Origin of the sequence: Olsenella uli (assembly GCF_016899935.1) — a bacterium.
GTDB lineage: Bacteria > Actinomycetota > Coriobacteriia > Coriobacteriales > Atopobiaceae > Thermophilibacter > Thermophilibacter uli_B.
The window spans coordinates 56,647-101,913 of sequence record NZ_JACJJK010000009.1 but is presented as its reverse complement, the minus strand read 5'-3'; the positions used below and the strand labels follow the sequence as shown (position 1 = coordinate 101,913).

The window sequence follows — 45,267 nt, the reverse complement described above, 5'->3', positions numbered from 1 at the left end:
GCGGGGATATAGCTCAGTTGGGAGAGCGCGTGACTGGCAGTCACGAGGTCAGGGGTTCGAACCCCCTTATCTCCACCATGCAAGCGAGGGCGGCGGCTTCGGTCGCCGCCTTTTTCGTACGGGCTCATGGCGCAACGGTTAGCGCAGGGGACTCATAATCCCTGGGTTGCAGGTTCGAATCCTGCTGGGCCCACCACACGCACCAGCCCGGGGCGACGGCGTCCCGGGCTGTCTTTGTGTGGGGCTTGCACATGTGGGCGCAGACGCGCGCAACCCCGGATTCTTGGCACGGTTGCCACCTGCCGTTTCTTGCGTTTTCGCAGCTCGTTGCCTTGTACTTCTCGACCATAAAACCGGGTTGGCGCGCTTCTTCACACAGTTCCCAAAAATTTCTCGTGCGCATCGCGCGGAGTTCTGTTAGGATACTTTCTCGCACGGGCGATTGGCTCAGGGGTAGAGCACTTCCTTCACACGGAAGGGGTCGCTGGTTCGAATCCAGCATCGCCCACCAGCGGGGATATAGCTCAGTTGGGAGAGCGCGTGACTGGCAGTCACGAGGTCAGGGGTTCGAACCCCCTTATCTCCACCATGATCGTCCAAGGCCGTCGGGTTTCTCGCCCGGCGGCCTTTTTGGTCCGCTGACGGACTATCCGTCAACGCGCCTTGCCCGTCGCGCGACGCAGCCCTACCCTTCCCGTGTCGAGAAGAACGCGAACTCGGGAGGCTCGCGTGAAGATCACCGACGTGAGGATCGAGCGTTTCTCCGCCCCGCTGAAGCAGCCCTTCCGCGTGGCCTATGGCACGATGGAGAGCGCGGACAGCTGGATGGTCAGGGTCGTGACGGACGAGGGGGTCTCCGGCCTCGGCTCCGCCGCGCCGCTGCCCTTCGTGACTGGCGAGACCATGGACACCTGCTACCTGGTGCTCAAGGACCTCGGCCGCGCGCTCGTGGGCACGGACCCGCTGGACGTGGCCGGCGCCCACCAGGCCATGGACGCCTACATCCATGGCAACGGCTCGGCCAAGTGCGCCTATGACATCGCGCTGCACGACATCTGCGGCAAGGTGCGCGGGCTGCCCCTCTGGCGGCTTCTCGGCGGCACAGACCCCGTGGTCGTGAACGACATCACGATCGGCATCGACGAGCCCGAGCGCATGCAGCGCGAGGCGGAGCGCTGCGTCTTCGAGAAGGGCTTTCGCATCCTCAAGGTGAAGATCGGCCTGGATTTGGACCGCGACCTCGACGCGCTCGGCCGCATCCGGGCGAGCGTGGGCGACGACGTCCGCATCCGCGTGGACGCCAACCAGGGCTACACGGTGGATAAGGCGCTCGCGGCCCTCACGGAGCTCGAGCGGCTGGGCGTGGACGCGGCCGAGCAGTTCCTGCCCTGGTGGGACTTCGACGGCGCCGCCGAGCTCATGCGCAGGAACACGACCTCGGTGAGGCTCATGCTGGACGAGTCCATCCACACCGTCCACGACGCGCGCCGCGCGGCCGCCCTCCACGCGGCGGACTTCTTCAACATCAAGCTGATGAAGTGCGGCGGCATCGAGCCCGGCGCGCAGATCGCGGACGTGGCGGCCGAGACGGGCGTGCGGTGCATGGTGGGCTGCATGCAGGAGAACAAGATCAGCCTCACCGCCGGCATCAGCCTCGTGGCCGCCAAGGGTGCGATCGTGGAGGCGGACTGCGACAGCTTCACCTTCTTCGTGGGCGACGACGACGGCATACCCGGCGGCTTCACCTGCGACGGCGGCACGTTCCGCCTGCTCGACGAGCCGGGGCTGGGCATCGAGCTGGACTTCTAGCGTGCCGTGCGGCGCGGAACAGAGACGGGCGACAAGAGCGGGAGGCAGCATGTCCGACTTCTTTGACGAGCTGGCAGAGACGGCCGAGCGGGGCCTCGAGCTCTGGGAGAGCCCGTCGGTGGCCCTTGGCGTCACCTATCGGGGCGAGACGGTCTTCTCGGGCGCCTTCGGCCGGCGCGACGCCGAGCGGGGGCTTCCCGCGGACGCGCGGACCCTCTACCAGATCGCGAGCTGCACCAAGGCCTTCACCGCGGCGCTTGCCGCCCAGCTCGTGGACGAGGGCGCCCTCGACTGGGACACGCCCGTGCGCGAGTACCTCCCCGAGGTCCGCTTCTATGACGAGTACGCCACGCGCATGGTCTGCGTGCGCGACCTCCTGTGCCACCGCACGGGTCTGCCTCGCCACGAGTACTCGTGGTACGGGACCGGCTACACCCGGCAGGACATCGTCTCCAACCTGCGCTTCCTTGAGCCCAACCGGCCCTTGCGCACGACGTTTCAGTACAACAACCAGTGCTACGTGCTCGCGGGGTGCGTCCTGGAGCGCCTGACCGGGCGGAGCTTCGAGGACCTGCTGCGCGAGCGCATCCTCGAGCCGCTGGGGATGGCCCGCTCCCGCCTCTACGTGGACGACCTCGCCGAGGACCCCGACCGCGCCGTGGGCTACGGCCGGCCGGACGGGGCGGACCCGCTGCACGGCTGCGTCCCCATCCCGTACTACCGGACCCCCGTCGAGGACCGTGCGGCGGGCGCGGGCTCGCCGTTCGCCCCGGCGGGCTGCATCAGCTCCTGCGTGGAGGACCTGCTCGGGTGGGCGCGGCTCCACCTGGGGGACGCCTCGGCACCCGAGGGCGTCCTCTCGCCGCGCGCCCTGGCCACGCTCCACGCGCCCCAGATGCTCCTGGACGAGCCGCTGGGCATGCCGGCCCCGGAGCGCACCTTCCCCTGCTACGGCCTCGGCTGGTTCGTCGAGTCCTATCGCGGCCGCGTGCTCGTCCAGCACAGCGGCAACATCGACGGCTTCTCCGCCTTCGTCGGCCTGGTTCCCGAGCTCGACCTCGGCGTCATCGCCCTCACCAATATGAACGGCAGCCTCGTGCACACCGCCCTCGCCCACGAGGTCATGGACCACTTCCTCGGCGTGAGCAGTGGCAACTGGGTCGACCGCTACCACGACCACGCGATGCGCCGCGCCGAGAAGGACGCCGGCATGGTGGCGCGCCTCACCGGCGAGCGCACGGCCGGGACCTCCCCCTCGCACTCGCTCGCAGACTACGCGGGCACCTACGCGCGCCCCGGCTACGAGCCCGCGCGCGTCTCGCTCGCGGACGGCCGCCTCGCCCTGGACTTCAACGGCTGGCACGTCCCGCTCACACACTTCAGCTACGACACCTTCACGCTGGACGACGTCCTCGGCGAGCTGCCGCCCGGCATCCCCGCGCACTTCCGCCTGGCCGAGGCGGGCGGGGCCGTGGACGGCCTGGCCCTACCCCTCAACCCCGAGCCCGGCTGCGACCTCGTCCGCTTCCGCCGCGTGGGGTAGGGGCCGAGGCCCCTCTCCAAATAACGTACAGAATCGGACAAGCGCGTTCTTCTCGCCTGCGGATATAGAAAGTTGTGCTTGATTCTGTACGTTATTCGATGGGGCCCGCGCGCCGTCACCGGGTGCCCCCTCTCGCCTATACTGGTAAGGCTTGTGACTACAGGGAGGTACCCATGACCGCATCAGACAACCCCGTCGAGCTCTTCGACCTGCGCATCGCCCACATCGGCATCAACACGGACACGCCCGCCGCCGCCGACGAGACCGCCGGGCGCTTCGAGGCCCTCATGGGCCTGCCCGTCAACCACATCGCCTCCGTCTCCACCTTTGCCGGCACGCTCGTTGAGGTCATGAACAACGGCGGCCGGGGCGAGAAGGGCCACATCGGCTTCCACGTCAACGACCTCGCCGCCGCCGAGCGCTGGTTCTCCGCGCGCGGCTTTGAGATCAACGAGTCCAGCCGCACGAACCTGCCCGGCGGCCACCAGCTCGTCTACTTCGTCGAGCCGATCGCCGGCTTCGCCATCCACCTCACCGACGCCGACTAGCCGGGGCCGCACGTGATCGCACTCGCAGACAAGATAGCCAAGTCCTTCGGCGGGCGGGCGCTCTACACGGGCGCCACGCTGCAGCTCAACGCCGGCGAGCGCTGGGCGCTCGTCGGGCCCAACGGCTCGGGCAAGACCACGCTCCTGCGCATCCTCATGGGGGAGGAGAGCGCCGACGAGGGCACCGTGAGCTTCGCGCGCGACGTCACGGTCGGCTACCTCGAGCAGGAGACGCATCTCGCGGGCGAGAAGAGCGCCCTCGCGGAGGTCGTGGACTCCGCGCACGAGGTCAAGGACATGGAGCGCCGCGTGCGCGAGCTCGAGGCGCAGATCTCCGAGACCGCGCCCGGCCCCGAGCTCGACCGCCTGCTCGAGCGCTACGGCGCCGCGCAGGACCGCTTCGAGCGACTCGGCGGCTACGAGCTGGAGGCGCGTGCCCGCCAGATCCTGGCCGGCCTGGGCTTTCCGGTGGAGGACTTCGACAAGCCCGCGCGTGACTTCTCCGGCGGCTGGCAGATGCGCATCTCGCTCTCCAAGCTGCTGCTGCGCCACCCCGACCTGCTGCTGCTCGACGAGCCGACCAACCACCTCGACCTCGAGAGCGTCCGCTGGCTCGAGCAGTTCCTGGCGGGCTACGACGGCGCGGTCCTTCTCGTCTCCCACGACCGCGCGTTCATGGACGCCTGCGTCTCCCACGTGGCGGCCGTGGAGAACCGGCGCCTGGTCACCTACACCGGCAACTACTCGAGCTACCTCAAGCAGCGCGAGGACAACCTCGAGCAGATGCGCGCCAAGCGCGCCGCCCAGGAGCGCGAGATCGCCCACATGCAGGTCTTCGTTGACAAGTTCCGCTACAAGCCGACCAAGGCCGCGCAGGCGCAGGAGCGCATGAAGAAGATCGAGCAGATCAAGAGCGAGCTCGTGATCCTTCCGGAGGGCACCAAGAAGGTGCACTTCTCGTTCCCCGAGCCGCCGCGCACCGGCGACGAGGTGGTGAGCCTTGAGGGCGTGGCCAAGTCCTTTGGCGAGAACCACGTCTACTCGGGCGTGGACCTCAAGCTCTACCGCGGCGACCACGTGGCGCTGACCGGCCCCAACGGCGCGGGCAAGTCCACGCTCATGAAGCTCATCAACGGGCTTCTGGTGCCGGACGCCGGGACCGTGGCCCTGGGCAAGAACGTGACCAAGGCCTACTACGCCCAGCACCAGCTGGAGCAGCTGAACGAGGCCAACACCGTGCTCGCCGAGATGGACTCGGTTGCCGCCGGCTGGACCACCTCCGAGGAGCGGCGCCTCCTGGGCGCGTTCCTCTTCCACGGCGACGACGTCGAGAAGCGCGTGGGCGTGCTCTCCGGCGGCGAGCGGGCGCGCCTGGCGCTCGCCAAGATGCTCGTGGCGCCGGACCCGCTGCTTCTGCTCGACGAGCCGACGAACCACCTGGACATCGACTCGGTGGACGTGCTGGAGCGCGCGCTCGTGGACTTCAAGGGCACGATCGTGCTCATCTCCCACGACGAGCACCTCGTGCGCGCGGTGGCCAACAAGGTCGTGGACGTGCGCGACCACCAGGTCACGGTCTACGACGGCGACTACGACTACTTCCTCTTCAAGCGCGCCGAGCTCGAGGCGCGCGCGACGGGGGAGGCCGAGGCGGCGCCCGCGCCCCAGGCGAAGGCGGCCCCGACGCCGGGCGCCCCAGCGACCGGCCGCAACGTCAAGACGCGCGAGCAGCGCCGCGCCGAGGCGGAGGAGCGCAACCGCAGGAACCGGGCGCTGCGCGCCGAGCGCACCCGCCTCAAGGAGGTCGAGGCGGCGCTGGAGCCCGCGCAGGCGCGCCTCGCCGAGCTCGAGACGCTGATGGCGGACCAGGAGCTCTACAACGACGCCGCGCGCTTCGACGAGTGCATGAGCGAGTACGCGGCGCTCTCCAAGAAGGTCCCCGCGCTCGAGCAGGAGTGGCTCGAGCTCACCGAGAGGCTCGAGGAGGCCGCCGATGCGTAACGCGCTGTGCGCCTCCGCCCTGAGGACCCTCTCGCTCGTGTGCCGCGTGGCGGCGTGGGCGCTCGTGGCCCTCGTCGTGGCCGACGCCGTCCTGCCCGCCGGCCCGCGCGCCCTGCTGCTCGGCGTCAACGGCGCTGTCTCGGGCGCGCTGCCCGAGGGGGTCGCGGGGCTCTTCGTCTTTGTCACCCCTTTCGGCGGGGCGTTTCGCGGGGACTTCGCCCTCATGGCGGTGGCGCTGCTCGTCATCGACTGGCTGCTCGGGCGCACCTCCGCCACGCTGAGGCGCGCGTAGGGGAGGGACATGGGCTACTCGGTCGAACAGCTCGTCTCCGTTGCCGTCACCGTGCTGCTCGTCATGGCGTCCGCCATCGTGCACGAGGTCGCGCACGGCTGGGTCGCACTGCGCTGCGGGGATCCCACCGCCAAGGAGGCCGGGCGGCTCACGCTCGACCCCCGGGCCCACCTGGACGGCTTCGGGTCGGTGGTGCTGCCGCTCGTCATGGCCCTTCTCGGCGGGCCGGTCTTCGCGTTCGCGCGGCCGGTGCCCTACAACCCGAGGCGGCTGCGCCACCCGCGTCGCGACGAGCTGCTGGTGGCCCTCGCGGGGCCGGCCGCGAACCTGCTCCAGGCCGGCCTCGGCGCGCTCGTGCTGCGCGTGGCGTGGGAGCCGCTGGTCAGAGCCGCTCTCTCAGGGGCCCTGCCCTTCGACCTCGCGGGCTGGGTCGTCACGATCCTCACCACCTACGTCTCGGTGAACCTCGTGCTCTGCTTCTTCAACCTGATCCCGCTGCCGCCGCTCGACGGGTCCAAGGTCGTGCTCTACTTCCTCACGGGCGAGGCGCGCGCGGCCTACTACCGCCTCGAGCAGTACGCGATGCCGATCCTGATCGTCGCGCTCTACGTCCTGCCCTCGCTGCTGCGCGTGGACCCGGTGGGCGCCTACCTGGACGCCACGGCCGGCTGCCTCTACGAGCTCCTGCTGAGGGGGCTCTGAGCATGGCCTCCTACCGCGTCGCGACCCAGGCGTACTCCGGTCCCTTCGACCTGCTGCTCCAGCTCGTGAGCAGGCAGCGCGTCACGATCGGCTCGATCTCCATCTCCGAGGTGGCCGCGCAATACCTCGAGGAGGTCGAGCGCATGCACGACCTCGACCTCGACGTGGCGAGCGACTTCGTGCTCGTGGCCTCCACGCTGCTCGACATCAAGGCCGCCTCGCTCATCCCCGACGAGCCCGTCACGCGCCGCGACGACGATTTCGACGAGGACGACGTGGACCTCGAGGGGCTCTCGCCGGACGAGGCGCGCGAGGTCCTCATCGCCCGCCTCATCGCCTACAAGCAGTTCCGCGGCGCGGCGGCGGCCCTCGGCGCCCGCGCGGAGGCGGAGTCTCGCATGGTCCCGAGGACCGTCGGGGCCGACCCGGAGTTTCTCGGCCTCATGCCGGACTACCTCGAGGGCATCACGCTCCGGAGCCTGGCCGTCATCTGCGCCGACATCGACAGCCAGCGGCAGACGTTCCTGCTCGAGGCCGAGCACGTCGCGCCCAAGCGCATGCCGGTCGCCCTCACGATCGCGGCGGTGGACCGCCTGGTGCGCGCCCGGGGGCGCGTGACGTTCTCCGAGCTGCTCGACGGCCAGGACAGCCCCGAGGCCGTCGTCGCCAACTTCCTCGCGATCCTCGAGCTCTACAAGCGCGGGCTCGTGGACGTCACGCAGGACGAGCTCTTCGGCGAGATCGACGTCACCCACGTGGAGGGCGCGCCCGCCTACGAGCTCGACGAGTCGGTCCTCGCCGAGCTGGGCGAGGACGCGCCGGACGAGAAGAACCCGGAGGTTGCCCATGGCTGACATGACGAGGATAGAGTCCGGCTCGCTGAAGGGCCTGCTCGAGGCGCTACTGCTCGTCTCCGACGACTCGGTGCCCGCGACCGACCTCGCCCGCGCCGCCGGCGTGGAGCCGGGGGAGGCCGCCCAGGCGCTCGCGGAGCTCTCCGCCGAGTACGCCGACGCCAACCGCGGCTTCCAGCTGCGCGAGGTCGCCGGCGGCTGGCGGCTCTTCACGCACCCCGCCTACCATGACCAGGTGGCCGACTACGTGCTCTCCTGGGACACCCGACGCCTCTCGCAGGCCGCGCTCGAGACGCTCGCCGTCATCGCCTACCACCAGCCCGTCACCCGCGAGGGCGTCCGCGCGATCCGCGGCGTCAACTCCGACGGCGTGATCGCGTCCCTACGCGAGAAGGGCCTCGTGCGGGAGGTCGGCCGCGACCGCGAGCACGGCGGCGCCCAGCTCTGGGGCACCACGCGCCTCTTCCTCGAGCACTTCGGTCTCAAGAGCCTGCGCGAGCTGCCGCCGCTCGAGGACTTCGCGCCGGACGAGGAGTCGCGCCGCTTCATCCGCGAGCGCCTCTCCGGGCGCTCCATCTCCTCCACGCTCGAGGAGGCCGCCGAGGACGTGGACGACGAGCGCGAGCTGCTCGACGACTACGAGACGGACGGCGCTGCCGGGACGGGCGAGAAGGACCTCGCGGCGCCTGACGACGCGCCTGACCCGGAGGCCGCGCCCGATGAGTGAGCCCATCCGCGAGAGCGGCCTCTACCCGATGCGCCTCCAGCGCTTCCTCGCGCGCGCCGGCGCCGCGAGCCGGCGCGGGTCCGAGCGGCTCATGACCGCCGGGCGCGTCCGCGTGAACGGCGTCGTGGTGACCGAGCTCGGCAGCAAGGTCGACCCCGAGCGCGACGAGGTGACGGTCGACGGCCGCCCGGTCCGCATCGAGGGGCGCCCGGTGAGCCTCGTGCTCAACAAGCCTGCGGGCTACGTCACCACGATGAGCGACCCGCAGGGCCGGCGCACGGTCGCCGAGCTCGTGCCCACGCGCGAGTATCCCGGGCTCTTCCCGGTCGGCCGGCTCGACCTCGACACGACGGGGCTCCTACTGTTCACGACCGACGGCGACCTCGGCCAGGCCCTGCTGCACCCCTCGCGCCACGTCGAGAAACACTACGTCGCGCTCGTCTCGGGCACCCCCAGCGCGTGCGACCTCGACAGCCTCCGGCGCGGTATCATGCTCGATGACGGGCCGACCGCGCCCGCCCGGGCGCGCCTGATCGGCCCCGAAGAGGCGCTCTTCTCGACCGTCGCGCCGCACGGGGCGGGCCGCACGGGGGGCGGCGAGCCCAACGCGGTGGTCGGCCTCACGATCCACGAGGGCCGCAAGCACCAGGTCAAGAAGATGCTGCTCGCCGTGGGCCACCGCGTGCTCGCCCTGCACCGCGACGCCTTCGGGCCGCTCGAGCTGGGCGGCCTCGCCGAGGGCTCGTGGCGCGAGCTCACCGACCGCGAGCGCGCCGCGCTCGAGACGCTCTGCACGAAGACAAGGAGTGACCATGATCGTAGCCATTGACGGGCCGTCCGGCTCCGGCAAGTCCTCGGTCGCGCGGGAGATCGCGCGCCGCTGCGGCCTCACCTACCTCGACACGGGCGCGATGTATCGCTCCGTGGCCCTCGCCTGCCTGCGGCGGGGCGTGGACCCGGACGACGCCGACGCCGTGGCCCGCGTGGCGCGCGAGGCGCGCATCGAGCTTGCGACCGAGCAGGACGGCCAGCGCGTCACCCTCGATGGCGCGGACGTCACCGCCGAGATTCGCACGCCCGAGGTCGAGCGCGCCGTCTCGCCCGTCTCGGCGAACCCGCGCGTCCGCGAGACGATGGTCGCCCTGCAGCGGGAGGCCGGCGCGTCCGGCGACGTCGTGGCCGAGGGGCGCGACATCGGCACGGTCGTCTTCCCGGCGGCAGACGTCAAGGTGTTCCTGAGCGCCTCCCCGGAGGCCCGCGCCCGCCGGCGCGCGGTGCAGCGCCGGGGCGGCAACCTCGCCACCGGCGAGGCCGTGGCCGTGAGCGAGGACGACGAGCGCGCCATCCTCGACGACCTCGTGCGCCGCGACGCCTACGACTCCTCGCGCGAGGCCTCGCCGCTGCGCCCGGCCGACGACGCCCACCGCATCGACTCCTCCGAGCTCGGCTTCGACGAGGTCGTGTCGGAGATCGTCGCGCTCTCGCCGGAGCTTTCGGCGCGCGCGGAGGGGAGGCGCTCGTGAGCGGCGCCGACGAGCGGGCCGGCCGCATGCGCGCCTTTGCCGGCAACACCCTCGACGACTACTACGACCACGACATCCGCGACCACCCGCTGCCCGGCCGCCTGCTGATCGGCGCGGTCGTGCGCATCCTGTGGGTCGTGACCAAGCTTCTGTGGCCCTGGCGCGTCGAGAACGCCGAGCTGCTCACCGAGGACCCGCGCGGCCGCGTCATCATCATGAACCACGAGTCGATGCTCGACCCGGTCGTGGTCGTCGTGACGCTGTGGCTCGCCCATGTGCCCGTCCGCATCGTCTACAAGAGCGAGTTCGACAAGATTCGCCCGGCCACCTGGCTCTTCTCGCGCGCGGGGGGCTTCCCCGTGCAGCGCGGCACGGCCGACATGAAGACGGTGCGGCGCGCCCGCGCGATGCTCCAGCGCGGCGAGTGCGTCCTCATCTACCCCGAGGGCACGCGCGTGCGCGAGGACGGCGCCGAGCAGTCCCACGGCGGCTACGCGATCATGGCGCAGCTCGCCAAGGCGCCCGTCCAGCCCCTCGCCATCATCGGCGCGCGGCGCCTGCGCTTCCGCCACCCGGTCTACCTCCGCGCCGAGCGGCCCGTCGAGTGGTCCGAGATGAGCGCCGGGAAGCGCAAGGAGCAGCTCGCCGAGATGGAGCGCGTCGGGATGGCGCGCGTCTACGCGATCCGCGACCAGCTCCGCGCCGACTACCCGGGGGTGGACTAGCCGTGCCCGAGATTCGCGTGGCCGCCGAGGCCGGCGCCTGCTACGGCGTCGAGCGCGCGCTGCAGATGGTGGAGGCGGCGGCCGACGAGCGCACGGGCGCCGTCCACACGCTGGGGCCCCTGATCCACAACCCCCGCGTCGTCGCGGACCTCGCGGCACGCGGCGTCGACGCGGTCGACGCGCCCGAGCAGGCGGCCGGGGACACGCTGCTGCTGCGCACGCACGGAACCGCCCCCGCCGAGGAGGCCCGCGCGCGCGAGCTCTGCGCCCGCGTGCTGGACGCCACCTGTCCGTTCGTGAAGAAGGTCCACGTTGCCGCCGAGCGGCTCTCGCGCGAGGGGTACCAGGTCGTCGTCGTGGGGGAGACGGGCCATCCCGAGGTCGAGGCCACGCTGCCGCATGCCCCGGGCGCCTTCGTCGTGGGATCGGCCGAGGAGGTCGCCGCACTCCCGCCGGCGCGCCGGGTCGGCGTCGTGGTGCAGACCACGGCCCGCCGCGCCCTTCTCGCCGAGGTGGTCGAGGCCCTGCTCGCCCGCGCCGAGGAGGTCCGGGTGATCAACACCATCTGCGAGGCAACGGCCGGCCACCAGGCCGCCGCCGACGAGCTCGCGCGAGAGGCGGACGTGATGGTCGTGATCGGCGGGCGCATCTCCGCCAACACGACGCGCCTCGCCGAGATCTCCGCCGCGCGCTGCCCGCGCACGCACCACGTCGAGGGCGCCGACGAGCTGCGTCCGGAGTGGTTCGAGGGCGCGGACGTGATCGGCATCACCGCCGGGGCGAGCACGCCCGCGAGCCAGATCGAGGCCGCGCGCGCGGAAATCGGCCGCCTGGTAGGGGAGTAGCGGGCGCACGTCCTTCTCGCCCGTCCGAGAATCGCTGGGCTTGTCCCGAGGCAATCCGGGAATCCGGGGGTTTGACGCGGCGCCTTCCGGGAATTGGCGGGGTTGCGCGTCCGGGCGCCCGTTTGGCTGCGCACGGGCGCCAATTTCCGGAAGATTCTGTGCAACCCCGGGCTTTTCCGGACGCGCCGGGAACACGGGCGGCATTTCCTAGAACGACCCGTGACTGGGTCGCCAATTTCTAGACGCGCCTGTGACCGGGTCGCCGATTCCTAGAAGCGACGCCGGCGTTCTGGCACAATGGCTGGCGAGAAGAACGAGGGAGGTCGCCACATGGCCGAGCAGAAGCGCGCCGACTACGCGTCCACGCGGCCGCGCGCCACCGGCGCCTGGGTCGCCGCCGTGGAGGAGGGCAGCCCCGCCTGGGAGGCGGGCATCGAGCCCGGCATGCGCATCGCGCGCGTGAACGGCGTGGAGCCGCGCGACCTCATCGACTGGCGCTGGGAGGCCGACGGCGCGTGCTGCGAGCTCGAGGTCTTTGACCCGCGCGACGGCACGACCACGCCCTGCGAGCTCTGGCGCGAGCCCGGCCAGGACTGGGGCGTCGACTTCACGGACGTCCTCTTTGACGGCATCCGCACCTGCGTGAACGCCTGCCAGTTCTGCTTCATGGCGATGCTGCCGCCCGAGGCGCGCGCCACGCTCACCCTGCGCGACGACGACTACCGCCTCTCCTTCCTGCAGGGCAACTTCGTCACGCTCACCAACGTCTCCGACGAGGAGGCCGAGCGCATCGTGACGTGCGGGCTCAGCCCGATGAACGTCTCCATCCACGCGATCACGCCCGAGGTGCGCAAACGCCTGATCGGCCGGCGCGCGGACCGGGGCATCGAGGTGCTCGAGCGGCTGCTCGCGGGCGGCATCGAGGTCCACGCGCAGATCGTGCTCTGCCCCGGCATCAACGACGGCGCCGAGCTTGCGGCCACGCTCGACTGGATGGAGGCACGGACCGGCATCACGTCGCTCGCCATCGTGCCGCTCGGCTACACCAAGCACAGCCGGCGCTTCAAGAGCTCGTACTCCGACGACGTCGAGGCGTCGCGGGCGGTCGTGTGCCTCATCGAGCCCTATCAGGAGCGGGCGAGAAGGACGCTCGGCATCACGCGCTTCCAGCTCTCCGACGAGTTCTACGTGGACGCGCGCCTCCCCGTGCCCGCCGCCGAGACCTACGACGGCTACCCGCAGTTCTACGACGGCATCGGGATGCTGCGGAGCTTCCTCGACGAGACGGCGCTCGTCAGCCGCGAGCGGGCTGGTGAGCTGCGGCGCGTTGACGAGACGCTGGCCGAGAAGGACCTGTGCGCGCTGCTCGTGTGCGGCGAGGCGGCGGCCGAGACGATCGATACGTTCTGCCGCGCGCTCTCGCCGACCGGACGCGTGGGTACGCGCGCGATCAGAAACGACTACTTCGGCGGCGACGTCAACGTGACCGGCCTCATCGTGGCCGAGGACCTGCTCGCCCAGCTGCCGGCCGACCTCTCCGGAACGCTCTTCGTGCTGCCCGAGGTGATGTTCAACTTCGACCGCCTCACCCTGGACGGGGACACGCAGGACCACGTCGTCGCGGAGCTGCGGGCGCGCGGCGCCCGCGTGTGCGTGAGCGTCCCCAACCCCGGGGACTACCTCGACGCGCTTCTCGCCGTCTTGCGGACTCCGTAGCGCCGGCGGGACCGAAGCCGGCCCGTGTATTTCTCGCGTTCACCGGCCGAAACCGACCGCTCGTGGTAAGCTGTGCGGGTGAACCGAATACGCAAGGAGGCGAGATGCCCAAACCCGTAGTCGCCGTGGTCGGCCGCCCGAACGTCGGCAAGTCCACGCTGGTGAACCGCATCGCGGTGAGCCGCGACGCCATCGTGCACGAGTCGCGCGGCGTCACGAGAGACCGCTCCTACCACGACGCCGACTGGAACGGTCGTGACTTCGTGCTCATCGACACCGGCGGCATCGAGTCGGTGAAGTCCAAGGACGTCTTCGCTCCGCGCATCCGCGAGCAGGCGCTTCTCGCCTGCGAGGAGGCCGACGTCATCGTCTTCGTGGTGGACGGCACCACCGGCGTCACCGACGAGGACGAGGAGGTCGCCCGCGTCCTGCGCCGCCAGGACAAGCCGGTCTTCCTCGTCGTGAACAAGAAGGACAACCCCGCGACCGAGCAGGACGGCCTCTGGGACTTCTACGCCCTCGGCGTCGGCGAGCCGCGCCCGCTCTCCGCAGGCCACGGCCACGGCACCGGCGACCTGCTCGACGACATCGTCGCCGCCTTCCCGGAGCCGGTCGAGGACGAGGCCGAGCAGGACGTCCTCTCGCTCGCGATCGTCGGCCGCCCCAACGTGGGCAAGTCCAGCCTCGCCAACCGCCTCGCCAACAAGAAGCGCTCGATCGTCTCGGACGTCGCCGGCACCACGCGCGACGCGATCGACACCATGATCGAGTGGCAGGGCCAGACCATCCGTCTCGTGGACACCGCCGGCATGCGCAAGAAGACGCAGGTCCACGAGGACGTGGAGTACTACAGCCTGGTGCGCGGCCTGCAGGCGATCGACCGCGCCGACGTGTGCCTGCTCGTCGTGGACGCCACCGTCGGCGTGACCGAGCAGGACCAGAAGGTCGCCGGCATGGCAATCGACCGCGGCTGCGGCCTCGTGCTGATCCTCAACAAGTGGGACCTCGTCGAGACCGACCATCAGCGCGACGAGATCGTGGCCTCCATCGACAAGCGCCTCGCCTTCGCGCCGTGGATCCCCACCGTGAACGTCTCGGCCCTCACCGGGCGCGCGACCGACAAGGTCCTCGGCCTCGCCGTGCGCGCCGCCGAGGCCCACGCGTCCCAGCTCAGGACCTCCGAGCTCAACGACCTGCTCGCAGAGATCCGCGAGGGCGGCCACACGCGCAGCGAGAAGGGCCGCCGCCTCAAGATCCAGTACGCCACGCAGACCGGCTCCAAGCCGCCCGTGATCTCCTTCTGGTGCAACGCGCCCGACCTCGTGGACGACAACTTCGAGCGCTTCATCGAGAACCGCCTGCGCCGGCGCTTCGACCTCACCGGCACGCCGGTGCGCCTCAAGTTCCGCCGCAAGACCGAGGGAGGGGACCGATGAGCGAGCTCCTCGTCCCGACCGTTCTTCTCGCCCTGGGGGCCTACGTCGTCTGCGGGATCCCCTTCGGCCTCATCGTCGCGCGGGCCATGGGCCACGTCGACGTGCGCACGACCGGGTCCGGCAACATCGGCACGACCAACGTCGCGCGCTCGGTGGGCAAGTCCGCCGCGGCCCTCACGCTCCTGCTCGACCTGAGCAAGGGCCTCGTCTGGATGCTTGTCGCCCGCCTCGCGCTGGCGGTCGCGGTCTTTGGCGGGGACTTCGCCTCGCTCGACCACACGACCGTCTTCGGGACGTCGCTCACGGTCGTCTTCCTGGCCTGCATCTGCGGGCACGTCTTCTCGCCCTACCTGCGCTTCCATGGCGGGAAGGGCATCGCCGTGGGCTTTGGCGCGGCGCTCGGCCTCTACTGGCCGATCGGCCTGAGCGTGCTCGCGGTGTTCCTCGTGCTCGCGATCCCGACGCGCTACGTCTCGCTCGGGTCCGTCTTCGCCGCCGCCTCGCTGCCCGTGTGGTGCGCGGTCTACGGCTTCCCGCCCGTCGCGATCGTGCCCGTGGCCGTGGCCGCCGTCGTGGTGGTCTGGTCCCACCGGGAGAACGTGCGTCGGCTCGTGCACGGCGAGGAGCGGCGCTTCTCGTTCCACAAGTCGGAGAAGGGGGGCGAGCGATGAGCGACCCCGTCCTCGTGGCCCCCTCGATCCTCGCCGCCGACCTCACGCGGCTCGGCGCCGAGCTCGATGAGGTCCGCACCGCCGACCTCATCCACTTCGACGTCATGGACGGCCACTTCGTGCCCAACCTGACCTTCGGGCCGGGCCTGCTGCGCGCCGTGGTGTCCTCGACCGAGCTGCCGGTGGACGCCCACCTCATGGTCTCCAACCCCGACGAGGTCGTCGGGAGCTACCTCGACGCCGGCGCGCGCCTCGTCTCGTTCCACTATGAGGCGGCCACGCACGCGCATCGCCTGGTGCAGCTCATTCGGGACCGGGGCGCCCGCGCGGCCGTGGCAATCAACCCCGCCACGCCCGTCTGCGTGCTCGAGCCGATTCTCGACGACCTCGACATGGTGGTCGTGATGACGGTCGACCCGGGCTTTGGCGGCCAGCGCCTGATCGAGTCCCAGCTCAAGAAGATCCGGCGCCTGCGGCGGCTCTGCGACGAGCACGGCGTCAACCCGCGCATCGAGGTCGACGGCGGCGTCCACGCCGGCAACGTCGCCGAGGTGGTCTCCTCGGGCGCCGACGTGGTCGTGGCTGGCTCGGCCATCTTCGGCGCCGAGGACCGCGCCGCCGCGATCGACGAGCTCAGGCGCCGCGCCGCAGCGGCCCCCGCGACGCTCTAGGCGCGCCATGTCGGACCGCATCGAATACCTCGACTACGCCGCCTCCGCGCCCGTCCGGCGCGAGGCCCTCGACGCCGAGCGCGCCTACGAGGGGGCGGACTACGCCGGCGCCAACCCCAACTCGCTCCACACGCTCGGGCGCCGGGCCGCCCGCGCGCTCGACGGCGCCCGCCGCGACCTCGCGCTCGCGCTCGGCGGCGGCTTCAGGCCCGCCGACGTGACCTTCACCTCGGGCGGCACCGAGTCCAACAACCTCGCCGTCATCGGCCTCGCGGAGGGGATCCGCGCCCGCTCTGCGCACAGGCGGCGCGTCGTCCTGTCCGCGATAGAGCACGACTCCGTCCTCGATCTCGCGGGCCCGCTGCGCTCGCGCGGCTTTGAGGTCGAGCTCGCCCGTGTCGGGCGCGACGGCGTCGTGGATCTCGGGGCGCTCGAGGGGCTTCTCGACGACACCTGCGCCCTCGTCTCCGTGATGAGCGCCAACAACGAGACGGGCGTGATCCAGCCGGTGGCCGAGCTCGCCCGGCTCGCGCACGCCTGCGGCGCGCTCTTCCACACCGACGCGGTCCAGGCGTTCTGCCGCGTCCCGCTCGACCTGGCCGAGGTCGACGCCGTGAGCGTCGCCGCGCACAAGATCGGCGGCCCGGTCGGCGTCGGCGCGCTCGCCGTGCGCGGCCGCGCCCCGCTGCGGGCGCTGCTCGTGGGCGGCGGCCAGGAGGGGGGACGCCGCGCCGGGACCCAGGACGTCCGGGGCGCGCTCGCCTTCGCCGCGGCGGCGCGGGCCTGCATGGCGTCGCTCGAGGAGACCCGCGCGCTCGTCGCCGACCGCGCGGGCACCCTCTACGCGCGCCTCTGCGCGCCGGGCACGGGTCTTCTGCCCACGACGAACGCCGCCGTCGACGAGCGTCGCCTGCCCGGCATCGTGAGCGTCATGGCGCCCGCCGTCGACTCCGAGACGCTGATCCTCGCGCTCGACCAGGCGGGCTTCGAGGTCTCCGCCGCCTCGGCCTGCTCCTCGGGCTCCCTCGACGCGAGCCACGTCCTTCTCGCCATGGGCGTCCCGCGCGACCAGGCGCTGGGGTCGCTGCGCGTCAGCTTTGACGAGCGCGTGGGCGCGGACGTCCTCGACCGCTTTGCCGACACGCTCCTTGGAATCGTCGCCGAGCGCTCGCGCGCTCGCTGAGAGAAAGGTACCCATGACCGTCGCAACGACCCTGCTCAAGCTCCAGGAGACCGACCTCGAGCTGCTGAAGCACGCCTCCACGCTCTCCGCCATGCCGCAGCGCAAGCGCCTGGCCACGATCGAGCTCGCCGCGCGCAAGGTCGCCTCCGAGCTCACGGGCATCGTCGGCCAGCGCAAGGACGCCGAGACCGAGATCGCCGACGCGGAGGAGGCCCTCGCGCACTACCGCGAGAAGACCGCCGAGGTCCAGGCGGCCGCCGACTCCGGCGAGCACACCCACCGCGAGATCCGTGACTTCGAGCAGCAGCTCACCTCGCTCGCCAAGCGCATCGAGAAGTCCGAGTACACGCTGCGCCCCCTGCGCGAGAGCCTGGAGCGCCTCGAGCGCGCCGAGAAGAACGCGCGCCTCACGGCCGAGCGCCTGGAGCAGGAGCGCGCCGCGACCGAGGCCGCGCTCGCCGACGGCTCGGCGGCGCTGCGCGCCGAGATCGTGCGCCTCTCGCACGAGCGCGGCGAGCTCGCCGCCCGTCTCGACCCCGCGCTGCTCGAGCGCTACGAGGCCGCCCGCAAGCGCTTCAAGGGCCTCGCCGTGGAGCGCCTGCGCGGCAACGTGCCGGGTGTGTGCCGCGTGAAGCTCCAGCCGAGCCAGTTCCACGACCTCGCCCAGGGCGCCGAGATCACGGAGTGCCCGTACTGCCACCGCATCCTCATCACCTCCGAGGAGGGGCAGGAGTGAGCGCCGGGCGCGGGCGCGTCCTTCTCGCCGTCTGCGGCGGGATCGCCGCCTACAAGGCGTGCGAGGTGCTGCGCGGCCTGCAGAAGGCGGGCTGCGAGGTCCGCGTGACCATGACCGAGGACGCCGGGCGCTTCGTGGGCGCCGCGACCTTCGAGGCGCTCTCCGGCGCGCCCGTGGCCGCCTCGCTCTACGACTATCCCGGCTCGGCGATCCCGCACATCGAGCTCGCCGAGTGGGCCGACGTCGCCGTGGTGGTGCCCGCCACGGCCAACGTGCTCGCCAAGCTGGCCTGCGGCATCGCCGACGACTGTCTCACGACCACGCTTCTGGCCTGCGCGTGCCCGGTGCTCGTGGCACCCGGCATGAACGTCCACATGTGGCGGAACGCCGCCACGCAGGCCAACGCGGCGACGCTGCGCGGGCGCGGCGTCGCCTTCGTGGGACCGGACAGCGGGCGGCTCGCCTGCGGCGAGGTGGGCGAGGGCAAGCTCGCGCCCGTGGAAGAGATCGTGGCCGCGGCGCTCGCGCTGCTCGCCCCGGCGGGCGAGAAGGACCTCGCCGGCCTGCACGTCCTCGTGAACGCCGGGCCCACGCACGAGGCGATCGACCCCGTGCGCTACATCGCCAACCGCTCGACCGGCAAGATGGGCTTCGCGATCGCCGCGGCCGCCGCGCGCCGGGGGGCCGAGGTCACGCTCGTGGCGGGGCCCGTGACTCTGCCCACCCCCGCCGAAGTGCGGCGCATTGACGTGGAGAGCGCCGCCGAGATGCACGACGCGATGCTTTCGGCCTTTGCGGGGGCGGATGTGGCCGTCTGCAGCGCCGCCGTCGCCGACTACACGCCCGCCGCGCCGGCCGACCACAAGCTCAAGAAGGGCCGCGAGCACCTGGACGCGGTCGCGCTCATGGAGACCGCGGACATCCTGGCCGACCTCTGCGCCGAGAAGGGCGAGCGCGTCGTCGTGGGCTTTGCCGCCGAGACGGACGACCTTCTCGCCCACGCGCGGGAGAAGCTCCGCCGCAAGGGCGCCGACCTCATCGTGGCGAACGACGTGAGCCGCCCGGAGTCCACCTTCGGCGCGGACACCAACCGCGTGGCCCTGGTGAGCGCCGAGGGCGTGGAGCAGCTCGAGACCATGCCGCTCGCCGCCGTCGCCGACGCCCTCCTCGACCGAGTCCGTGAATCGGGGACAGTCCCCAATTCACATAAATAGTTTGTGTCAATTGGGGACTGTCCCCAATTGACAGACGGGAGCCAGGATGAACGAACTGCTGATAGGCTGCCACCTCTCGACCGCGAGCGGCTATGCCGCCATGGCGGACGACGCCGTCTCCATCGGCGCCACCACCTTCGCGTTCTTCACGCGCAACCCACGCGGCGGCAACGCACGCGAGCTTGACGATGCCGACCTCGCCGCGTTTCTCGCCACGCTGGCGGAGCACGGGATTGGCCCGCTCGTGGCGCACGCGCCCTACACCTACAACCTCTGCTCCGCTAAGCCGGAGACCGTGGAGTTCGCCCGGCGCGCGATGCGCGAGGACCTGGCACGCATGGAGCGCCTGCCCGGCCACCTCTACAACTTCCACCCGGGCAGCCACGTCAAGCAGGGCGCGGACGAGGGCATCCGCCTCATCTGCGAGGGCCTGAACGAGGTGCTCACGCCCGGGCAGGCAACGACGGTGCTGCTGGAGACCATGGCCGGCAAGGGGACCGAGGTCGGCCGCTCCTTCGAGGAGCTGGCGCGCATCATCGACGGCGTGGACCACGACGAGCTGCTCGGCGTGTGCCTAGACACCTGCCACGTGGCCGACGCGGGCTACGACGTCGTGCACGACCTCGACGGCGTGCTCGACGAGTTCGACCGCGTGATCGGCCTCGACCGCCTGCGCGCGCTGCACCTCAACGACTCCAAGAACCCGCTCGGCTCCCACAAGGACCGTCACGAGAAGATCGGCGCGGGCACGCTCGGCCTCGAGACCTTCCGCGCCGTGGTCACCAACCCGCGCCTGGTCGGCCTGCCGATGGTCCTCGAGACCCCGCAGGACGAGCTCGACGGCTGGGCGGCCGAGATCGCGCTGCTGCGCCGGCTCGCCGCAGGGGAGGCGACCGCGTAGTGGGCATCCTCATCGGCCTCGAGCACGTGAGCCACGAGTGGCCCGGCAAGCGCGTGCTCACGGACCAGACCATCGGCATCAACGAGGGCGAGCGCATCGGCATCGTCGGCCGCAACGGCGACGGCAAGTCCACGCTACTGGAGATCGTGGGCCACGTGCTGGAGCCGGACGCGGGGACCGTCACGTGGCGTCGGGGCATCGCCGTGGGCTATCTGGGTCAGGCGGACCAGCTGGACGACAAGGACCCCGTGCGCCGCGCGATCTTTGGCGACGTGCCCGAGTACACCTGGGCCTCCGACGCCCGCATCCGCGCCATCCTGGACGAGCTCGTGGGTGATCTCGACCTCGACGGCCTCGTCGGCGAGCTCTCCGGCGGGCAGCGCCGCCGCGTGGACCTCTGCCGCGTGCTCTGCCACACCTGGGACGTCATCCTCATGGACGAGCCGACCAACCACCTCGACCTCGCCGCCATCGAGTGGCTGGCCGAGCACCTGCGCCGCCGCTGGTCGGCGGGGGAGGGCGCGCTTCTCGTGGTCACGCACGACCGGTGGTTTTTGGACGAGGTCTGCGAGCACATGTGGGAGGTCCACGACCGCCGCATCGAGCCCTTCGAGGGCGGCTACTCAGCCTATATCCAGCAGCGCGTGGAGCGCGAGCGCCAGGCCGCCGTCATGGAGGAGCGCCGCCAGAACACGCTGCGCAAGGAGCTCAACTGGCTCGCGCACGGCGCCAAGGCGCGCACGAGCAAGCCGAAGTTCCGCATCGAGGCGGCGCGCGCCCTCATTGCCAACGACCCGCCGCTCAGAAACCCGCTCGAGCTCAAGCGCCTTGCCGTGAGCCGTCTGGGCAAGCAGGTCATCGAGATGAGGGACGTCTCGTTCGCCTATCCGGGCGGGCCGCGCGTCATCGACGACGTGAGCTGGCTCATCGGGCCCGGGGACCGCTACGGCATCCTCGGCGCCAACGGCGCGGGCAAGTCGACGCTGCTCGCGCTCATGACCGGCGCGCTCGAGCCCACCTCGGGCATCGTGAAGATCGGCGCGTCGGTGCGCTTCGGCTTCATGAGCCAGCACCTGGACGCCCTTGCCGAGAAGGACGACTGGCGCGTGCTGGAGGTCCTCGGCCGCTACAAGCGGAGCTACCTCGTGGGCGGCAAGATGCAGAGCCCCACGCAGCTCATCGAGCGGCTCGGCTTCGAGCAGCGCGAGCTGCAGAACTTCATTCGCGACCTTTCCGGCGGACAGCGCCGCCGCCTGGCGCTGCTCTGCGTGATCCTGGAGGAGCCCAACGTGCTCGTGCTCGACGAGCCCGGAAACGACCTGGACACGGACATGCTCGCCGTGATGGAGGACCTGCTCGACAGCTGGCCCGGGACGCTCATCATGGTCTCCCACGACCGCTACCTCATGGAGCGCGTGACCGACGACCAGTTCGCGCTCATTGACGGCCACGTGCGCCACGTCCCCGGCGGCGTGGACGAGTACCTGCGCCTGCTCGCCGAGAAGAACGACGGCCCGGCGCCCGCCCCCGCAGACGAGCCGCAGGCGAACGGTCCTTCTCGCCCCGCCGGAACCGGCCTCTCCAACCAGGAGCGCCGCGAGCTCAAGAAGCGCTTCGACGCGGTGAGCCGCAAGCTCGACAAGACGGCGGGGGAGCCCGACTGCCTGCGCCAGGAGATGGCCGCCGTGGACGCGAGCGACTACGCCGCCCTCATGGCCGCGCAGGAGGCGCTCGACGCGTGCCTGGCCGAGCGCGAGGCCCTCGAGGACGAGTGGCTCGAGCTCGCCGACGCCCTCGGACTTGCCTAAAAGGTGTCAGACCCCTTTTAGGCATGTTTGGGACGGACTGCGCCGCGGTCGCAGCGGTTGCCCCAGGAGTCGATGAGCTCGTCGTCGCGGTAGACGCACACGACCTCGCAGTGGTTGGCGCACCGGCCGCACACGACCTCGCGCGTGCGGAACTCGAAGTCGTCGACGTCCCAGGCGAAGGGCCGGCGCTCGGAGGCGGGCGCGTCGGCCGCGAGCAGCGCCGCGCCGAAGGCGCCCATGAGGTGGCCGTCCGGGTCCACGAGGACCTCCATTCCCAGCTCCTCCTCGAAGGCGCGCACCACGCCGGAGTTCTTGGAGACGCCGCCCTGGAAGACCACCGGCGCCACGATCTTCTTGCCCTTGCCGACGTTGTTGAGGTAGTTGGTGGCCACCGCGCGGCAGAGGCCGGCGATGACGTCGCGCTTCTCGTAGCCCACCTGGAGCTTGTGGACGAGGTCGCTCTCGGCGAAGACGGTGCAGCGCGCGGCGATGTTGGCGGGGTGCTTCGAGGTGGCCGCGATGTCGCCGAACTCCTCGACCTCCACGCCCAGCCGGTGCGCCTGGCTCGAGAGGAAGGAGCCCGTGCCCGCCGCGCAGAGCGTGTTCATCGCGTAGTCCACCGCCACGCCGTTCTCCACGCAGATGATCTTGGAGTCCTGCCCGCCGATCTCCAGGATCGTGCGGACGTCGGGGTGCAGGAAGGTCGTGCCCACCGCGTGGGCCGTGATCTCGTTCTTGATAACCTGGGCCCCGAGCATGGCGCCCACCAGCCGGCGCGCCGACCCCGTGGTGCCCACGGCCACGACCTCGTAGGCGTCCCGGTCCACCTGGGGCGCCAGCTCGTCGACCACGCGCCGCGCGGCGTCGGTCGGCGCCCCCTCGGTCCAGAGGTAGGAGCGCGCGAGGATGGTCCCGCGCTCGTCCACGACCACGCCCTTCGTGGAGATGGACCCGGTGTCCACGCCCAGGTAGGCCCTCGCCTTCGTCATATCGTCCTCGCCTTTCTCATGGAGAGCATGTCGTAGAAGGCCTCGAGCCGGGTGTCGAGGCCGGTGTCGCTGGTCTGCGAGTCGTAGGTCAGGAAGAGCACCGGCGCGTGGAAGTCGCGTGCGAGGCGCTGCAGCGGCGGCATGCAGTCGATCTCGGGCGTGCAGCCGGAGGACTTGATGTGCACCACGCCGTCGAAGCCCTCCTCGAGGTAGCGCTTGGCGGCCGCAATGGTGAGGCTCGAGGTGGGCCCCATGTCGTAGGTCACGTAGGGCGCCGCCGAGCGCCGGACGTTCTCCTCGTTGTAGTGGAGGACGAAGTTGGTGATGTTGAGGGCGCGCGCCAGCTCCACGCGCATCCCCAGCAGCTTGCGCTCGATGTCGAGGTTGCTTACGGGGTCGGCTGCCGTGAAGAACTCGCCGACGATGCCCACGCGCAGCGGCCGGTCGGGCCTCTCGGTGGGCAGGGCCCGCAGGGCGTCCATGCCGCGACGGTAGGCCTGGTCGACGTCGGTCATGGTGACGCTGCAGCGCATGTCCTCGAAGAAGGCGGCGCGCGCCCGCTCGAAGGAGCGCGGCTCGACCTCGAAGCCCGCGTTGGCGAGGTAGTAGTCGTTGTAGGCGTCCAGGTGCTCCACCATGCGGAGAAGGACGAGCATGTTCGCCACGCCCTTGGCGACCGAGAGGTTGGGGTTCACCACCTTCTTGCAGTAGGCCACGTAGTCCTTGAACGGCCGCCCCGAGACGAAGGAGAAGTTGAGCATCTCGAAGTCGTCGTAGCCCATGTCGCGCAGGATCATCTCCTGGAGCTCGCCGTAGTAGGTGAGCCGGCAGTAGCCCGTGAACTGCACGAGCACGTTGGCCCCCGCCTCGAGCGCCTCCACGTAGTCGCCCAGGATGTGCTTGAAGGGCGCGCAGACGTAGTCGTTGCTGTGCTCGGAGCCGATCTCCAGCGTGCGGCGCGTAGGCGCGGGCATGCGAACGTAGTCGGCGTCGAGGACGTGCTCGGTGAAGTACTGGAAGGCCACGTCGTAGTAGCCGTAGTGCATGAAGGCGACCTTCTTGCGCGAGTGGCGGTCCGCCCGGCGGCGCTTGCGGGGCAGGAGCGTCGGACGGACCTCGCCGGCGCGCAGGGCCACCTTGGCGAGGACCTCGGTGAGGGCGTTCTTGTCGGCCATGTCATCGGCGGCCATGGAGGTAGCCTCCCTTGCGCTGGTAGGAAAGGATGTCGACGAAGCTCTCCACGCGGGTCTCGATGCCGGCGGTGCCGCTCTGGGCGTCCACCGTGAGCGTGAGGACGGGGCGGCCCTTCACGCAGAGGGCGATGGCGTCGTCGGTCATCGAGTCCGGGCCGCAGGGGAAGGCGCTCACGAGCACGATACCGTCAACGTGGTCGTGGAGCTCGAGGATCGCGCCCACGAGCTCGCGGTTGACGATCCAGGGCAGCGACGCCGAGAAGTCGTAGGAGCGCCGGGCCGCGCGGGCGTGGTCGAACTCGTCGGCAAAGAGCACCGTGGCGCCCGCGGCGCGCAGGGCGTCGGTCACGGGGCCGGCGACGAACGGGTCGTGCGCCACGTAGGGGTGCGCGGCCACCAGGATGGTGAGCGGGCGCTCGTCGGCGGGCAGACGTCGCGCGGCGCCGACGAGCTCGTCCTGGGCGCGGGCGAGGCGGGCGTCGCGGTCGCGCTGGGCGCGGCAGGCCAGCTTCCAGGCGCGCTCGCCCTCGCGGCGACCAGCGCCCAGGCGCGCGGCGAGCGCCACGTAGGAGGCCCGCTCGTCCTTCTCGGCCGCCCCCTCGGCGAGAAGGGCGGAGAGCACGCGGACCGGGCGACCCGCGAGCACGAAGGCGCTCTCCACGAGGTCGGGGAGGGCCTGGAACTTGGTGCAGTAGGTGTGCAGCGCGTCGGCGGCCGAGAAGCTCGGCACGAAGACGACGTCGACCCGGTCCGCCAGCGCGTCGACGTGGCCCAGGTAGAGCTTGGAGGCAAGGCAGCACTCGTCGACCGAGAGCGCCTGGCCGCGCTCGAAGACGCCACGGTCGGAGGCGTCGCTCACCACGACCTCGCGCCCGAGCGCCTCGAAGAAGGCGCGCCACTTGGCGCCCAGGCGGTAGGTCATGAGGGCGCGGGGGAGGCCGACCGTGCGCACGTCAGCGTAGGGCGCGGCCCCGGCGAGCGCCCCGAGCGCGCTACGCACGCGCGCCATCGGTGCCGCCCTCCGGAAGGAGGCCCGCCGCGCCCAGGGCGCCGACCAGGGCATCGAGGTCCTTCTCGTCCGGGTGGCCGAGGGCGCGGTCGAAGTTCTCGATCATGGGCGTGAAGCGCGCCGGGTCCTGCTCGGCCATCTTGACGTAGCGCTCGCGGACGGTCGGCGGCATCTGGCCCTGGCACATGAAGCGGCCCACGACCAGCGCGTCTGCGGGCAGCGCGGCGGCAAAGCGGTCGAGCACGCGGTCGTAGTAGGCGGGGTCGCCGCCGAAGCCGCAGGTCCCGAAGAGGAAGACGCGCTTGCCCGCGAGCTGCGGGAGCGCGTCGGCGAGGTCCTCGGCGAGGCCGCCCTTGTCGGTCCACGAGCCCAGCAGCACGAGGTCTGCGGCCGCGACGTCGGCGACCTCGTTCTTCTCGCCCAGCGCCTGGCGCGCGCGGTCGGCGAGGCGGGCGGTGTTTCCGGTCCTCGAGCTTACGATGACGGCATAGGTCATGGTTCTCCCTTCGATGGCTGCGCCCACTATATACCCGCTTTTCCCGGGTTCGCCGGCGCCCTCCGGCCCGCTGACGGCAAACCTCACAGGTGGTCTCACTTGAAGAAATAATCTGTCCTTATCGTCCAACTTCATAACGCCGCACTTGTGGTACGTACCAGTACCTGTGAGGTTTGGGGCGAGTAGGACCTGCCGCAGCGACCCTCACGCCTCCCAGGCGCACGCGCCCATGTCCACGCGCCCGTCCGCCAGGAAGCGCACGCCCTCGGCCTCGAGCAGGCGGCGCTGCTCGCCGGGGCCCCCAAAGGCGAACCCCGGCGCGGGCGAGCCGTCCGCGAAGACCACGCGGTGGCAGGGCACCCCACCCGCGACGCCGGGGCTCCCGTGCATGGCGTACCCCACCTGCCGGGCGCAGCGCGGCGCGCCCATGAGGCGGGCCACCTGCCCGTAGCTGGCCACGCGCCCCTCCGGGATCTGGCGCACCACGTCCCAGGCGCGCTCGAAGAACGACTGCTCCATGCGACCTCCAATCCGCTATCCTCAGGCTACCACCGCGCGGAGAGGGGAGCCCATGAACATCGACAAGAACGCCACTGCCCTGCTCGTCATCGACGCCATCGAGGCCGTGGGCGACGACGCGCTCTACGACCCCGACGCCGCGACCGCCGCCTACCGCAGCGCCGTCGCGCGCTCCGTTGCCGCCTGCCACGCCGCCGGCATCCCGGTCATCTACTGCAACGACGCCCACGTCCGCGGCCTGGACCGCGAGCTCGACCTCTGGGGCGAGCACGGCATCGCCGGCGAGGTGCGCGTCTTCCCGGAGATCGAGCAGGCTCCCGGCGACATCACGATCCCCAAGCGCCGCTACTCCGGCTTCTTCCAGACCGACCTCGACCTCACGCTGCGCGAGCTGGGCGTCAGAACCGTCATCGCCGTGGGCGCGGACACCAACATCTGCGTGCTCCACACCCTGGCCGACGCCTACTTCCTGGGCTACGCCTCCGTCGTGGTGACCGACGCCACAATGACATTCCTCTGCGGCACACAGGAGGGCGCGCTCGAGCACTGCGAGAAGTGCTACGGCTCCGAGCTCACGACCGTCGCCGAGCTGGTGGCCGCGCTGGCGTAGGCCGCGCACGGCTCACGACAGTAAGGTGGTCGACATGGCCAAATAGCATACACTGGGGCGGCAAGCCGCCAATATTTCCCCAGTTGACGGTTTGCCGAATTGCGCCCAGTGTATGCTATCGCCGTGGAACCAGCTCGGCTCAGACGGCCCAACGGGATCGAATCTCACCGAGAAACGCCTCTGCGGCGGGGGAGAAGGCCTGATAGCGCTTCCAGGCAATGAACACGTCCGCCGAGATCGCGGGCTCGAGGGGCCTGAACGCCAGCCCCGACCCCGCGCTCGTGTCGACGATGCCCTCGAGGCTCACCACCACGCCGATGTCACGCCGCGCGAGCAGCGCCGCGTTGTAGAGTAGGTTGTAGGTGGCCACGACGTCGAGGTCCTCGAGGTCGCGGTGGAACCACGCGCCCATCTCGCGGCTTGCCTGCTCGGAGAGGATGAGCGAGCGCCGCGCGAGGTCGACGGGCGTCACGGCGTCGAGCGCGGCGAGCGGGTCGTCCTCGCGCATGAAAGCGCCCCAGCGGTCGCGCGCGGGGAGCTGCAGAAACTCGTAGCGCGAGAGGTCGGCGTGCCCGATGAACACGCCGAAGTCGAGCCGCCCCGTGTCCAGCCGCTCGCTCACGTTCTCCGAGTTGCCGCTGAAGAGCGAGAAGCGCACGAGCGGGTAGGCGTCCACGAACTCGGCCATGACGTCGGCGACGAGCCCCATGGCCGGCGTCTCGCCGCCGCCAACGCGCACCTCCCCGGCGAGCGTATCCGTCGAGAGGCGGAGCTCGTCCTCCGTGCGCCCGACGAGGTCGACGATCTCCTCGGCGCGGCGGCGCAGCCGCATACCCGTCTCCGTGAGCATGATGCGCCGGCTGCCGCGATCGAAGAGTCGGCATCCCAGCTCGCGCTCGAGCTCCTGCATCTGACGGGAGAGCGAGGGCTGGGAGACGTGCAGCGCCGCGGCCGCCCCCGAGATGGTGCCCTCCCGTGCGACCATCAGGAAGTACCGAAGGTGTCGCAGCTCCACGTTCTTCTCGCCCTCCCTCATGCGTAATTAGCATACCTGAGTATTCGATATTGGAATTATACATGGTGACGCAGCGTCGCTAAACTAGAGGCCGACGAGAGGGGAGACCGTGGGCGACCTGACGGATGACATCGAGCGCTGCCTCGCCAGCTGCTCATGCGACGGCGAGACCGCCGAGCGCGCCCGGTGCTGCTGCGAGGAGGGTCGCGTGCGGGAGACCAAGCGCGTCCTGCTTGACGAGCGGGCCCGCCTCGTCGACGAGATGCGTGCGAGCCAGCGCGGCATCGACGCCATCGATCACCTGCTCAGCCGCGTCTCCACCGAGCTGTGAGCACCACGAAGGGAGCAAGCATGGACGGGAAGAACCTCAGCCTGACCACCGCCTGGGACAAGACGTTCCCCAAGTCCGACACCGTCCGCCACGAGAAGGTGACGTTCCACAACCGCTACGGCATCACGCTGGCGGCCGACCTCTACCGGCCGCGCGCCGCGGCGGCGGACGCTCGACTTGCCGCAATCGCCGTGTGCGGGCCCTTCGGTGCCGTCAAGGAGCAGTGCGCGGGGCTCTACGCCCAGACGCTCGCCGAGCGCGGCTTCCTCGCGATCGCCTTCGACCCGTCCTACACCGGCGAGTCCGGCGGCGAGCCGCGCTACATGGCCAGCCCGGACATCAACACCGAGGACTTCCTCGCCGCCGTCGACTACTTGAGCTGCCGCGCGAACGTCGATGCCGGACGCGTGGGCATCGTCGGCATCTGCGGCTGGGGCGGCCTCGCGCTCAACGCCGCCGCGCTCGACCCGCGCATCAAGGCGACCGTGGCCTCCACGATGTACGACATGAGCCGCATCGCCGCCAAGGGATACTTCGACGCCGACGACAGCGCCGAGGCGCGCCAGGCCCAGCGCCGCGCCCTCGCCGACCAGCGCACGCGCGACTACGCGGCCGGAGCCTACGAGCGGGCCGGCGGCGTCGTTGACCCGCTGCCCGATGACGCCCCGCAGTTCGTGCGCGACTACCACGACTACTAAAAGACGCCGCGCGGCTATCACCCGCGCTCGCTGAACTCCAACGAGGGCTGGAACGTCATCGGCACCCAGAGCTTCCTCAACCAGCCGATCCTGGCCTACGCGGACGAGATAGAGACCGCCGTCATGGTGCTCCACGGCGACGCCGCCCACTCCTGCTACATGGGCCGGGACGCCTTCGCGCGCCTCACCGGGGACAACAAGGAGCTCGTGCTCGTGCCGAGCGCCACGCACACCGACCTCTACGACGGCGGCGGCAAGGATGCCATCCCCTGGGACCGGATCCAGGGGTTCTTCGAGAGGTACCTGCAGTAGAAGAAGGGATTCATGGGCGAGAAGATCATCGAGAACCGGACCTTTGACGAGGAGCGCGCCCTCTACGACGAGAAGAACCTCGTCGTGCGCAACTGCCGCTTCGACGGGCCTGCCGATGGCGAGAGCGCCTTCAAGGAGTGCGAAAACGTCACCGTGGAGAGCGCGTTCATGAACCTGCGCTACCCGTTCTGGCACGACCGAGGACTCGTGATCCGCAACACCGAGATGACCGAGCTCTGCCGTGCGGCGCTCTGGTACAGCCGTGACGTCACGATCGAGGACAGCCGCCTTCACGGCATCAAGGCCCTGCGCGAGTGCGCCGACGTGCGGATGTGCGGCTGCGACATCGTCTCGCCGGAGTTCGGCTGGTCCACGCGCGGCATCGAGATGGAGGGCTGCTCGGCGCAGAGCGAGTACTTCATGATGCGCTCGACCGGCCTGCGCTTCCGGAACGTCCGCTTTGTGGGCAAGTACTCGTTCCAGTACGTCGAGGACGCCGTCTTCGAGGACTGCGACTTCGACACCAAGGACGCCTTCTGGCACGCGCGTCACGTCGTCGTGCGCGACTCGCGGGTGAAGGGCGAGTATCTCGGGTGGTACAGCGAGGACGTGACCTTTGAGAACTGCACGATCGAGGGCACGCAGCCGCTCTGCTACTGCGAGGGCCTGTGCCTCGTGAACTGCCGCATGGAGGGCTGCGACCTCGCCTTCGAGCGGTCGAGCGTGCAGGCCGAGCTCACCACCCCCGTGAACAGCGTCAAGAACCCGCTCGCCGGCAGCCGGATCACGCTGCCGGCCGTGGGCGAGGTCATCCGCGACATCGAGGGCGCCACGGGTGAGGTCAAGATCGCCTAAAAGGGGTCAGACCCCTTTTAGGCAAGTTCGACACTTGCACGGCGCGGGACGGGATGCTATAGTACTTCCTCGCAAACGGGTGGTGGCGCAGTTTGGTAGCGCACTTGACTGGGGGTCAAGGGGTCGCTGGTTCGAATCCAGTCCACCCGACCAGAGAGCACGAGGCCACGGGCTTAAAGGTCCGTGGCCTCTTTTCGTGTTCGCGTGTGTCGTGCGCGTTTCAGGCAGGCAAACGCCGCGCGTCCGTTGCGGCCGGCCCCGCCGTGCGCGCCTATGATGGTCCCCACGGCAAGGCCAACCATTGGAGGATCACATGGCACGCGTCTACAACTTCTCCGCCGGTCCCGCCGTGCTGCCCGAGGACGTCCTCACGCAGTGCGCGGACGAGATGCTCGACTACGCCGGCTGCGGCATGAGCGTCATGGAGATGAGCCACCGATCTTCCGTCTTCAAGGGCATCATCGAGGGCGCGGAGGCCCGTCTGCGCTCCCTCATGAACATCCCCGACAACTACAAGGTCATCTTCACCCAGGGCGGCGACTCGCTGCTCTTCTCCACGGTCTTCATGAACCTCGCCACCAACGGCAAGGCAGACTACGTGATTACCGGCAACTGGGCCAAGAAGGCCTTCCAGGAGGCGCAGATCCTCGGTGACGCTGTGGCCGTTGCCTCCTCGGCGGACAAGAACTTCTCCTACATCCCCGACTGCTCCGACCTGCCCATCCGCGAGGACGCGAGCTACCTCTACATCTGCGAGAACAACACGATCTACGGCACCAAGTTCCCTGAGCTCCCCAACACAAAGGGTCACGTGCTCGTTGCCGACCAGAGCTCGATGTTCCTCTCCGAACCCGTTGACGTCTCCCGCTACGGGCTCATCCACGCCGGCGTGCAGAAGAACGTGGGCCCCGCAGGCGTGCAAATCGTGATCGTGCGCGAGGACCTCATCCCGGAGGACCTGCCCGGCGTGCCCACGATGCTGCGCCTCAAGACCCAGGCGGACGCCGGCTCGCTCTACAACACGCCCAACTGCTGGGGCATCTACGTCTGCGGCCTCGTCTTCGAGTGGATCGAGAAGAACGGCGGGCTCGCGGCGATGGGGGAGCGCAACGCCGAGAAGGCCAAGCTCCTCTACGACTACCTCGACGAGTCGACGCTCTTCTCATCCACCGTGGAGCCCGGCTCCCGCTCGCTCATGAACGTCCCGTTCGTCACGGGCGACAAGGACCTCGACGCCGAGTTCGTCGCCGAGGCGGCCAAGGCGGGCCTCGTCAACCTCAAGGGCCACCGCACCGTGGGCGGCATGCGCGCCTCCATCTACAACGCCATGCCGCGCGCGGGCGTGGAGGCGCTCGTCAGCTTCATGAAAGACTTCGAGCTCGCGCACCGCGCGTAAGGAGCAGCCATGTACGCCATCCACTGCATGAACAACATCTCCACCGTGGGCACCGACGCGCTCGCGCGCGCGGGCTACGCCTTCGTGGACGACCCCCAGCAGGCCGACGCCTGGCTCGTGCGCAGCGCCAACCTGCACGAGATCGAGCCCCCGGCGACGCTGCTCGCCATCGCCCGCGCCGGCGCGGGCGTGAACAACATCCCCGTCGAGCGCTGCGCCGAGCGCGGCATCGTGGTCTTCAACACGCCGGGCGCCAACGCCAACGCGGTCAAGGAGCTCGTCATCTGCGGCATGCTGCTCGCCTGCCGCGACGTCATCGGCGGCATCGAGTGGGTGCGCGACGCCGTGGACGACCCGCAGATCGCCAAGCGCGCCGAGAAGGCCAAGAAGCGCTTCGCGGGCTGCGAGCTCGCCGGCAAGCGCGTGGGCGTGATCGGCCTCGGCGCGATTGGCGCGCAGGTCGCCGACGTCCTCATCGCCCTCGGTGCCGAGGTCATGGGCTACGACCCGTACCTCTCGATCAACGCCGCCTGGGGCCTCGACCGCCGCATCGAGCACGCGACGGACCTCGACCAGCTGCTCGCCGCCTGCGACTTCGTCACGCTGCACGTGCCCGCCACGGAGGAGACGAGGGGCATGATCTCCGCCGAGGCCATCGCCAAGATGAAGCACGGCGCCGTGCTGCTCAACTTCGCCCGCGACTCGCTGGTGGACGAGCAGGCGCTCGCCGAGGCGCTCGACGACGGCAAGATCGCGCGCTACGTCACGGACTTCGCGAACCCCGCCTCCGCGAACATGAAGAACGCGATCGTCCTGCCGCACCTGGGCGCCTCCACGGGCGAGGCCGAGGACAACTGCGCCGTCATGGCCGCCCGCGAGCTGCGTGACTACCTCGAGAACGGCAACATCACCAACTCCGTCAACTACGGGCGCGTCGACCTCGGGCCGCTCACGGGCGATCCCCGCATCGCGCTCTTCCACCAGAACGCCCAGGGCGTCATCGGCCAGCTCTCGCAGGCCGTGGCGGACGCCGGCCTCAACATCGAGAACATGAGCAACGTGAGCCGCGGCGCGGCCGCCTACACGCTCGTCGAGGTCAGCGGCCCGGTGCCCGACGAGGTGCTCGCGCGCCTGGCCGCGCTCGAGCACGTGCGGCGGGTGCGCGCCATCGTCCCGCGCGGCTGAGCGCCCGGAGGGCCTGACGTGACGCGCGCCATCGACCCGTACGAGCACTTCGCCCACGAGGGCGACTATCCCGAGCTGGACTACGACGCCGCCGCGCGGCGCCTCTCGGCCGCCCTCGCGCTGCGGACGGTCTACACGACCCCTGAGCGGACGGACTTCTCGCCCTTCGACGAGCTCTACGAGCTGATCTGCGGCTCCTACCCAGAGATCACCCGCCACGGAACCTTCGAGCGGGTCGGGCACTCCGTCCTCGTGACCGTGCCCGGGACCGAGCCGGCCCTCCCGGCCGCGCTGCTCCTCGCGCACCAGGACGTCGTGGACGTGGTCCCCGGGACCGAGGGTCAGTGGGAGCACGACCCCTTCGGCGGGCACCTCGACGACGAGTGGATCTGGGGGCGCGGCGCGCTCGACATCAAGGAGATGCTCATGGGGGAGCTCGAGGCCGTCGAGCACCTGCTCTCCCAACACGGCCGGCCGAGAAGGACGATCGTGCTCGCGTTCGGCGAGGATGAGGAGGTCGACAGCCGGGGCGCCACCGCGCTGGCCGCCGAGCTCGCACGCCGGGGCGTGCGCGCCGCGTTCTCGCTCGACGAGGGCGTGACGACCTTCGCCGACGCCGCGGCCTACGGCGCCCCCGGCCTCGTCATGACCGACGTCTGCCTCTCCCAGAAGGGCTATCTCAACGTGCGGCTCGTCGCGCGCGGCGCCGGCGGCCACTCGTCCAACCCGTTCGGGGGCACCTCCCTCGAGCGGGTCTGCGTCGCGGTGGCGCGCCTCGTGCAAGACGCCCCAGCGCCGCGCCTCACGTCCGTCGTCGCCGAGACCTTCCGGCGGCTCGCGCCCCACGTCACCGAGGAACCGCTCCGCACCCTGGTGGCCGACGTCGACGCCAACGCCGAGAAGATCGCGCGGGTCGCGGCGGGGACGCGCGAGCTCTTCCCCCTCGTGTGCACCACGATGGCGGTCGATCAGATCGAGGGGAGCGCCGCCTCCGCCAACGTCATGCCCGCGGATGCCTCCGCGACCATCAACTTCCGGCTGCTCCCCGGCGCGGGCGCGGACGACGTCGTCTCCTGGGTCCGCGCGACGGTCGAGGACTTGGTCGAGGTCGAGCCCCTGCACGGGACCCCCGCCGGCCGGGTGGACGAGGCGGTGGGGCTCGGCTACGACGAGCTGGTCGACGTCCTGGAGCGCTATCACCCGGGCACCGTCGTCGTGCCCTCGATCGTCTGCGGCGGGACGGACTCGGTGCGCTACGAGGGGGTCTGCGACAAGTTGCTCCGCGTAACCCCGTTCAGGCCCGCCCCGGACGAGCTCGCGCGGGGCCTCCACGGCGTGAACGAGCGCATCTCACGGCGGGCGTACGCCCAGGGCATCCGCGTCATGGTCGCCCTTCTCGAGCGCACCGTGCTCTCGGGAGCTTACGAGGAGCGTATCAAGTTGCGCTAGGATGGGTACCTTGTGAGAGGTAACCGTCAGATGAGAGGCAGTCTCGTGTCCGAGAGAACTGAGAGAGCCAAGGAGCGGGCGAAGGAGCGCGTCAAGACCCTCGCCGACACCGACGCCGCCGTCGCGCAGGCGCAAGGCACGACCGAGGCCCCGGTGGGGACCTCCGACAACCCCTCGACCCAGGTGCTCACCGTCGCCAACCTCATCACGTTCTGCCGCCTGGGGCTCACCGTCGCGTTTCTCGTCCTGTACGCCGGCAACGTCCACCGGACCGCCTCGCTCGTGTGCTACGTCGTGGCGGCCGTGACCGACTTCCTCGACGGGCAGGTCGCCCGCCGCACCCAGACCGTCAGCTGGCTCGGCAAGGTCATGGACCCCATCATGGACCGGATCCTGCTGTTCACCGGCGTCCTGGGGCTGCTCATCGTCGGCGACCTGCCGCTGTGGGTCCCCATCTTCGTCATCGGCCGCGACGTCTACCTCGCGCTCGGCGGCCTCATCCTCCAGCACTTCCGCCGTCGCCCGATCGACGTCGTCTACGTCGGCAAGGCGGCGACGGCGCTGCTCATGTTCGGCTTCTGCGACCTCCTGCTCGGCCTGCCCGTGATCGACGGGCTCGGCCTCGTCGACGTCGCGTGGCTGCCCGGTCTGAACGGCCAGGCCGCCGCCGTGGGCATCCTGTTCATCTACGCCGGCGTCGTCTGCTCGCTCATCACTGCGGTGGTCTACACCGGGAAGGGCGTCCAGGTCATCCGCCAGAGCCGGGCGGGCGAGGGCGCGGCCCGATGAGCGTCGCGCGCGCAGGGGTCCTGCACGAGGAGCACGTCCTTCTCGGCGCCGAGCTCGCTGCCTCGGGGCACGCGGGTGTCCTGTGCGTCCGGTCGTACGCCCGCGAGTCGGCGGGGGAGGGGGCCACGGTGCTCGCCGACCTCACCGGTGCCGTCTACCTGCTCGTGAGCGGCGCGGACGCCCCCGCGTTCTGCTCCGCGACGTTCGCGGGCGCCCGGCTCGGGGTCGGGGAGACGGCGGTCGAGGCCGCCCTCAGCGGCACCGGAGAGCTGATATCGGCCCCGCTTCTGGTCCGCACCGGAGACCTCGAGTACGTCGTGGTCGACCTCGGGCCCCGTCAGGAGGCGCTCGCCGCGTGGGTCGATCTGCTCGCCGGCGCCGGGCGGGACGGACGCCGTGCCTTCCCGGAACTCGACGTCGCGGACGCGAGCGGCATGCTCGTCCCGCTCCTGCTCAGCGGCCCGGCGGCGGAGCACGTCCTCGGCGACTACCTTCACGACGGCGAGGCCCTGCCTGCGGCGGGGACCGTCTCTCAGCTCCGCCTCGACGCGATCTCGACCGTCGTCGCGCACGTCGCCGTCCCGTTTGCGCCTCCCACCTATCTCGTGCTCGTGCCGGTGAGCGCCGCCCGCATACTGTGGAGGAGCCTGCTCTCCTTCACCGAGGTCACACCCGTCGGCCATGACCGCCTCCGCGCCGCGGTCGCGCGCATCTGTCCGTGGTTTGCCGGGGCGTCGGAGGACGGGCCGGTGCGCGCGTCCCGCGCAGAGCTGGAGGCGTGGGGCCTCGTGCGCGGCGGGGCCGACCCCGACTTCGTCGGCGGGCGCTCCCTCCGCTGAGCCGCGCGGGGTCGCCCGAGGAAGGAGCATCCAGATGAAGTACTCGATAAACGCCGAGCGCGCGCCCGAGGCCATCGGGCCCTACTCGCAGGGGACGACCGCGGGCCGGCTCGTCTTTGCCTCCGGGCAGCTCCCCATCTCCAACGAGGACAAGCGCTCCCTGGTCGAGGGGGGCATACGCGAGCAGACCGAGCGCGTGATCGACATCATCGAGGCCATTCTCGCCGAGGTTGACTGCACCCTGGCGGACGTCGCGCAGACGACGGTCTACCTCGCCTCGCTCGACGACATGGACGCGATGAACGAGGTCTACGCGCGCCGCTTCACCACCCCGGCGCCCGCCCGCGCCGTCGTGGGGGTGAGCGAGCTGCCGCTGGGCGCGCTCGTCGAGATGGACTGTGTCGCCTGCCGCTGATGCGCGCTATGATAGAGGCATAGACGACGAGGGGAGAGACATGCCCACCAACAACGCCGACGCGACCGAGATCTTCCGGATGCCGGCCGCCGACTCCACGGTTCCCGACCTCATGGGCGCGCACCGCCCCGTGCACCCGACCCTGACCATCGTGAAGGGCCCGCAGATCGGCGAGGTCTTCGAGCTCGACGCCCCGCAGATCACGCTCGGACGCGACCCGCGCAACAGCGTCTTCCTGAACGACATGACCGTCTCGCGGCACCATGCGCGGATGGACCTCGGCAACATCGCGTCCGGCTACGCCACGATCGAGGACCTCGGCTCGCTCAACGGCACCTGGGTCGACGGCGCCATCGCGAACCGCGCCTCCCTCAAGGACGGCTCGACGATCCAGATCGGCACCTTCCGCATGGTCTTCCACACCAACGCGCGGCCGCGCCGGATCGACACCGAGGCGTAGGCCCCATGACCGATGCCGGCTACCTGACCATCGGCAAGGTCGTAAAGAAGCTGCAGCAGCAGTACCCCGACCTCTCGATCTCCAAGGTCCGCTACCTCCAGGACGAGGGGCTGCTCAACCCGTCGCGCACGCCGAGCGGGTACCGCCTCTACTCGCAGCGCGACGTGCGGCGGCTCGAGACGATCCTCTACCTGCAGAAGAACCGCTTCCTGCCCCTCTCCGTCATCAAGGAGGAGCTCGAGCGGGCGGACGCGGGCAAGGCGCCGTCGGGGGAGGCGGCCGCCTCGGGCACGCTCGCCGACGCCATCTCGCTGCCCCCCGAGGACGAGGAGAACCTCTCCAAGCTCCACCCGATCGACCGCATCCCCGAGCTCGTCGGGGTCACCGTGAGCTTCGTCCGCCAGCTCTCCGACGCGGGCGTGATCACGCTCACGCGCTCGCCGCACGGCCGCGACCTCGTGGACGGGCGCGACTTCCCGCTGATCCGCGTCTGTGACGAGCTGCGTCACTTCGGCATCGGCCCCAAGAACCTGCGCCAGTACGTCATCGCCGCCAACCGGGAGTCCTCTATGTTCGAGCAGGCCCTCGTCGTCTTCGCCGCCAAGGCGGGCGGCGTGGAGATCGAGGACACGGAGGCGGCCCGCGCGCGCTACGAGCAGGCGTTCTCGCGCATGCTCGGCCTCACCAACACCGTGCGCGACGAGCTCATCGCCCGCCGCGTCGCCAAGCCGTTCAAGGGCGGGGACCCCAAGGCCTCCGCATAGCACCAGGGAGCATCATGGCTGACTACGACTTCGAGAGCAAGATCATCGACATCCCGGACTACCCCGAGCCCGGCGTTGTCTTCAAGGACATCACGCCGCTCTTCGACGACGCGGAGGCGCTGCGCGCCGTGGTCGACGCGATCTGCGACCACTTTGCCGACACGGGCGTCACCAAGGTCGTGGGCGCCGAGGCGCGCGGGTTTCTCGTCGGCGCGCCGGTCGCCTACCGGCTCGGCTGCGGATTCGTGCCCGCCCGCAAGCCCGGCAAGCTCCCGCGCGAGGTCTACTCCCAGTCCTACTCGCTCGAGTACGGGACCGACGAGCTCCAGATCCACCGCGACGCGCTCACGAGCGACGACCGCGTGCTCATCGTCGACGACCTCGTGGCCACGGGTGGCACCGCCGTGGCGACCGCCCAGCTCGTCGAGCAGTCGGGGGCTTCCGTCGCCGGCTTCTCCTTCATCCTCGAGCTCTGCTTCCTGAACCCCCGCGACGTGATTGCCGAGGAGTACCCGCAGGAGGTCTTCACGCTCGTCAAGGTCAGGTAGGCGAGCCGGATGGCAGCGGCCGGAGACGGCGCGGCGGCCCCCGTCGAGCGGCGCCTCTCGCGCCGCTTCCAGGTCAGCCTCGTGGGCGAGGGGGCCCTGGTCGGCCTCGTTGGCGGCGCCATCGTCGCGCTCTACCGCCTGACGCTCGCCTCGGCCGAGGGCCTGCTGCGCGACGTCACGGGCCGAGCGTCCGGGGACCCCCTGCTCATGGCCGGCTGGTTCGCCCTTCTCGCCCTCATGGCGCTCGTCGTCTCCGCCCTCATCAGGTGGGAGCCCGCCACGTCCGGCTCCGGCATCCCGCAGGTGGACGCCGAGGTGCTCGACAGGATGGACGCCCCGTGGGCGCGCGTGATCCCGGCCAAGTTCGCTGAGGGCTCGCTGCTCACGCTGTCCGGTCTCTCGATGGGGCGAGAAGGCCCCTCCGTGCAGCTCGGCGGCATGTCAGGGAAGGGGGTCGCACGGCTCCTGCACCGCAGGAGGGGAGAGGAGCGGCTGCTCGTGACCTGCGGCGCGGCTGCCGGCATGTCCGCCGCCTTCCACGCGCCGCTCACCGGCGTCCTCTTTGCCCTCGAGGAGATCCACAAGGAGTTCACGGCGCCGCTCATCATCTCCGTCATGTGTTCGGCCGTCGTCTCCGACTTTATCTCGTCGCAGGTCGTGGGCATCGAGCCGGTCGTGAGCCTCGTCTTCGTGCGCGACCTGCCGCACGCGGACTACGCGCTCGTCGTCGCGCTCGGGGTCGCCTGCGGCCTGATTGGCGCGCTCCACAACCGGGGCATGTTCGCGGTGCAGAGGCTCTACGAGCGGGCGTTTCCCCGGCGACCAAGGCTGCGCCTCGTCGTCCCGTTCATCCTGGCCGGCGTCGCCGCGTTCGCGTGGCCGGAGCTCATGTGCGGGGGAGACGCGATCGTGGAGCTCCTCCAGGAGCCCGTCCTGCCCTCGGTCGCCACGCTGCTGGCGCTGCTGCTCGGAAAGTACGCCTTCACGACCCTCTGCTTTGGCTCGGGGGCGCCGGGGGGCACGCTCTTCCCGCTGGTCGTCCTCGGGGCGCTCGTGGGCGCGCTCTTTGCCGCCGCAGGCGGGGCGCTGGGGCTCCCTGCGACCTACCTGCCCAACTTCATCGCGCTCGGGGTCGCGGGGCTCTTCGCCGGGGTCGTCCGCGCGCCCGTGACGGCGGTGGTCCTGGTCTTCGAGCTCACGGGCTCCCTCGACGCGCTTCTGGCCGTCTCAATCGTCTCCGTCCTGGCGTACGTCACCTCGAGCCTCACCAGCACGGACGCGTTCTACGAGCACCTGCTCGCCGCGCTCCCAGGGACCGCGGAGCACGACTCGGCCGTGAGCGGCCTCGAGGGTACCGAGAAGGACCTCGGCACCGTGCGCGTGGGCGCGGGAAGCCGGCTCGAGGGCGTCGCGGTGCGCGACGTGCCCTGGCCCGACGGGGTGCGCGTCCTCACGGTCGAGCGCGCGGGGTCGCAGATCGTCCCGACGGGGGCAACGAGGCTCATGGCTGGCGACGAGCTGCTCTTCATCGTCAGCGCCGGCGCGCTCGAGGATGCCCGACTCAAGCTGTCCCTGATGTGCGAGCCGCGCGTCCGCCCCTGACGATGGGGAGGACGGGCCGACGCATGATCGTTTTTATCGTCACTCTCTACTTTACATAAGATATATTATCACGGTTTTCTGGAAACGAAGTTGGCTCAGGTTTGGGTTCGTCCGTCAGCCCTCGACCGGCAGGCCGAGGTACGCCGCCGCGCTCGTCGCGGCCACGGCGCCGTCCGCTGCAGCCGTCACGATCTGCCTGAGCGGCTTGCTCCGCGCGTCGCCCGCGACGAAGAGCCCCGGGGTCTCGGTGGCCATCCGGTCGTCGGTCACGACGTAGCCCGCCTCGTCGAGGCGCACGAGACCGCCCAGCGCCTCGGTCTCGGGCATGCGCCCGACCAGGACGAAGATGCCCCGTGAGCCCCCGTCGAACGTCTCGGTGTACTCGCGTCCCGTCGCGTTGTCACGGAAGGTCATCTCGCTCAGGAGCGCTCCGCCCGAGACGGACGTTATGCTCGTCCGGAGCCTGAGCTCGACCTTGTCGTTCTGCTCGAGCTCCTCGACGAGGGCTCGCTGGGCCCGCAGGTGGTCCTTGCGCACGACGACGGTCACCTTGGCAGCGATGCGCGCCAGGTACAGCGCCTCCTCGGCCGCCGAGTTTCCGCCGCCGACCACGAACACCTGTTTGTTCCTGTAGAACATGCCGTCACAGGTGGCGCAGTACGAGACTCCCCTGCCGGTGAACTCGCTCTCCCCCGCAAAGCCGGCCGGGCGGGGACGCGCGCCGGGAGCCGCCACGACCGCCCTGGCCAGTCGAGTTCCCGTCGCGGCGTGGACGCGGAAGGTGCCGTCGGTCCCGTCGCGCTCGATCGAGGTCACGGGGTCCATCTCGATGCGGGCGCCGAGCTCCTCGGCCTGGGCGCGCATGGCGTCGACCAGGTCGAAGGCGTTCGCGTGTGGGACGCCGGGATAGTTGTCGACCTCGCTCGTGAGCATCATCTGCCCGCCCACGGCCTCGCGCTCGAGGGTCACGGCATCGAGCATCGAGCGGCTCGCGTACAGGGCCGCCGCGAGGCCGGCGGGGCCGCCGCCGACGATGATCAGGTCGTGGATGTGCTCGCTCATGGGTCGCTCCCCTCTCGCTGGTCTTTTACGTCAGCATACCCATAAATGAGAGGCGATGACCATCATATCGGCCATCGCCTCTCCCAACTTGCCTAAAAGGGATCTGACCCCTTTTAGGCATCTTTCGGGCGCGGGAGGATCAGGTTCATCAGGATGCCCACGAGCGTGGAGGTGGCCATGCCCGGCAGCGTGTAGTCGCCAATGGGGATCGAGATGCCGGAGGTCTCCATGCCGACGCCGAGGATGATGACCACCGAGGCGATCATGAGGTTGCGGTTGACGTCAAAGTCCACCTGGTTGGAGACAAGCATGCGCAGGCCGTTGGAGGCGATGAGGCCGAAGAGCAGCAGGCTCACGCCGCCCATGACCGGGCTCGGGATGGACTGGATGAGCGCCGCGAGCTTGGGGCAGAAGCCGCCCACCACGAGGGCGAAGCCGGCCGCGTACCAGAAGATCTGCGTGGAGTAGACGCGCGTCACGCTCATGACACCGATGTTCTCCGCGTACGTCGTGGTCGGGGGGCCGCCGAGGAAGCCGGAGATGACGGTGGAGATGCCGTCGCCGGCGAGCGAGCGCGGCAGCATCTCGCGGTAATCTTTGCCCACGATCTCGCCGACGGCGAGCAGGTGGCCAATGTGCTCGATCACCACGACCACGGCGACCGGCGCCACGAGCGCGATCGCACCCGGGTCAAACCGCGGCATGGAGATCTGCGGCAGGCCGATCCAGGCCGCCTCGGCAACGGGCGTGAAGTCCACGAGGCCGAGCGCGAGCGAGACGAGGTAGCCCACGATGATGGCGAGAAGGACGGGCACGGTCCCGACGATGCCGCCAAGGCTGGAGAAGACCACCGCGGCCGCCAGCGTGATGAAGGCCACGATAGCGCCGGTGCCGTAGAAGGCGCTCGTGCCGTCGGGCAGGTCGGTCATGAACGCCATGTCGGCCGCGGTGGCGGCGAGACCCACGCCGATGACCACCATGACGGAGGCCACGAGGACCGGTGGGAGCAGCCGGTCGAGCCAGCCGGTGCCGACGAGCCGGATGATGCCGGAGACGGCCAGGAAGACGAGACCGGCCACCACGACGCCGGACATGGCCGCGTCAAGGCCCTGCGTGGCCCCGACCGCGAGGATGGGGCTGATGAAGGCGAAGGAGCTGCCGAGGTAGCTCGGAATCTTGTTCCTCGTGACCAGCAGGTAGCAGATCGTGCCGATGCCCGAGCACATGATGGCGACGTTGGGGTTGAGCCCCGTCAGCACCGGGACCAGGACCGTCGAGCCGAACATGGACATCATGTGCTGGATGCCGAGCGGGATGGCACGGCCGACGGACACGCGGTCGTCCACCCCGATGATCTCACGCTCGTGCGCGCTCATGTATCACGCTCCCTTCGTAGGGGCTACGGATAGAAAAGGCCCGGACATGAGACGTCCGGGCCAAGGACTCGCGCTAGACCACGAGGAAGTACACGACGAAGGCGAGGAACGCGACCCACATGAGCGGCTTGACCTTCTTGAGCTGACCGGTCACGGCAGCCACAATCACGTAGGCGATGAAGCCGAAGCCGATGCCGTTGGAGATCGAGTAGGTGAAGGGCACGCCGGCCACGATGAAGAAGGCGGGAAGACCCTCGAGCAGGTCGGTCCAGTCGATGTCGGCGACGTCGGTCATCATGAGGAAGCCAACGAACACGAGTGCTCCGCAGGTAGTTGCCTCGTTCACCATGGAGATAAGCGGCGAGAAGAACGCAGCGACAATGAAGAGGAGACCGGCGAAGATGGAGGTGAGGCCGGTACGGCCGCCGTCAGCGGCTCCGGAGGCAGACTCGACGAAGGTGGTGATCGAGGAGGCGCCGAGGACGCCGCCCACCGCAGCGGCGGCGGAGTCGACGACGAGAATCTGTTTGATGTCCTTGACGCGTCCGTCCTCCTCGAGGAACTCGCCCTGCTTCGCGACGGCCATCGCGGTGCCCATGGTGTCAAAGAAGTCGGACATCATGAGGGAGAACGCGAGCACGAGCAGCGTCGGGTTCGTCACAACCTTGGCGATGCCCATTACGCCCGCCTCATCAGTGAGGAAGGGGGCCCCGAAGGAGGAGAAGTCGAGACCGGAGACGATGCCAGAGGGCAGTGTGGTGACGCCGAGAGGGATGCCGCAGATGACCGAGACGACGATGCCGAGCAGCAGGGCGCCCTTGACGTGCATCGCATAGAGCACGATGGTGGCAACGATGGAGATCAGCCCGACAATGAATGTGGGGCTGAAGACGTCACCAAGGGCGACCATTGTGGACTCGTCGGGAACGATGATGCCGCCGTCCTTGAGGCCGATCATGGCGATGAAGAGTCCAAGGCCGACGGAGATGGCGTGACGCAGCGAGACTGGGATGGCGTCCATGATGGCCTCACGCAGGCCGCAGAGAACGAGGATGAGGATCGCGATGCCCTCGACGAAGACGACGGCGCTCGCGGCGTGCCAGTCGCCACCCGCCACGGCGGTGAGGGTGAAGGCAAAGATCGCGTTGATGCCCATACCGGACGCGCAAGCGAGCGGGCGGTTGGAGAAGAGGCCCATGAGGATGGTCATGACGCCGGCGCCCAAGCAGGTGGAGGTGATGGCGGCGGACGCCGGGATGCCTGCCTCCACGAGCAGCGACGGGTTCACCGCGATGATGTACGCCATCGCGAGGAACGTGGTCAGGCCAGCACGGAGCTCCTGACCGACGCTCGAACCCCTCTCCTTCGTCTTGAAGAACTGTTCCATGAGAAAGCCATTCCTTTCTGTAGGTACGTACACTGGCGCTCCTCTATGCGATGCCGCGGTGGCTTGGGCCGCGGCGAAGAGCCGATCAGACGCCGCTCGAGCCGAAGCCGCCGGAGCCGCGGTCCGTCTCGTCGAGCTCGTCGACCTCCACGAGCTCGACCACGGGAACGCGCTGGATGACGAGCTGGGCAATCCGCTCGCCGCGCTCGATGTGGATGGGCCGGGCGTCGTCGAGGTTGACGGCGCAGACCTTGAGCTCGCCCCGGTAGTGGGAGTCCACGAGGCCGGGCGTGTTGGCCATGGAGAGGCCCTCGCGCAGGGCGAGGCCGCTGCGCGGCTGCACGAAGCCGGCGTAGCCCTCGGGAATGGCCACGGCGAGGCCCGTGGAGACGAGACGGCGCTCGTGCGGGGCGAGGGTGACGTCCTCGTTGGCCCTGAGGTCCAGCCCCGCGTCGCCGGCATAGGCGTAGCTCGGGAGCTCGACGCTCGGGTCGAGCCGCTTGATGGGAAGGGAGACCGTGTCTTCAGTCATTGAGGCTCCTCAGCTCCTCGCTGAACTCGTCGACGTCCTTGAAGTCGCGGTAGACGGAGGCAAAGCGCACGTAGGCGACCTTGTCGACGGAGATGAGCCGCTTCAGGACCATGCTCCCCAGGTCGACGGAGGAGACCTCCATCGTTCCCGAGTCGCGCAGACTCGCCTCGATGTCGTCGATGAGCGCGGAGAGCGTCGAGACCGGCAGGTCGCGCTTGACGGTCGCCGTCAGCAGGCCGCGCATGAGCTTCTGGCGGTCGAACGGCTCCTTGTGGCCGTCGCGCTTCACGACGACGATGGGCATCTCCTCGCACCGCTCGTACGTCGTGAACCGGAAGCCGCAGCCAGAGCACTCCCTGCGGCGACGAATCGCATCGTTGTTCTCCGAGGGGCGCGAGTCGACGACCTTCGACTCCTCGCAGCCGCATCTGGGACAGCGCATCGAACCTCCTCTACCGACAGCAGAGGAAACGTTATCACAAAACGCACAAATTTGGCGATCGGGCCGCGACCCGAAACCAACTGGAAAGAGCTCCTAGCCCGTGACGGCATCGCCCGGGACGACGAGGCGCTGCCCGGACAGCAGCAGGGCGTCCGAAAGGCCGTTGCGCTCGGAGATCCAGCTCACGACATCGGAGGTGGCGACGCCGGGCACGTCGACGGACTCGGCGATCGACCAGAGCGAGTCCCCGTCACGCGCGACGAGCTCCCGCTCGGGAAGGTCGTCGATCGAGGCCGCAACGGAGGCGCGCGACCAGTCGTCGACGAGGGCCGAGGCCGCGCACAGGGCGCCGACGAGAAGGACCCCGAGCAGCACGAAGAGGAGCGACTGGCGCAGGGAGAGCGGGCGCGCGGCCAGCGCGTCGGCGGCGCCGCGACCGCCCTCGATGAGCACGAGGCTGGGTCGCGTGCGCTCCTTGAGCGCGGCGGTTCCGTCAAAACAGGGTGCTGCGTAGCTGCTGCGTGTCATGTGTGAGTCCCCTTTCGCTTGCGTGCTGGGTCCGTTATACCGGGGGCACCGGACACAAATTGCACGCACACGAACATCTGTACCTCAGTATGACGGTACGTCTGTTCGTGTCAAGAGGAATTCGGAACAAATGTTTGCGTCATGATCCGAACAGGTGTATGATGCAGAAAAGAGAGAAGGAGGCAGCCATGGCAAGGGGCAAACTCGGCAAGCGTCAGCTCGCGATCTACGACTTCATCCGCGCCTACTCGGACGAGCACGGCTACCCGCCCTCGGTGAGGGAGATCGGCGCCGCCGTCGGGCTCGCCTCCCCCTCCACGGTCCACATGCACCTCAAGGTCCTCGAGGAGCAGGGCCTCATCAAGCGCGACTCCAAGAAGCCCCGCACGATCGAGGTCATGGGCAAGCAGGAGGGCGACTCCGGCGAGAGGCTCGCCGGCGTGTCCCAGGAGCTCGATGACAACGTGATCCGCCTGCCGCTCGTGGGGCGCGTGGCCGCCGGGGTGCCCATCCTGGCGGAGCAGAACGTCGAGGAGACGCTCGCCCTGCCCACCTCCATCG

49 protein-coding genes and 5 tRNA genes (1 of these 54 only partly in view) are annotated in these 45,267 nt (G+C 70.0%); 42 read left to right on the top strand and 12 right to left on the bottom strand.

Annotation, left to right across the window (positions count from 1 at the left end):
- Window positions 1-2 precede the first annotated feature (2 nt).
- The 25 genes from H6A07_RS08750 to H6A07_RS08630 all read left to right on the top strand — a co-directional run bounded on the left by H6A07_RS08750 (window position 3) and on the right by H6A07_RS08630 (window position 21,905).
- A tRNA-Ala gene (locus tag H6A07_RS08750) sits at window positions 3-78 on the top strand.
- Between the two features lie 42 nt (window positions 79-120).
- Window positions 121-196 (top strand) — tRNA-Ile (locus H6A07_RS08745).
- Window positions 197-436: 240 nt separating this feature from the next.
- Window positions 437-511: transfer RNA gene (locus tag H6A07_RS08740), tRNA-Val, on the top strand.
- Window positions 512-513: 2 nt separating this feature from the next.
- Window positions 514-589 (top strand) — tRNA-Ala (locus H6A07_RS08735).
- A gap of 140 nt (window positions 590-729) precedes the next feature.
- Window positions 730-1,809: an enolase C-terminal domain-like protein gene (locus H6A07_RS08730; protein WP_204814535.1), complete on the top strand. Its 1,080-nt coding sequence runs from the start codon at window positions 730-732 to the stop codon at window positions 1,807-1,809.
- 49 nt (window positions 1,810-1,858) lie between these two features.
- Complete coding sequence (locus H6A07_RS08725) at window positions 1,859-3,352, top strand: serine hydrolase (RefSeq protein ID WP_204814534.1); 1,494 nt, start codon at window positions 1,859-1,861, stop codon at window positions 3,350-3,352.
- A 173-nt stretch (window positions 3,353-3,525) separates the two neighbouring features.
- Window positions 3,526-3,900: a VOC family protein gene (locus H6A07_RS08720; RefSeq protein WP_204814533.1), complete on the top strand. Its 375-nt coding sequence runs from the start codon at window positions 3,526-3,528 to the stop codon at window positions 3,898-3,900.
- A gap of 12 nt (window positions 3,901-3,912) precedes the next feature.
- Window positions 3,913-5,901: an ATP-binding cassette domain-containing protein gene (locus H6A07_RS08715; protein ID WP_204814532.1), complete on the top strand. Its 1,989-nt coding sequence runs from the start codon at window positions 3,913-3,915 to the stop codon at window positions 5,899-5,901.
- Window positions 5,894-6,193, top strand: coding sequence for a hypothetical protein (locus tag H6A07_RS08710; RefSeq protein WP_204814531.1), 300 nt, complete (start codon window positions 5,894-5,896; stop codon window positions 6,191-6,193). The genes H6A07_RS08715 and H6A07_RS08710 overlap by 8 nt, the downstream gene beginning before the upstream one ends.
- Window positions 6,194-6,202: 9 nt before the next feature.
- Window positions 6,203-6,895 (top strand): site-2 protease family protein, encoded by a 693-nt coding sequence (locus tag H6A07_RS08705; protein ID WP_204814530.1) that lies wholly within the window; start codon window positions 6,203-6,205, stop codon window positions 6,893-6,895.
- A gap of 2 nt (window positions 6,896-6,897) precedes the next feature.
- Window positions 6,898-7,749, top strand: coding sequence for a segregation and condensation protein A (locus tag H6A07_RS08700; RefSeq protein ID WP_204814529.1), 852 nt, complete (start codon window positions 6,898-6,900; stop codon window positions 7,747-7,749).
- Window positions 7,742-8,476: an SMC-Scp complex subunit ScpB gene (gene scpB, locus H6A07_RS08695; RefSeq protein WP_204814528.1), complete on the top strand. Its 735-nt coding sequence runs from the start codon at window positions 7,742-7,744 to the stop codon at window positions 8,474-8,476. The genes H6A07_RS08700 and scpB overlap by 8 nt, the downstream gene beginning before the upstream one ends.
- Entirely contained in the window at window positions 8,469-9,305 is an 837-nt protein-coding gene (locus H6A07_RS08690) for a pseudouridine synthase (RefSeq protein ID WP_239471178.1), read from the top strand. Before scpB ends, H6A07_RS08690 begins: the two co-directional genes overlap by 8 nt.
- Window positions 9,289-9,999, top strand: a complete 711-nt coding sequence (cmk, locus tag H6A07_RS08685; protein ID WP_204814527.1) for a (d)CMP kinase — start codon at window positions 9,289-9,291, stop codon at window positions 9,997-9,999. The genes H6A07_RS08690 and cmk overlap by 17 nt, the downstream gene beginning before the upstream one ends.
- On the top strand, window positions 9,996-10,724 hold the full coding sequence (locus H6A07_RS08680; RefSeq protein ID WP_204814526.1) for a 1-acyl-sn-glycerol-3-phosphate acyltransferase: 729 nt from the start codon (window positions 9,996-9,998) through the stop codon (window positions 10,722-10,724). Before cmk ends, H6A07_RS08680 begins: the two co-directional genes overlap by 4 nt.
- Window positions 10,725-10,726: 2 nt before the next feature.
- A complete protein-coding gene (ispH, locus tag H6A07_RS08675; RefSeq protein ID WP_204814525.1) occupies window positions 10,727-11,569 on the top strand; it encodes a 4-hydroxy-3-methylbut-2-enyl diphosphate reductase in 843 nt (280 codons plus the stop codon).
- A gap of 330 nt (window positions 11,570-11,899) precedes the next feature.
- On the top strand, window positions 11,900-13,285 hold the full coding sequence (locus tag H6A07_RS08670) for a DUF512 domain-containing protein (RefSeq protein ID WP_204814524.1): 1,386 nt from the start codon (window positions 11,900-11,902) through the stop codon (window positions 13,283-13,285).
- A 104-nt stretch (window positions 13,286-13,389) separates the two neighbouring features.
- Entirely contained in the window at window positions 13,390-14,721 is a 1,332-nt protein-coding gene (gene der, locus H6A07_RS08665; protein WP_204814523.1) for a ribosome biogenesis GTPase Der, read from the top strand.
- Window positions 14,718-15,392: a glycerol-3-phosphate acyltransferase gene (locus H6A07_RS08660; RefSeq protein ID WP_204814522.1), complete on the top strand. Its 675-nt coding sequence runs from the start codon at window positions 14,718-14,720 to the stop codon at window positions 15,390-15,392. The genes der and H6A07_RS08660 overlap by 4 nt, the downstream gene beginning before the upstream one ends.
- The gene (gene rpe, locus H6A07_RS08655; protein WP_204814521.1) at window positions 15,389-16,063 is read left to right on the top strand and encodes a ribulose-phosphate 3-epimerase; all 675 of its coding nucleotides are present in this window, start codon (window positions 15,389-15,391) and stop codon (window positions 16,061-16,063) included. Before H6A07_RS08660 ends, rpe begins: the two co-directional genes overlap by 4 nt.
- Window positions 16,064-16,070: 7 nt before the next feature.
- Complete coding sequence (locus tag H6A07_RS08650; protein ID WP_204814520.1) at window positions 16,071-17,246, top strand: cysteine desulfurase family protein; 1,176 nt, start codon at window positions 16,071-16,073, stop codon at window positions 17,244-17,246.
- Window positions 17,247-17,259: 13 nt separating this feature from the next.
- On the top strand, window positions 17,260-17,982 hold the full coding sequence (locus H6A07_RS08645; RefSeq protein ID WP_204814519.1) for a zinc ribbon domain-containing protein: 723 nt from the start codon (window positions 17,260-17,262) through the stop codon (window positions 17,980-17,982).
- A complete protein-coding gene (coaBC, locus tag H6A07_RS08640; RefSeq protein WP_204814518.1) occupies window positions 17,979-19,196 on the top strand; it encodes a bifunctional phosphopantothenoylcysteine decarboxylase/phosphopantothenate--cysteine ligase CoaBC in 1,218 nt (405 codons plus the stop codon). Before H6A07_RS08645 ends, coaBC begins: the two co-directional genes overlap by 4 nt.
- Window positions 19,197-19,242: 46 nt before the next feature.
- On the top strand, window positions 19,243-20,097 hold the full coding sequence (locus H6A07_RS08635; protein ID WP_204814517.1) for a deoxyribonuclease IV: 855 nt from the start codon (window positions 19,243-19,245) through the stop codon (window positions 20,095-20,097).
- Window positions 20,097-21,905: an ATP-binding cassette domain-containing protein gene (locus H6A07_RS08630; RefSeq protein WP_204814516.1), complete on the top strand. Its 1,809-nt coding sequence runs from the start codon at window positions 20,097-20,099 to the stop codon at window positions 21,903-21,905. The genes H6A07_RS08635 and H6A07_RS08630 overlap by 1 nt, the downstream gene beginning before the upstream one ends.
- 17 nt (window positions 21,906-21,922) lie before the next feature.
- Here H6A07_RS08630 and H6A07_RS08625 read toward each other — a convergent pair whose 3' ends face one another.
- The 5 genes from H6A07_RS08625 to H6A07_RS08605 all read right to left on the bottom strand — a co-directional run bounded on the left by H6A07_RS08625 (window position 21,923) and on the right by H6A07_RS08605 (window position 26,111).
- Window positions 21,923-22,894 carry an acyl-CoA dehydratase activase gene (locus H6A07_RS08625; protein ID WP_204814515.1) on the bottom strand — a complete coding sequence of 324 codons (972 nt, stop codon included), beginning with the start codon at window positions 22,892-22,894 and terminating at the stop codon, window positions 21,923-21,925.
- Window positions 22,891-24,084 (bottom strand): hypothetical protein, encoded by a 1,194-nt coding sequence (locus H6A07_RS08620; RefSeq protein WP_204814514.1) that lies wholly within the window; start codon window positions 24,082-24,084, stop codon window positions 22,891-22,893. Before H6A07_RS08620 ends, H6A07_RS08625 begins: the two co-directional genes overlap by 4 nt.
- Window positions 24,071-25,096, bottom strand: coding sequence for an acyl-CoA dehydratase activase-related protein (locus H6A07_RS08615; RefSeq protein ID WP_204814513.1), 1,026 nt, complete (start codon window positions 25,094-25,096; stop codon window positions 24,071-24,073). Before H6A07_RS08615 ends, H6A07_RS08620 begins: the two co-directional genes overlap by 14 nt.
- The gene (bilS, locus tag H6A07_RS08610; RefSeq protein WP_204814512.1) at window positions 25,080-25,592 is read right to left on the bottom strand and encodes a flavodoxin family protein BilS; all 513 of its coding nucleotides are present in this window, start codon (window positions 25,590-25,592) and stop codon (window positions 25,080-25,082) included. Before bilS ends, H6A07_RS08615 begins: the two co-directional genes overlap by 17 nt.
- Window positions 25,593-25,796: 204 nt before the next feature.
- On the bottom strand, window positions 25,797-26,111 hold the full coding sequence (locus H6A07_RS08605; RefSeq protein WP_204814511.1) for an MGMT family protein: 315 nt from the start codon (window positions 26,109-26,111) through the stop codon (window positions 25,797-25,799).
- 52 nt (window positions 26,112-26,163) lie between these two features.
- Here H6A07_RS08605 and H6A07_RS08600 point away from each other — a divergent pair, with 52 nt between their 5' ends.
- A complete protein-coding gene (locus H6A07_RS08600; protein ID WP_204814510.1) occupies window positions 26,164-26,721 on the top strand; it encodes a cysteine hydrolase family protein in 558 nt (185 codons plus the stop codon).
- A 139-nt stretch (window positions 26,722-26,860) separates the two neighbouring features.
- Here H6A07_RS08600 and H6A07_RS08595 read toward each other — a convergent pair whose 3' ends face one another.
- Window positions 26,861-27,757 (bottom strand): LysR family transcriptional regulator, encoded by an 897-nt coding sequence (locus H6A07_RS08595; RefSeq protein WP_239471177.1) that lies wholly within the window; start codon window positions 27,755-27,757, stop codon window positions 26,861-26,863.
- Between the two features lie 88 nt (window positions 27,758-27,845).
- Between H6A07_RS08595 and H6A07_RS08590 the strand changes: the two genes are divergently transcribed.
- The 15 genes from H6A07_RS08590 (at window position 27,846) to H6A07_RS08525 (ending at window position 39,379) form a co-directional block, all read left to right on the top strand.
- The gene (locus tag H6A07_RS08590; RefSeq protein ID WP_204814509.1) at window positions 27,846-28,067 is read left to right on the top strand and encodes a hypothetical protein; all 222 of its coding nucleotides are present in this window, start codon (window positions 27,846-27,848) and stop codon (window positions 28,065-28,067) included.
- 20 nt (window positions 28,068-28,087) lie between these two features.
- The gene (locus H6A07_RS08585; RefSeq protein ID WP_239471176.1) at window positions 28,088-28,765 is read left to right on the top strand and encodes an alpha/beta hydrolase; all 678 of its coding nucleotides are present in this window, start codon (window positions 28,088-28,090) and stop codon (window positions 28,763-28,765) included.
- Between the two features lie 123 nt (window positions 28,766-28,888).
- Window positions 28,889-29,077: an alpha/beta hydrolase gene (locus tag H6A07_RS10270; RefSeq protein WP_239471175.1), complete on the top strand. Its 189-nt coding sequence runs from the start codon at window positions 28,889-28,891 to the stop codon at window positions 29,075-29,077.
- 12 nt (window positions 29,078-29,089) lie between these two features.
- Window positions 29,090-29,932 carry a DUF3737 family protein gene (locus H6A07_RS08580; RefSeq protein WP_204814508.1) on the top strand — a complete coding sequence of 281 codons (843 nt, stop codon included), beginning with the start codon at window positions 29,090-29,092 and terminating at the stop codon, window positions 29,930-29,932.
- 76 nt (window positions 29,933-30,008) lie between these two features.
- A tRNA-Pro gene (locus H6A07_RS08575) sits at window positions 30,009-30,085 on the top strand.
- Window positions 30,086-30,245: 160 nt separating this feature from the next.
- Complete coding sequence (gene serC / locus H6A07_RS08570; protein WP_204814507.1) at window positions 30,246-31,328, top strand: 3-phosphoserine/phosphohydroxythreonine transaminase; 1,083 nt, start codon at window positions 30,246-30,248, stop codon at window positions 31,326-31,328.
- 9 nt (window positions 31,329-31,337) lie between these two features.
- Entirely contained in the window at window positions 31,338-32,513 is a 1,176-nt protein-coding gene (locus H6A07_RS08565; RefSeq protein ID WP_204814506.1) for a 3-phosphoglycerate dehydrogenase family protein, read from the top strand.
- Between the two features lie 18 nt (window positions 32,514-32,531).
- The gene (locus H6A07_RS08560; protein WP_342636582.1) at window positions 32,532-33,962 is read left to right on the top strand and encodes a M20/M25/M40 family metallo-hydrolase; all 1,431 of its coding nucleotides are present in this window, start codon (window positions 32,532-32,534) and stop codon (window positions 33,960-33,962) included.
- 45 nt (window positions 33,963-34,007) lie between these two features.
- Window positions 34,008-34,751 (top strand): CDP-alcohol phosphatidyltransferase family protein, encoded by a 744-nt coding sequence (locus H6A07_RS08555; RefSeq protein WP_342636581.1) that lies wholly within the window; start codon window positions 34,008-34,010, stop codon window positions 34,749-34,751.
- A complete protein-coding gene (locus H6A07_RS08550; protein WP_204814504.1) occupies window positions 34,748-35,590 on the top strand; it encodes a hypothetical protein in 843 nt (280 codons plus the stop codon). The genes H6A07_RS08555 and H6A07_RS08550 overlap by 4 nt, the downstream gene beginning before the upstream one ends.
- Before the next feature lie 34 nt (window positions 35,591-35,624).
- Complete coding sequence (locus tag H6A07_RS08545; RefSeq protein WP_204814503.1) at window positions 35,625-36,005, top strand: Rid family detoxifying hydrolase; 381 nt, start codon at window positions 35,625-35,627, stop codon at window positions 36,003-36,005.
- A 40-nt stretch (window positions 36,006-36,045) separates the two neighbouring features.
- Complete coding sequence (locus tag H6A07_RS08540) at window positions 36,046-36,465, top strand: FHA domain-containing protein (protein ID WP_204814502.1); 420 nt, start codon at window positions 36,046-36,048, stop codon at window positions 36,463-36,465.
- A gap of 5 nt (window positions 36,466-36,470) precedes the next feature.
- Window positions 36,471-37,229, top strand: a complete 759-nt coding sequence (ftsR, locus tag H6A07_RS08535) for a transcriptional regulator FtsR (protein ID WP_204814501.1) — start codon at window positions 36,471-36,473, stop codon at window positions 37,227-37,229.
- A 14-nt stretch (window positions 37,230-37,243) separates the two neighbouring features.
- A complete protein-coding gene (locus tag H6A07_RS08530) occupies window positions 37,244-37,777 on the top strand; it encodes an adenine phosphoribosyltransferase (protein ID WP_204814500.1) in 534 nt (177 codons plus the stop codon).
- A gap of 9 nt (window positions 37,778-37,786) precedes the next feature.
- The gene (locus tag H6A07_RS08525; RefSeq protein WP_204814499.1) at window positions 37,787-39,379 is read left to right on the top strand and encodes a ClC family H(+)/Cl(-) exchange transporter; all 1,593 of its coding nucleotides are present in this window, start codon (window positions 37,787-37,789) and stop codon (window positions 39,377-39,379) included.
- 114 nt (window positions 39,380-39,493) lie between these two features.
- On the opposite strand, the gene H6A07_RS08520 is transcribed toward H6A07_RS08525, so the two are convergent.
- The 6 genes from H6A07_RS08520 to H6A07_RS08495 all read right to left on the bottom strand — a co-directional run bounded on the left by H6A07_RS08520 (window position 39,494) and on the right by H6A07_RS08495 (window position 44,706).
- Entirely contained in the window at window positions 39,494-40,441 is a 948-nt protein-coding gene (locus tag H6A07_RS08520; protein WP_204814498.1) for an NAD(P)/FAD-dependent oxidoreductase, read from the bottom strand.
- A 113-nt stretch (window positions 40,442-40,554) separates the two neighbouring features.
- The gene (locus tag H6A07_RS08515; RefSeq protein WP_204814497.1) at window positions 40,555-41,817 is read right to left on the bottom strand and encodes a solute carrier family 23 protein; all 1,263 of its coding nucleotides are present in this window, start codon (window positions 41,815-41,817) and stop codon (window positions 40,555-40,557) included.
- A 73-nt stretch (window positions 41,818-41,890) separates the two neighbouring features.
- The gene (locus H6A07_RS08510; protein ID WP_204814496.1) at window positions 41,891-43,204 is read right to left on the bottom strand and encodes an NCS2 family permease; all 1,314 of its coding nucleotides are present in this window, start codon (window positions 43,202-43,204) and stop codon (window positions 41,891-41,893) included.
- Between the two features lie 85 nt (window positions 43,205-43,289).
- Window positions 43,290-43,736 (bottom strand): dUTP diphosphatase, encoded by a 447-nt coding sequence (gene dut, locus H6A07_RS08505; protein ID WP_204814495.1) that lies wholly within the window; start codon window positions 43,734-43,736, stop codon window positions 43,290-43,292.
- On the bottom strand, window positions 43,729-44,178 hold the full coding sequence (nrdR, locus tag H6A07_RS08500; protein ID WP_204814494.1) for a transcriptional regulator NrdR: 450 nt from the start codon (window positions 44,176-44,178) through the stop codon (window positions 43,729-43,731). The genes dut and nrdR overlap by 8 nt, the downstream gene beginning before the upstream one ends.
- A gap of 93 nt (window positions 44,179-44,271) precedes the next feature.
- On the bottom strand, window positions 44,272-44,706 hold the full coding sequence (locus H6A07_RS08495) for a LysM peptidoglycan-binding domain-containing protein (protein WP_204814493.1): 435 nt from the start codon (window positions 44,704-44,706) through the stop codon (window positions 44,272-44,274).
- 188 nt (window positions 44,707-44,894) lie between these two features.
- Between H6A07_RS08495 and lexA the strand changes: the two genes are divergently transcribed.
- Window positions 44,895-45,267: the 5' portion of a transcriptional repressor LexA gene (gene lexA / locus H6A07_RS08490; RefSeq protein WP_204814492.1), read on the top strand. It continues 278 nt past the right edge of the window; 373 of the gene's 651 nt are visible here — the first part of the coding sequence; its start codon is at window positions 44,895-44,897; the stop codon falls past the right edge of the window.

Coding starts and splice junctions, on each gene's coding strand:
- H6A07_RS08725 (WP_204814534.1), top strand. CDS start 1,859: ATGTCCGACTTCTTTGACGAGCTGGCAGAGACGGCCGAGCGGGGCCTC.
- H6A07_RS08720 (WP_204814533.1), top strand. CDS start 3,526: ATGACCGCATCAGACAACCCCGTCGAGCTCTTCGACCTGCGCATCGCC.
- H6A07_RS08710 (WP_204814531.1), top strand. CDS start 5,894: ATGCGTAACGCGCTGTGCGCCTCCGCCCTGAGGACCCTCTCGCTCGTG.
- H6A07_RS08705 (WP_204814530.1), top strand. CDS start 6,203: ATGGGCTACTCGGTCGAACAGCTCGTCTCCGTTGCCGTCACCGTGCTG.
- H6A07_RS08700 (WP_204814529.1), top strand. CDS start 6,898: ATGGCCTCCTACCGCGTCGCGACCCAGGCGTACTCCGGTCCCTTCGAC.
- scpB (WP_204814528.1), top strand. CDS start 7,742: ATGGCTGACATGACGAGGATAGAGTCCGGCTCGCTGAAGGGCCTGCTC.
- H6A07_RS08690 (WP_239471178.1), top strand. CDS start 8,469: ATGAGTGAGCCCATCCGCGAGAGCGGCCTCTACCCGATGCGCCTCCAG.
- cmk (WP_204814527.1), top strand. CDS start 9,289: ATGATCGTAGCCATTGACGGGCCGTCCGGCTCCGGCAAGTCCTCGGTC.
- H6A07_RS08670 (WP_204814524.1), top strand. CDS start 11,900: ATGGCCGAGCAGAAGCGCGCCGACTACGCGTCCACGCGGCCGCGCGCC.
- der (WP_204814523.1), top strand. CDS start 13,390: ATGCCCAAACCCGTAGTCGCCGTGGTCGGCCGCCCGAACGTCGGCAAG.
- H6A07_RS08660 (WP_204814522.1), top strand. CDS start 14,718: ATGAGCGAGCTCCTCGTCCCGACCGTTCTTCTCGCCCTGGGGGCCTAC.
- rpe (WP_204814521.1), top strand. CDS start 15,389: ATGAGCGACCCCGTCCTCGTGGCCCCCTCGATCCTCGCCGCCGACCTC.
- H6A07_RS08650 (WP_204814520.1), top strand. CDS start 16,071: ATGTCGGACCGCATCGAATACCTCGACTACGCCGCCTCCGCGCCCGTC.
- H6A07_RS08645 (WP_204814519.1), top strand. CDS start 17,260: ATGACCGTCGCAACGACCCTGCTCAAGCTCCAGGAGACCGACCTCGAG.
- H6A07_RS08635 (WP_204814517.1), top strand. CDS start 19,243: ATGAACGAACTGCTGATAGGCTGCCACCTCTCGACCGCGAGCGGCTAT.
- H6A07_RS08625 (WP_204814515.1), bottom strand. CDS start 22,894: ATGACGAAGGCGAGGGCCTACCTGGGCGTGGACACCGGGTCCATCTCC.
- H6A07_RS08620 (WP_204814514.1), bottom strand. CDS start 24,084: ATGGCCGCCGATGACATGGCCGACAAGAACGCCCTCACCGAGGTCCTC.
- H6A07_RS08615 (WP_204814513.1), bottom strand. CDS start 25,096: ATGGCGCGCGTGCGTAGCGCGCTCGGGGCGCTCGCCGGGGCCGCGCCC.
- bilS (WP_204814512.1), bottom strand. CDS start 25,592: ATGACCTATGCCGTCATCGTAAGCTCGAGGACCGGAAACACCGCCCGC.
- H6A07_RS08605 (WP_204814511.1), bottom strand. CDS start 26,111: ATGGAGCAGTCGTTCTTCGAGCGCGCCTGGGACGTGGTGCGCCAGATC.
- H6A07_RS08600 (WP_204814510.1), top strand. CDS start 26,164: ATGAACATCGACAAGAACGCCACTGCCCTGCTCGTCATCGACGCCATC.
- H6A07_RS08595 (WP_239471177.1), bottom strand. CDS start 27,757: ATGAGGGAGGGCGAGAAGAACGTGGAGCTGCGACACCTTCGGTACTTC.
- H6A07_RS08585 (WP_239471176.1), top strand. CDS start 28,088: ATGGACGGGAAGAACCTCAGCCTGACCACCGCCTGGGACAAGACGTTC.
- H6A07_RS10270 (WP_239471175.1), top strand. CDS start 28,889: ATGGTGCTCCACGGCGACGCCGCCCACTCCTGCTACATGGGCCGGGAC.
- H6A07_RS08580 (WP_204814508.1), top strand. CDS start 29,090: ATGGGCGAGAAGATCATCGAGAACCGGACCTTTGACGAGGAGCGCGCC.
- serC (WP_204814507.1), top strand. CDS start 30,246: ATGGCACGCGTCTACAACTTCTCCGCCGGTCCCGCCGTGCTGCCCGAG.
- H6A07_RS08565 (WP_204814506.1), top strand. CDS start 31,338: ATGTACGCCATCCACTGCATGAACAACATCTCCACCGTGGGCACCGAC.
- H6A07_RS08550 (WP_204814504.1), top strand. CDS start 34,748: ATGAGCGTCGCGCGCGCAGGGGTCCTGCACGAGGAGCACGTCCTTCTC.
- H6A07_RS08545 (WP_204814503.1), top strand. CDS start 35,625: ATGAAGTACTCGATAAACGCCGAGCGCGCGCCCGAGGCCATCGGGCCC.
- H6A07_RS08540 (WP_204814502.1), top strand. CDS start 36,046: ATGCCCACCAACAACGCCGACGCGACCGAGATCTTCCGGATGCCGGCC.
- ftsR (WP_204814501.1), top strand. CDS start 36,471: ATGACCGATGCCGGCTACCTGACCATCGGCAAGGTCGTAAAGAAGCTG.
- H6A07_RS08530 (WP_204814500.1), top strand. CDS start 37,244: ATGGCTGACTACGACTTCGAGAGCAAGATCATCGACATCCCGGACTAC.
- H6A07_RS08525 (WP_204814499.1), top strand. CDS start 37,787: ATGGCAGCGGCCGGAGACGGCGCGGCGGCCCCCGTCGAGCGGCGCCTC.
- H6A07_RS08520 (WP_204814498.1), bottom strand. CDS start 40,441: ATGAGCGAGCACATCCACGACCTGATCATCGTCGGCGGCGGCCCCGCC.
- H6A07_RS08515 (WP_204814497.1), bottom strand. CDS start 41,817: ATGAGCGCGCACGAGCGTGAGATCATCGGGGTGGACGACCGCGTGTCC.
- H6A07_RS08510 (WP_204814496.1), bottom strand. CDS start 43,204: ATGGAACAGTTCTTCAAGACGAAGGAGAGGGGTTCGAGCGTCGGTCAG.
- dut (WP_204814495.1), bottom strand. CDS start 43,736: ATGACTGAAGACACGGTCTCCCTTCCCATCAAGCGGCTCGACCCGAGC.
- nrdR (WP_204814494.1), bottom strand. CDS start 44,178: ATGCGCTGTCCCAGATGCGGCTGCGAGGAGTCGAAGGTCGTCGACTCG.
- H6A07_RS08495 (WP_204814493.1), bottom strand. CDS start 44,706: ATGACACGCAGCAGCTACGCAGCACCCTGTTTTGACGGAACCGCCGCG.